Source organism: Bradyrhizobium sp. WSM4872 (assembly GCF_055811715.1).
Genome location: NZ_JBVVPT010000038.1, coordinates 1 through 57671, shown reverse-complemented (window position 1 = coordinate 57671; position 57671 = coordinate 1). Strand labels below are relative to the sequence as shown.

Sequence of the window (57671 nt, the reverse complement as noted above, 5' to 3'; positions counted from 1 at the left end):
CACGGTGAGCGCGGCTGCGGGCGACGTCACACGCGTCTACACAGTCGACGGTGCGGCCTCGGCAGGCTATGTCGCCCCGACGGCGGACGGCGCCCACACCGTGGTGGTGACCGACACCGATACCGCGGGCAATGTTGCGACTGCCAGCATCGACTTCACCCTGGACAGCAGCATCGATACCCCGACGGTAGTGCTGACCAGCGACACCGGCGGCTCGAACAGCGATGGCATTACCAAGAGCGGCGCGCTCACGGTGAGCGCGACTGCGGCCGACGTCACGCGCGTGTACACGGTCGACGGTGCGGCCTCGGCGAGCTACGTCGCCCCCACCTCGGACGGTGCCCACACCGTGGTGGTGACCGACACCGATACCGCCGGCAATATTGCGACCGCCAGCATCGACTTCACGCTGGACAACACGATCGCCACCCCGACGGTGGCACTCGGCAACGACACCGGCAGCTCCGGTAGCGATGGCATTACCAAGGACGCGGCCTTAAGCGTCAGCCTCGCCGCAGCCGATGTCACCCGGACCTATTCGGTCGACGGCGGCACGGCCGCTACGGCTTATACCGCTCCGACGGCAGACGGTGCCCACACCGTGGTGGTGACCGACACCGATACCGCGGGCAATGTTGCGACCGCCAGCATCGACTTCACCCTGGATAACAGCATTGATACCCCGACGGTGGTGCTGACCAACGACACCGGCAGCTCCAACAGCGACGGGATCACGAGCGACGCTTCGCTCACGGTGAGCGCGGCTCCGGCGCACGTTACCAGGACCTACACGATCGACGGCGGGACCGCCTCGGCCGACTATATTGCTCCGACGGCGGACGGCACTCACACCGTGCTGGTGACCGACACCGATGCCGCCGGCAATATTGCGAGTGCCAGCACCAGCTTTACGCTGCAGAATGCTATCGTTACGCCGACCGTGGCCCTCGCGAATGACACCGGTACCTCAGGCAGCGACCACATCACCAAGGACGCCACTCTGGCGGTGAGCGCGGCTGCGGCGGACGTTACCCGTACCTACTCGATCGACGGCGGGACTGTCTCGGCAAGCTACGTCGCGCCGACCGCCGATGGTGCCCACACCGTGGTGGTGACTGACATCAATACGGCTGGCAGCAGCGCCACTGCGAGTATCAGCTTCACGCTGGACAACAGCATCGATGCCCCGACGGTGGCGCTTGCCAGCGACACCGGCAGCTCGGGAACCGACTACATCACCAGCAATGCCGGCCTGGCGGTGAGTGCGGCAGCGGCTGACGTCGCTCGTATGTACGCCATCGACGGCGGCACGGCGTCGGCGAGCTATGTCGCGCCAACCGCGGACGGCGCACACACCGTGGTGGTGACCGACACCGACACCGCCGGCAATATCGCGACCGCCAGCATCGACTTCACGCTGGATAATAGCGTCGATACCCCGACAGTGGCGCTGACCATCGACACCGGCAGCTCGGGCGGCGACCACATCACCAAGGACGCCACCCTGACGGTGAGCGCGGCCACGGCTGACGTCACCCGCGTTTACACGGTCGACGGTACGGCTTCGTCGAGTTATGTCGCGCCGACCGCGGACGGCGTCCACACCGTGGTTGTGACCGACACCGATATCGCCGGCAATATTGCGACAGCCAGTATCGACTTCACACTGGACAACAGCATCGATACCCCGACGGTAGTGTTGACCAGCGATACCGGCGGCTCAAACAGTGACGGCATTACGAGCAATGCCGCGCTTACGGTCAGTGCGGCCGCCGTCGACATCACGCGCGTCTACACGGTCGACGGTGCGGCCTCGGCAAGCTACGCCGCCCCGACCGCCGACGGCGCCCACACCGTGGTGGTGACCGACACCGATATCGCCGGCAATACCGCGACCGCCAGCATCAGCTTCACTCTCGATGGCACCATAGCGACTCCGACGGTCGCGCTGACCGATGACACCGGTGCCTCCGGTAGCGACCACATCACCAAGAGTGGTGGTCTCTCGGTCAGCTCGCCTGCGTCCGACGTCACCCGTGTCTACACGGTCGACGGTGCGGCCTCGGCAAGCTACGCCGCCCCGATCGCAGACGGCGCCCACACCGTGGTGGTGACCGACACCGATATCGCCGGCAATATTGCGACCTCCAGTATCGACTTCACGCTGGATAACAGCATCGATACTCCGACGGTGACACTGACTCACGACACCGGCAGCTCGAACAGCGATGGGATCACCAGCGACGCTTCGCTTACGGTGAGTACGGCTGCTGCGGACGTTACCAGGACCTATTCGATCGACGGCGGGACGGGCTCGGCAAGCTATGTTGCTCCGAGCGCCAATGGTGCCCACACTGTTCTGGTGACCGACACCGATACCGCCGGCAACATTGCCAGCGCCAGCATCAGCTTTACGCTGCAGGATGCTATTGCGACCCCAACGGTGGCGTTGACTAACGACACCGGCAGCTCGAATAGCGACCACATCACCAAGGACGCGTCGCTTTCGGTAAGCGCGGCAGCAGCCGACGTGACCCGGACCTACTCGATCGACGGCGGGATTGGCTCGGCTAGCTACGTCGCGCCGACCGCCGACGGCGCCCACACCGTGGTGGTGACTGACACCAATACGGCTGGAGGCACCGCGACGGCCAGCGTCAGCTTCACGCTGGACAAGACCATCGCCGTCCCGACGGTGGCGCTTGCCAACGACACCGGCAGCTCGAACAGCGACCACATCACGAGCAATGCCGGCCTGGCAGTGAGCGCAGCCGCGGCCGACGTCGTCCGTATGTACGCGATTGACGGCGGCACGGCCTCGGCGAGCTACGTCGTCCCGGCTGCAAGCGGTGCCCACACTGTGGTGGTGACCGACACCGACACCGCCGGCAATATCGCAACCGCCAGCCTCAGCTTCACGCTGGACACCATTATTGCCACCCCAGCCCTGGCGCTGACTATCGACACCGGCAGTTCAAACAGTGACCACGTCACCAGCAATGCCGGTCTTACTGTGAGCGCAGCCGCGGCCGACGTCTCCCGTATGTATACGATTGACGGCGGCATGGCCTCGGCGAGCTACGTCGCTCCGGCCGCGAACGGGACGCACACCGTGGTGGTGACCGACACCGATACCGCCGGGAATACCGCGACAACAAGCTTCAACTTTACTCTTGACACCACGGCTGACTCCGCGCCGACTGCCGCGATTGACATCACGCCGGCCACAATCAATGCCGCCGGAAAGAGTGCAGTCGCCTACACGATTGCGGGTGTCGACTCTGATGCGACCGCGAGCGTCACCTTCACGAGTAGCGGCGGAGGCTCCGTCACGGTAAACGCGCTGGGCAATGGCCCGCATATTATCGACCTGACAGCGCTGAGTGACGGGACCGTAACTGCGTCGATCGCATTGACGGATCTTGCCGGCAACAGCGCTACCGGTGTCGATGACACCGCAAGCCTGGCGACCAACTCGGGCGGCATCAATCAGACGGGCACATCCGGCCCCGATATCATGACTGGCACGCCTTTCGCCGACACATTGAGCGGTCTCGGCGGAAACGATACCCTGACTGGCAATGGCGGCAACGACATTCTCCAGGGTGGAGCCGGAAACGATGCGTTCATGTACAAAGTCGGCGACGGAGCCGACACCATGGACGGCGGCGCAGGCACCGATAGCCTCTACATCACGGGAACTGCCGGGAACGACGCCATCCGTGTTGTCGCCTCCGGCAGCACGCTGGCAAGGCTCGAGGGAGGCACACTCGCCGGCATCGAACGCGTGTATCTCGACCTTGGGGCAGGCAATGCAGACACGCTGAGCTACGATGGCACGACATCCAGCCTGACCGTCAACCTGTTGCAGTTGAATGCGACAGGGTTCAGCTCGATCGCAGGCGTCGAGAACGTTACCGGCGGGTCGGGAAAGGATGAACTTACCGGAGACACTCAAGTCAACGTCCTGGACGGCGGCGCCGGCAACGACACCATCACCGGCGGTGGCGGAAACGACGTGATCGTCGGCGGCGAGGGGAACGATTTGATCATCTACAAGGTCGGCGATGGGGTGGATACCATCGACGGCGGCGCCGGCACCGATACGCTGGAAATTAACGGAACGTCAGGCAGCGATGTCATCAACGTCGTGGTAACTGGCTCAGCCATCACAGGACTTGCCGGGGGAACGGTAACCAATGTGGAGAAGGTGGAGTTGAACCTTCTCGGCAGTACCAACGACATGTTGAGCTACGCCGGCACAACGTCGGACATCACGGTCAATTTGGCCAACGAGATTGGGACGGGATTCAGCTGGATCTCCGGCGTTGAGTACCTCACGGGAGGTAGTGGCAACGATACCCTGGTCGGAAATTCGGCGGCCAACCAGCTCATCGGTGGCGACGGAAACGACAAGATCAATGGTGCCGGCGGGGCTGACTCGCTCACCGGTGGCAACGGAAGCGATACATTTATCTACACCGCGTTGGCAAACTCGCGCGTAGCTGCGTTCGACACCATCAACGACTTCACGACAGGCGTCGACAAGTTGCAGATTGGGCATGTGCTCAACGGCCTCACGACTGGTTTGACAAAGACCGCCGGCATCACCGGCGACCTCGCGACGGATCTCGCGAGCATTCTCACCAACGCGAACCTAAAGGCGAATGGTGCCGCTGAAGTCACCATCGCCAGCGGTAGTGACGCGGGCACCTATGTGATCATCAACGACAATACGGCCGGGTATAAGGCCGGAACCGACGCTGTCATCAAGCTGGTTGGTGCGCCGTTACTGCATACAACGGATTTCATAGTCTGAATCGGGCCGGAGCCGATGTGCATGTATTCGATTGGCGGCAGCGGGCTGACTGGATCGCAGTGTGGGGGAGTAACGAGATGAAGCTGGGGCTCTCCAATAAGAGGCAAATCGCCAATCAGCCAACGCGAACAGAGCTGAGGATCCGTCGCCACAAGAATGAACTGCGGGATCTGCTCTATTCATGCAGGGGCTATTTCACCACAGCCTTAATCTTCAGCCTTGCAATCAACCTGCTGTATCTCGCCGGACCGCTTTACATGCTCCAGGTCTATGATCGCGTTGTTTCGAGCGCGAGCATAATCACGCTGGTGATGCTTACGGTCTTGTTGTTGACTGCCTTCGCCGCGCTCGCCGCCCTCGATATGGTCCGGGCGCGGATTCTCGCGCGCGCGTCTGTCCGGCTTGACCAGCAGATGTCAGGACGCGTGATCTCCGCCATCGTCGATGCGTCGCTGAAGACGGGGGCCCCAAAGAGCCAGTATCTTCGCGATTTCGACAATTTCCGTCAGTGCGTCACTGGCGCCGGAATTCATGCCATCTTCGACCTCCCTTGGGCACCGATCTATATTGCCGTGATATTCGCCCTGCATCCGGTGTTGGGAGCATTTGCGCTTGCCTCAGCCGCAGCGTTGCTGCTTCTCGCGCTCGTGAATGAACGCTGGGTACGCGCGCCGCTCGCGGAAGCCAACGAAGCCGGGGCCAGAAGCTACAGCTTCACGGACATGAGCCTTCGCAACTCGGAGGCCATACAGGCGATGGGAATGCTTGATGGCCTGCTCCACAGGTGGGGGCGTGATCGCAGTCTGGCGCTGGATCGCCAGGTTGTCGCAAGCGATCGCGCCGCGGCGATGTCGAGCCTAACCCGGTTCCTCCGACTGTCCGTTCAATCCGTCATTCTTGGGCTTGGCGCCTATCTCGTGATCGAACGTGCTACAACGGTTGGCGCCATGTTTGCGGCCTCGATCCTTCTTGGTCGCGCAATGCAGCCGGTCGAGCAGATTGTGGGTGCTTGGCGGAGTGTCGCATCTGCGCTCAATTCCTCCAGACGTGTCGACGCGCTTCTCAAGGCGATCCCGGAGGGCGAACCGCGACTTTCGTTGCCGAAACCCGCTGGTGAATTGTCCGTCGAGAATGTGAGCTATGCAGTCCAGGCAAGCACGCGACGGATCCTGTGCAACATAAGCTTCAATGTTCCGGCAGGCGAACTACTCGGCGTTGTAGGTCCTTCGGGTGCCGGAAAATCGACGCTTGCGCGCCAGATTGTCGGCGTGCTGGCGCCGTCCTCCGGCTCAGTTCGCCTCGATAGCGCCGACGTGTCGACCTGGCCGCGAAGCTCATTCGGCCGGTATGTCGGGTATCTGCCGCAGGACGTCGAATTGTTCGCCGATACCGTCGCAGCAAATATCGGTCGGTTCAATAAAAGTAACGACGCGAGTGTGATCGAGGCTGCAAAACTCGCCGGCGTTCACGAGATGATCTTGCGCCTTCCGGACGGATATAGCACGCAAGTCGGTGAGGGAGGCGCCGTCCTTTCCGGCGGCTATCGCCAGCGAATCGGCCTAGCGCGCGCGGTCTATGGAAGCCCGCGTCTTGTTGTGCTCGATGAGCCTGCATCGAACCTCGACGTCGATGGCGATTCCGCTCTGACAGAGTGCCTCACGCAGTTGAAGCAGGCCGGGACCACCGTCGTCATCATATCCCATCGACCAAGTACGCTTGGGGTGGTCGATAAGATTATCATGATCCGAGACGGTGCCGTGGAATTGTTCGGTCCCCGCGCCGAGATTATCGCGCGCCTGACGAAGCCGGTGGTTGTTCCGGCTGCCGCAGCAAGAAGCCTAGCTTCGTAAATGAACCAGAGCCGTCTGGAGGATGTATGAGTAAGGGCGCGAGTGCAGCGATGTGGCCGGCGACCGTCGCCGATACGGTGGATCCCAGCGATTCCTTTCATGGATCTGCAGTCGCCGGATGGATAGTCATAGCCGCATTCTTTGGTGGATTCGGCGTGTGGTCTGTGACCGCACCGCTCAATGGCGCCGTCGTGGCGACCGGTATCGTGAAGGTCGACGGCAATCGAAAGAGCGTTCAGCATCTCGACGGCGGTATCGTCAAGGAGTTGCGGGTCAAGGAGGGAGATCAAGTTCAGATCGGCGAAACGCTCATCGTGCTCGACGACACGCAAGCGCGTGCAGAGTTCGATGTGCTCTCTGAGCAATTTGCCGTGTTGCGTGCGACGGAAGAGAGGCTGCGGACCGAATTTTCCGGTGGCTCCAGTCTCGCCATACCGTCGGACCTCGATGTCGCCGGGGGCGAGGCGCACGCCAGGAGCATTTGGGACAATCAGGTCCGGCAGTTTGAAAGCCGCCGCGTGGCGCTGGAAGGTCAGCGTAACATCATCAAGGAGAAGATCTCTCAGCTCGAACATCAGATTGTTGGTGGCGAAGCGCAGGTCAAGGCGTTCAACGCGCAATTCGACTCTGTTCGGGAAGAGATGAAGTCGATTGCACCTCTGGTCGACAAGGGGCTTATTGCGCGGCCGCGTTATCTGCAGCTTGAGCGGGCGGGTGCGGGGCTCGACGGGCAATCAGCGGATGCAACGGCGAACATAGCCAGGGCGCGGCAAGCAATTGCCGAACAGCAACAGCAGACGGTGCAGCTCGACAACGATCGTATGGCCGACGTAACCAAGGAGTTGCGCGACGTCCAGGCGAAACTTCTCGAGGTCATTCCGCGCCTGGTTAATGCACGTACCGTCCTGACGCGGATGGAGATTCGGGCGCCGTATGCTGGTCGCGTCGTTGGGCTCGCCGTATTTTCCGTGGGTGGCGTCATCCAGCGCGGGGAAAAGATAATGGACGTGGTTCCTGAAAAAGACGCGCTTGTCGTGGAAACGCAGGTTGCAGTCGATGACATTAGCGAAATCCGGCCGAAGATGCGGGCTGAAGTGCACCTGACTGCATACAAGCAGCGAATCACTCCGATCGTTCACGCTACAGTGCTTCAGGTTTCGGCGGATCGGCTTACCGAGAACAGGACGGGTATGCCCTACTACACAGCTTTGCTGAAGCTTGACGAAGCAGAGCTCGCGGACATGCCAAACGTCCAGCTCTATCCTGGGATGCCAGCCACCGTTATGGTTCCCACTACAGAGCGGACGGCATTTGAGTATCTCGTGGGGCCGCTCGTGATGTCATTCAAGCAGGGATTTCGGCAGAGGTAGCGGACGATCAGTGTCCGCTTTTGCGGCGGCGAAGTCTGACCTGCGACAGGAGATCGTGCTGGACGTGGCGGTGCCGGTTGCTTTGTGATGGCTGCATCGACGCCCAAGCTCTGGAGTCACCAAGAGGGGTAGTCCGCAAGAGGCGAGGAGTGGCTCACTTGCTCGTCACAGTAGAGTCTTCAGTTGCGATGTGGCGTGGGACGTTATGGAAGCGAGCTATGACCGTCTCAATACGCCTACGCGCGAGGTTGTTCGCAACCGGCCTTCTAGGTCTTCTTGCCAGCTGTGGTGCTCTGTCTGCCGCAGCGCAGGAGCCGATCCCTGTCAAGCGTGAGATCCTTGCGCTCTACGATGGTGCGCAGGAGGGCAGCGCCGAGTTCTCGCGGATACACCGTTTTGCCGAACTCCCGCTCAATCATCTGGGGTTCATTGTCAAATTTCGAGACATTGGCAAAGGATTGCCGCCTGCCGCTGAAATGGAGCGCTATCGTGGCGTGATCACTTGGTTCGCTGGACCGATTGCGAACGGCGACGTGTATCTTGCTTGGGCGAACCAGCTCTCGCGCCAAAATCTGCGTTACGTCATTCTGGGACATATTGGTGTTACGCCGGACACGGCCAACCTTCTCGTGGTGAACCGGCTGCTCGGTATGCTCGGTATCCGTCATACCGGTGATTACGTCGCGCCGACGCTGGGAACGCGGATCGCGTATAAGGATTCCGACCTTGTCGAGTTCGAGTGCCGCCTCGATTCGGTCATGCCCGACTATCCGGTCGTTGCAGCGAACGGCCCTGGTACGCGCGTCGGACTAATGCTTGAAACATCGCCTTCCGATGGACGGCGGTCCGCAGTTTTGGTGGCGGTTGGAGGGCGAGGCGGCTATGCGGCGTTTGGCTACGAATTTTGCCATCAACGCCCTCCGCTGTATCTTGGCAAGTGGCTGCTCAATCCGTTTACGTTCTTTGCCGCCGCGTTCGATGCAAACGGACAGCCAGTGCCGGATACGACAACCGCATCGGGTAGCCGGTTGTTTCTCGGTGTACTTGACACTGAAGGCTGGACCCTACCAAGCAAGATCGAAGATGCCCGGAATAGCGCTCTGACGGCAGGCGATGTCATCCTACGCGACCTGATTACGCCGTTCGACGGTCTGTCGACGGCCGTCGAGCTTCGCGGCGAGGCGGGTATGAATTTCGGCAGGGGCGGCAGGCAAGCGCAAGCGCTGCGGGAACGGCTGCTGGCCTCCAGCAGCATCTCTTTGCCGCGAAGACATCTGCGCGCTACGCTCTCACGTTTCGATGCGGAGTATCCATCGATTTCAAACCTCGCGTCCCTGACCGGCGCGGGCCCCGATCAGCTCATCAATATGCCTGTCAGTGATGATAGCTACTACGTCAAGGAGGGGCCCGTCGGTCAAAATGGGTTTGTCGCGCTGAAGGAGACCATTCTCAATACGGAAGCACCACGACGCCTCAAGCCGTTTACCGTGAGCTATCACGCTTTTGTGGGTGAATACCCGGCCCTGCTGCGCTCGGTAAAGGAGCTGTTGCGTGAGGCGAATTCCGAAGCCCTCAGCCCCGTGTCGGTCGACGGCTATGCGGCGATCGTCGATGGGTTCCTCAGCACGCGAATAGATCGCGTAGGAGGCACGGCCTGGCGAATTAGCAATCGTGGCGGACTGCAGACGATTCGGTTTGACGCCGCTGATGACCGCGAAGTGGATTCTGAACTCAGCGTTGGTGTCATTGGACAAAAGCGAGTCGGTACCGCCTTATATGTCGCGCTCGACCAGGCGATCGAGGAGGCCACGGTCGTTCTTCGCCCGTCGGTTCCTTCAGGTGCGAGCGCTCGGAGCTTAACTCTCGTCGATAGCCGCTGGTTCATCACTCACCTTGTGAAAGGTCTGTGTGTGACGAGTTTCGAGGCGCGCGGGTACGGGAACGGGTCGTTCTTCTGGTCGGGCGCTGCGCCCGGAAGATACACGATCAAGGCCACTCGGGCAGGCGGGGACGTCTGGCAACAGAGCGCAGAAGCGGACAGCGCCGGAAATTTGAGGTTCGACGTTCGGACGACCGCGATCGATGCACTCGAGATCAAGATGAATTGCGTCGAGGCCATTCGCTCGCCGGAGCAATAGTCTCTTGGGCGGCACAATGACGTTGTGACTGCGTTGTCTAGTTCTCCAAGCCCCTTCGACATCGCTCACTAGTTGCTGACGGATTATCGCGGTCGGCAGAGCAGATGCGTGCGACGGCAGGCGAAGCTTCAGAGTCCATCTGATGCAAATCAGATATTAGCGGTGGCTGTTGATGCACCCGATAAGCTAAAATCCGCGACATTAAGAGTTCTGATGCATCGTAATATAATTTCTGGAAGCCGAACGTTGCTGGATGTTTGTGACGAAAGTGACGTTCCGGCGGCGTACCCTATTTCGAAGCTACGCGTCATCGGCATGTGGCGGCACCAGCTCCAATCCCGAGCGTCAGGTGACCGTCGCCGCAATTATGGAGACGGCAAAATGAATGAGCTTTCCTTTCCTGGATCTCGGTCTGCGATCAGTCATGCCTATCCGATTTGCGAACAGCCTCCGGTTATCGTCCGACAAGCGGTTATCATGGCAGGAGGGAAAGGTACGCGCCTCCACCCGTATTCGGCGCTGTTCCCGAAGCCTCTGATGCCGCTCGGTGACATGCCGATTCTGGAGCTCCTTCTCCGGCGGATGAGAGCCGCCGGCGTGCGTGAGGTGATCATCGCCGTCAATCACCTTCGACATCTGATCGAAGTCTACTTTGGCGACGGCTCGGATCTCGGGCTCAAGCTGTATTACAGCGATGAAGACAAGCCGTTGGGAACCGCGGGTGCGCTCGGCAACATGCTGCCTCACCTGGACGATACGTTCTTCGTGACAAACGGTGATCTCCTGACCACGATGAGCCTCAGGAACATGGCGCTACGCCACATCGCAGAGAAGGCGGATGCGTCGGTCGGCGTCTTCGAGCGCGAGAACAAAATCGACTTCGGCTTGATCGAATTCGATGCCAGGAATCGGATGTGTGCGTATCGCGAGAAGCCAACAAGCAAGTATCACGTCAGCATGGGTGTATATATCCTCCAGCGCGAGGCCGTGCGGCCTCACGTGACCGACGTCGATTATCTGGATATGCCGAACCTCTTGCTGAACATCCACGGCCGAAATGGCAATGTCGTCTGCCACCAAGAAAATTGCGTGTGGCTCGATATTGGTCGACCCGACGACTTCGCGCTTGCGCAGAAGATGTTTGAGGAGGATCGCGAGGCGTTCTTGGGTCATGCGTAGTGCCGTCGTAACCGGCGGTCAGGGGTTCATCGGACGGCATGTGGTCGCCGCGCTTCGCCAGCGCGGCGTGGCCGTCACCACGATCGGTCGCAGGGCGTCGACCGACGTGACGCATGTGTCTCTCGACGATGCATCCTGGGATTCACCGGCTCTCGACTGGGTTCTCGAGGATGCGGAGCCCGACTGCATTTTCCATCTCGCAGGGCAGGCGCGTGGAACGCCGGCCGAGCTTACGCACGCCAATGCCGATCTGGTCCGCGCCCTGTTTCGGGCGCTCAAGCGGACGGGTCTACGACCGCGATTGATCATGGCCGGCAGTGCCGCGGAATACGGCAGCGCGATCCGGGACGGCGAACCTGTCCCGGAGACCGCGATTTGCGCACCGCTTTCGCCCTATGGCGTCAGCAAGCAAGCTCAGACCCGCGCCGCGGCCGCTTACGGCGAGGCGACCGGTACACCTGTGCTGGTGGCGCGTATATTCAACGCGTTGGGGCCCGATATGCCTACGCATCTCGCGCTCGGGGATTTTGCTAACCAGATTTCGTCCATGCCGGGCCATCGGGGCACGCTGCAGGTCGGCAATATTGACGTGCGGCGTGACATGATAGACGTCGAGCACATAGCCACGCTGCTGTGCCAGCTCGCCGTCAGGCAGGATGTCCACGGAGTCGTCAACATCTGCAGCGGACAGGCGCCACTTTTGCGCGATCTGGTTGAGATGCTGATCGAGTCCTCCGGTCGCAAAGTGGACATCGAGGTGGATTGGTCGCGGGTACGCGGCAACGAGCCGCGCGCGATTATCGGGAGCACCCATCTGCTCGAGAGGCTCGGCTGCTCGCCCCCCCCGACCGACTTCCGATCCGTAGTCGCGCGCATATCTCGTGCCATGGAACAAAGCGTAACTCAGGTGTCATGATCGGGTCGCGATTCTTGATCGACAGATTCGCATCAGGCTTGCGTCGGCCGACACGTCGAAGGGTCTTGGCTGCGGGGGCAGCGTTCTTATCGGGGGCAGCCAGAGCGGGCGGCTCGACTGACGGGGGCGCTGTCGTACGGAAGCCGATCCGTTGGCTCGCATTCTACGGAGCGACAGCCGAGGAAGCTGTGCTGGCGACCTACGACATTGTGGTGCTCGATCCTGGGTTTCAGGGCTCGATCAGCCAGGTCGCTGGCGGTGGCGGAAGGGTTTGCGGGTACCTCAGCCTCGGCGAAATGAGGATGGCGGATCCGCTCGCGGCGCTGCTCGATTCCGCCGCGCTGCTTCCGGAGAACCCGGATTGGCTGGGCACCCGTCGGGTCGATATCCGGCATCCGACATGGCAGTCACTCATTCTCGACGTTCAAATCCCGGCTCTTGCGGCGCAGGGTTTCACGGGTCTGATGTTGGATACCCTCGACACGCCGCCCTATCTCGAACAACTGGAGCCGAACCGCTATTGCGGCATGCGTGCCGCCGCAATCGACTTGGTGGCGTCTATCCACGCTCGCTGGCCGAACATGATGCTAATCATGAACCGGGGTTACGCGCTATTGCCGGATCTCGCGGGGCAAGTTGACGCAGTGATCGCCGAGAGCCTGATGACCTCACCCGGACCGCGCGGCGAAGGCATTGTTTGGGTCGATCGTCACCAACTCGAACTGCAGCTGGAGTTGCTGGAGGCCGTGACGCGCAGAAGTCCGCCATTGCCGGTTCTTAGCCTCGACTATTGGAACCCCGACGACACAAGGACGATAGCGGAAATCTACCGTCGTGAACGTGAGCTCGGTCATCATCCCTACGTCGCGACACGATCGCTTGACCGGATCGTACCGGAGAGCCGCTGATTTTGTCGGTCGCGAGAGAGATGCCGGCAGCCGTCAGCGCTGACGGCGATCTGATACAGGTCAGAGTTCTTGGTTGGCGTTCTCCAAAATCAGCAGTTACACCAGCCATAAGGCGCTCGCGCATACCGTCCTGTGTGTGCTTTGCGCGACGATCGCGTGTGGCCTGAACAAGGAGTTCGTACACGTCAGGCCACTGGCGCTCTCTGGTGAGTATCCAGTTATGTCGAGTACTTCGATCAAGGGTGAATTCGCGGTTCCTGCGCCTGTGAGGAACCGTGCGGAGGATCGGAGTTTGAAGACCGGCGGTGGCGGCGTGCCGCACCGGGAGTTACCCTTGCTCGAAATTCTTTCGCTCGCGGAGTGGCGTAGGCTGCTCCTGGAGACGTTCTTGATGCTTGGCGTCATCACGGCGCTGCAGCACTGGCTGGGTACGGTCGACGTTCTGGGGCTGCCACATCCTTACTGGCTTCCCATCCTTCTGGCGTCCTGCCAATATGGTGTGAATGGTGGCCTGATCGCGAGCCTTGTGGCGTCCGTCATCTACTTTGCTCAATTGTCGCCAGCTTCCGCGGTCCAGGACTACTACGCATACGCCCGGACCATTGCGGTTCAGCCGGCTACCTGGCTCGCGACGGCTCTGGTCCTGGGTGGCTTGCGCAACCTGCATATCCATCACTTCCAGGAGCTGGCCGACCAGCTTGCGATCATGCGTCGCCGCGCCAACGACCTCAGCGGCGGCATCGAGCGTGCCGCAATCGAGATCTACGCGCTTGAGCGCCGGCTGGCGCTCGAAACCAGCAGTGCGGCCGCGTTCTCGCGAAGCCTCGCACTGATCGATTTAAGCAACCGGCGCGCTGCGGCGCAGAGCTGCGGCGAGTTGTTCCGCGTCTCAACCGGCGCTTCAACCTTGGCGGTCTATCTCAGGGACCGTGGTGGTTACGTGCCGGTGTGGGCCGTCGCCGACGATAACATTCGTCCCACTGGATCGATGCAGACCCTTTCCGCGCTCGCCGTCGAGGCCATGATCATTGAAGACGAGGGCCGCGAACTTCAGCCCAGTGCGCGCGACCTGGAGCCGCGTATCAAGCGTCATGTCGTTCGCGTGACGTCGTCCGGTGACGTCGGCACGCCGTTGGCGGTAATCATCTGCGAGCTGGAGTCCTCGCGTGACGTTGGCGAGTTCTACCGCCGCGCGGACGAGATCGGACGCGCCCTTGCGACAATTCTGCACGCATGCCCTGACGGGCCGGAGATGCGCTCATGAAGTCCGCCGCGGCCCTGCAACTCGTGGTCGGCCGAAGGTGGATTGCCCAGTTCGTGCGACGCATCCGTTGCCTTGTGAGATCGACGCTCTGGCTCTCTGGATTCGCTGTCGCGCTGCTTGGCTGTCAAGCCGCACTGCTCGGTTCGCTCCTGAACGGACAGATTGAGCTCGGGACCTACATTGCGGCTGACGTGTTGGGTAGCACATCGATGGCAACTGTTCTGGTTTGGCGCGCACGCCACGCCGGGAGCCGCATCCGCAGCGCTGCGGCGTTGCAGATCATAGCCTGGTCGGCTATTGCGGGGCCGTTCGGGACACTCGTTGCGATGGCTATCGGGTTTTCGTCGCCGTTCCGATCGCGGAAGGCGCGCGACCAAAGCATTGTGCGTATGACTGCGGAGCATCCCGAGGTCGAGTACTGCGAGCGTGTCCACATCGCGTTGCTCGACCGTCGCATGCGTATCGAAGGGGCTTCTCGCATCCATCCGCTGATGGACGTGATTGCCGATGGGTCACAACCGGCGAAGCTCGAGTCGCTAGGCGTTGTCTGGCGAAAATTCGAGACGCGATTGGTTGGAGTATTGCGGCGTGGTCTGCGCGACTCCGACGCGTCGGTGCGCGTGCTGGCAGCGACTGTCATCTCCAGGCTCCACGCGGTATTTGTCGGGAAGGTCGGCGTCTGCCAGACCGCTGCAGCTGCGCATCCGCTGACGGCGCAGAGTTGGGGCAATCTCGCGGAAGCGCGCCTTGCCTATGCAGCAAGCGGCTTGCTCGAAGGCGAGCAGGCGCGCGCACAGATCGAATCTGCCGTCGGTGACCTGTTGCGAGCAAGGGAGCTGGATCCGACGGATCGGGTGCCGGCCGATCAACTCGAAATTGCGCGGCGACAACTGTCGGCCTGGAGGATGTGATGTTGTCGTCACCATCCGCGCAACAGAGCGTTAGTAACCCGGCGATTGCGGCCGGCACAGCCGACGTTTGCCTGATCGTCGAGGGTGGATACCCCTATGTGCTCGGTGGCGTAGCGTCGTGGTCGGATGCGTTGATGCGCGCGTCACCGGACCTGACATTCCATGTTATTGCAATCAGCATTTCCAGCCAACCGCGGCGTCGCAGCTTCGTGCTTCCCGACAACGTCCTCGGCGTCACCGACATTCTCCTTGACGTCAGTCCACGCGGCCGTGTTCCGACGTCTCGCGACGCGGATAGCTTGCAGCGAATTTTCCTGGGCCTGCGGAGCGCGCTGACCACTGGAAACGGAGATGAGTTCGCGGAATTGATCGAACTCGTGCGGATCACAGGTTTCGGGCGTGCGGCCTTGCTGGATTCCAAGGAAGGCTGGCGCGCGATGGAGGAGGCCTATGAAAGCCTTCTGCCCAACGGGCCTCTTCTCGACTTCTTCTGGTCGTGGCGATTCCTTGTTTGTAGCGTGCTCGCCGTGATCAGCACCCCGTTGCCACCAGCTCGTGTATTTCACGCCGTGGCAACGGGGTTCGCGGGGATTGTGGGCAGCTACGCCAAGCTGGCCGCGCAGGTGCCGTTGCTGGTGACCGAGCACGGAATCTATACGAATGAGCGCCGGATCGAACTCGCCGTGTCCGACTGGCTGTTTGACTCTGGCGCTGGCGGTTACGTGACGGCCGAGCCGATCGAACTGCGGTCGACCTGGCTGGAGGCATTTAAGTCCTTCTCGAAGATCAGCTACGATGTCGCTGATGTGATCACGACGCAGTACCGCGCAAACCAAAACTTCCAACGCAATGACGGCGCGCCTGACGAGAAACTGCGGATCATTCCCAACGGCATCGACGTCGCCAAGTTCGCTGCTGTCCCGAAAAGTGTGGTGCCACGGCCGCCGACCGTGCTGATGATCGGTCGCATCGTGCCGATCAAGGATGTCAGAAACTTCATCATGGCTGTCGCGCTGCTCAAGGAACTGGTGCCTGACGTCGTGGCGATCCTGATTGGACCGGAGGACGAGGACCCCGAATATGCGGCTGGCTGTCACCGGCTCGTCGATCAGCTCGGAGTCGGTTCGTCGATGCAATTTCCCGGTCGGGTGCCGGACGTCATGGCTTATCTCGGTGCGGCCGATGTGCTCGCTCTGTCCAGCATCAGCGAGGCCCAACCCATCGCGATGCTGGAAGCTGCCGCGACCGGGATGCCGATTGTGTCTACTGATGTCGGATCGTGCCGCGAGATCCTTGAGGGTTTTGACGGAGATCCGGTCAAGGGGCGTGGAGGCTTCGTTGTCGAGCCCTGCGATCCCAAGCGGATGGCCGATGCGCTTGCAACGATCCTCCGCGACCGCAACATGCGCGCAGAGATGGCGGACGTCATGCGACGGCGCGTAGCTTCTTATTACCACAAGGACCGTGTCCGGGCTCTCTACGAGGGGCTATACACCGATCTCGCCGCGCAATCCGTTCCCGATGGCCAGGACGATCATGACCGGAATCAACATCCCCATTGAAGCGATGACGCGGCGCGGGACGCTCGCGGGCGTGTTCGGAGCCTACGCATATGCGGCACTGCTTGTCGCAGGCCCCTGGATATTCACGGTCCTCGGCTTGTTCAGTCTGGGCACCGAATGCACGGGAAATTGCATCGACCTGACAATCTTTCGCTCGGTCGTCATCTACAACTCGATGTATGCGCTGATCGTGACGAGTCCGTTGGCGTTCCTATGTGGCCGCTTTGTTGCGACGCAGCTACAGGACGGATACTGCGACAACGTCATTTGCGCGCTCGTAATTTCGGTCGGGGCCTTTGGTCTGCTCACGCTGATGAGTGTTGCTCCGTTCTACATTTTTGCCACAACGTTGGACGACATCGAGAAAGTTGCAAGCATTCAGAACGCGATCATGATCGGTTGCTCATGGTTGTTGATTCCGTTCCTTGGTGGGGTGCGGGCTTACAACGCCGTGCTCGTGGCGTTCGGCGCCGGCGCCATTTCAATGCTGGCGTTAGGCAGTGTGCTGCATGAACCTCGGGCTGCATCGCTTCTGCTGGCCTTCAACGCCAGCTTCGCGATTACCAACCTGATAATGCTTGGTAACGTGGTGTATCGCTTCGGTACGAGGATCGTGTTCGATAGCAAGTTGAAGGCCAGCGCTATTCGGTACTGGGAATTGCCGGCGGCTGGCCTCGCATATGCGCTCGGGTTGTGGGTCGACAAGATCATCATGTGGTATGCCGCACCCTACGGCGGGTTGGTGGTGGCTGGCGCGCTGCAGACCATGCCGAGCTACGACACCGCGATGTTTTGGGCGCAGTTGTCCTCGATTCCGATCATTGCGGTGTTCTTCGTTCATGTGGAGACACGGTTCTCCGTCATGACCCACAGTTATCACACCCGAATGCAACAGCGCGCGACGTTGCGTGAGCTGAATGAAATCGTCAGCAACGTCGGAACTTACGTGCTGTCGAGCATGTTCGCCTTGTTCTCGGCGCTCGGCATTGTTGCCGGAATGATGATCATGTTCTCGCTGGTGTTCATGCCAGAGCTCGGCCTGCGTCCAGCTTACATGGGCACTCTGCGAATTTCCCTTTGTTCGATGGCGTTCTACACCAGCGCGATGTTCTGCTTCACGTTTTTGCTCCACCTCGACCTGCGGCGGCCGGCGCTGCTGATCGTTCTGACGTTCCTCGTTCTCAACGCAAGTCTGACTCCTGCGCTCCTGCCGCTCGGTCCGGACTTCTACGGCTACGGAAACATGACGGCGGCTGCGGTCAGTCTTCTGGTTGGAATCAGCCTCGTCCTGAAGGAGCTTTCTTGGCTGCACTTTCATGCCTTTGTCACCAACAATCCGTCGCTGTGACGAATGTGCCAGGAAAGCAGTTGTCGTTCTAGGTTAGGTTGATTATCGGCCATTTCGAAGTTTCATCACTTACAATATTTAAAAGCGGAGTTGGACCATGTGGAAAGGCAAGAAGGTTCTGGTAACCGGTGCTGGTGGCTTCATCGGCAGTCATTTGACTGAGGAGCTCGCTCGTGCGGGGGCGGTCACGACCGCCATGGTCCGATACAATTCCTCGTCGTCGATCGGCAACCTCGCGCTTCTCGAGCCAGACGTGCGCGATGCGATAAGGATCGTCAGTGGAAATATTGAGGACAGTGACTTCGTCAACCGCGTCGTCGAAGGGCAGGATACCGTGTTCCACCTGGCCGCGCTGATTGCCATCCCTTACTCCTATGAAGCGCCGCGCAGTTACGTGCGCACCAATGTCGAGGGCACGTTGAACGTGTTGGAGGCCGCCCGGCGCTACAGCACCGAGCGGGTAGTGCATACCAGCACCTCCGAGGTGTACGGTACTGCGCTCAGGACGCCGATCGATGAGGACCACCCGTTGCAGGGCCAATCACCGTATTCGGCGACGAAGATCGCCGCCGACAAGCTCGCGGAGAGCTATTACCGATCATTCGGGACACCGGTCACGACGGTGCGGCCCTTCAACACGTTCGGTCCACGGCAGAGCGCCCGCGCGTTCATTCCGACCATCATTTCGCAGGCATTCGAGCGCAACGAGATCCGGCTCGGTTCGCTCACTCCCGAGCGGGACATGACGCTCGTCAGCGACACGGTCGCCGGCTTCCTGGCGGCAGGTGCAACCCAAGGACTGGAAGGCATGACGATCAATCTTGGCACTGGCAAGACCTACTCGGTCGGTTGGTTCGCTGAACGGATTCTCAAGTTGATGGGCGTGCAGAAGCAGTTGGTCCAGGACGATGCGCGGCTGCGTCCAGCGCTGAGCGAGGTCATGAAGCTGGTTTCGGATAACACGCGAGCGCGGGAAGTGATGGGCTGGACCCCTACAGTATCGGTTGATGATGGCCTGCGGCGCACGATTGAATTTTTCCGCACGCATTCGCTGGGAAGCCAAGTGGGGAGCTATGTCAGGTAAGTTCCTGGCGGAAACGCGATGCACAATCGCCTGCCCGGGCTGGCCTTACGCGACGCATGAGGTATCGACATGAAGACCTCGCGCCAATTCATTCTTATGGTGGTTGTCGCGCTTGCTGTCGCCGCAGTCCTCTTGTTGCCCCGACGCGGAGAACATACGGCCGTGCTCGCCAGCGAGGGACGGCACCAGGAGGCGATTGCCCTACTCGAGCTCCGGTCGGCCAGTATTCCCGGAGACCCCGATGCGCTTGCCGCGCTTAGCCGCTCCCACGCAGCGCTCGGCGACCTGCGTCGTGCCGTCGAAGCGCTCGATGCGTATCTCGCAGTGCGTCCAAACGATGTGGCCGCGCTGCGGAGTCAGGCAGAACTCTTGCTGCTGAGCGGGTCAAAGGATCGTTATCTTGACGTCCAGGCGCATCTGGTCGCGGCACAGCCAACTCCCACTGGTGTTACCCGGCTGACCGAGCTGCTCCGCTTGAATGGGCGGGAGGCAGACGAGCTGGCAACATTGCAGATCTATGCAGGTAAGGCGATGCTCGAGCAATCTCAGCTCGAGCGCCTGGGAACGATCCTTGTCGAACGCGGGAATCGACGCGAGGGGCGCGAATGGCTGGAACTCGCGGACCAACGAGCGCCGGCCGGAGCCAGTGCCGGGCGCCTTCTACTTCTTGAACTGCTGATCGACGCCAAGGAGAACGACCGTGCCATTGAGCGCGCACGGTCTTGGATGAAAGTCTGGCGGAGTTCCTTCCTGTGCGGAAAGCTGATCCTCAGGCTGGCACGATCGGGCCTCAATGCTGGCGCGTCCGAACTGGCATCGGACTGCGCGGATTTGATGCCGGACGACGCGTCCGGAATGATCGATTACCTCGTGAGCAAGGGACGCCAGGACCTCGCTCAGCGGATGCTGCTGCGCTGGGGTGACCGCATGTCTAAGCCGAACGGGCAGGAGTTGCGCTCATTTGTTCAGGCGTCGGCTGCGGTGGGCAATGTCGGTGCACCGTTGACGAAGATGGCGCAGCTTGTGCGCAGTGGCACCGACGCGTCGGTGCAGGGTGAGTTGGCGGAGGAGCTGGCGAATGCGTTCGGCAAGTCGGCCTTGGCTGCCATCCGGCCGCTTCTGTCCACCGAGGCGCTGCTCACTCGACCATTATTCGCCGCGGAGTTGTCGTTGTTCGAAGGCAATAGTCAGATGGCGCGCTGGTTTCTGATCCGGGTTGAGCCAGCGCAGCTGTCGGCTCAACGGTCGGCCGATTGGCTTGCGATGCTGCACCGCGTGGATACCGAAGCCGAAGTGGTCACGCACCTGACGACGCTATGGAGCGAAGGACGCCTGCCTCCCGAGCTGCTTCCCCAGTTCGCTGATGAAGCGGCCAAGCAGGGGCACGTAAAGGTCCACGACAGGATATGGAATTCGATGAGGTATCAAGCGGACGGGCGCGCTTCAAGGTAGTGCGTTGTATGGACAATTTGCCCTTGGACGTGCGTCTGTAGTTGCTGATGCAAGTCAGAGTTTTACACTCGCTTTGCCGATCACAACCAGTCAGTCTGACGCTTGGTCCCCAGCCCGTGTCTCCGCGCTGAATGCTCGCTTATGGCGGCAAGGATGCAGTATCGGGGATGCAGGGTGTTGTCGGGCCAGTGCAGGAATGGAGCAGTGCGATGCTCGCGATCGTCAAAAGTTGCGCTACGATTCTGGTTGCTGTTGCCTTGGCGGGAGGCGTGGTTCTCGGTCAAACGAGCCCGCCGCAGCCAGGCACCCCCGATGCCGTTAGGGCCACGTTGCTCGGCGAGCCGTCTTTGGAGATCGGAGATAAGCTCAAGATCTCGTTCTACGAAACAATCGACGTCGGGACTGCGAAGCAAGGCGGCCGTGATCGCGCCGAACCACAGGGCGTGCTACGAACATTCTACCAGCGCACGGACCTCGGTGGCGATTACACCGTCGAGCCGGACGGGGCGATTTCGATCCCCATGCTGGGCCGCTTCGTGGTTCGGGGACGTGGGCTTGAAGATTTGCGGGGAGACATAGCGGCCTCGTTCATGTCGTTGATGGGCCGCAGCGCTAACATCGAAGTCACGATCGCGGAGCGCGCGCCGGTCTACGTGCTCGGCAGCGTCAAGAATCCCGGGTCATACAAGCACATACCCGGCATGATCGTGCTTCATGCCGTTGCGCTCGCGGGCGGTCTCGACCGGGGCGACAACCATCTCACCAGCGTGATCGAAGGCGCGAGGGAGACGGAGCGCCTGCGTGGCGCAACCGTTCAAGTCAAACAGCTGCTGGTCCGTCGTGCACGGCTGGAAGCGGAGCGCGATGGCGCTTCGTTGCTGTCAACTCCGATTCAACTGGCCTCGTTAGGTGGCGAGGAAATGACTGCCCGGACATTCATCACGATAGAAAATACCATCCTTCGCGCTGAACAGGCGAGGCGGATGCAGCAGGTTCGGGAAGTCGCTTCGAAAGTGGATTCCGTGCGCAGCGAGGTGGACGCGTTGCGGCGCAAGTTGGAACAGACTGATGCCCAGAGGGATATGCGGCTTGAACGCCTCGGCGATATGCAAAAACTCAAGGATAAAGGTTGGGTGACGAGCAGCAACGTCGTTACGCTACGTACGGAGTTGTCCGATATCGAAGCGCGCCGGCAAGACTATCTCGTGGAGATCGCGCAGGCCGAGACGCGGCTGGCGGACGCGGAAGGGGCCGGTCTGCGGCTGTCTTCGGAGAACGCGGCAAACCTCGCGAAGGCCATGGCGGTCGTCGACAAGGAGATCGTGGCGGCGCAAGAAACCATGGCCTCTGCGAGGGCTCTTGCGATGGTTCTTCAAAGAACAAGTGGCATGGCGCAGGCCGAAAGCTACGAGATCGTACGTCAATCCCGGGAAGGTCCCCAGACGCTCCAGGCCAGCGAGACGTCATCGTTGTTGCCGGGTGATGTGCTCAAGGTTATCGCAAAGACGTCCGAGCTATCGCCGAGTCTACTCGCTCCCGCGCCGCAGTCCGCGCCCCCTCAGAACCGTACATACACGTCGAATGAACGGTAGGGGCATTTCCTGGCGTAGGCTGTCGCAATTGAGGTACGTCAAATGCGATGGCGAAACATCGCCAGCCAAGTGCTCAAGCTATGGCTGAATTTGTCGAGCGCCCAAAAGGGCGCTCGGTCGCGTTGGCCTAATCGTATACAGTCAACCGAATTGCCTCGCGTTGAACGAGATCGATCGCGAAGCACTGGTCGCGGTCATGTCTCGAAGCCAACACCTCGAAGGATACCACCATCTGACCGGACGATGTCATGTGCGTGGCGAGCGAATGAGCGCCACCGCCCGATAGTTGGGATTACCCCCAAAGCATATCTTCGAATTCGAGTGCGCATCAGGTTTACTCCTTCATAAACATACACTGAGCTGCCGCGCGTGGTAGACTGACGAGTGTACGATAATGTTCATCTATTCATTATTTTTTCGAGCATTCGTCGCTGACGCGACGTCAGCGCCAAAGGCTCCCAAGAGGGTTTTTGCGATGATTCCCCGGCGCAAGCCATATATCGAAGCTCTTTCTCAAACGCATTTTTCATCAACAAAGTCATGCCCATCCACCGCCAAGCCGCCGCTTAACGAACCCGAAATTGCGCGATTTATCGGAGACATTTGTGCCGACGGTGATTGCTTGCACCTTCGCTCTCAGCAGCGCGTTCCTCTTCCGCTGCCAGGGAAGGTCGTGGTGCTGCGGGAAGGCATGCTGGCCGTCGACGCAATGCCGGCAAAGGGAAAGCTGCAGGTGCTTGACTTTCTGGTAGCAGGCGACGTGCTGTCGGCTGCAACGGTTCTTCCAGCGCCTGGCGTTTCGTTGCGAGCGATCACTAGCGCATCGCTGGTGTCCCTGGATCCGCCTACCGTCAATCGGGGTATGCCGTCGCATGACTATTGGTCGTTCTTGATCACACGGTGTCACGATCAAATGGCACGCGCCAACATCCATCAACTGCTGATAGGTCGCCTGGAGACGGAGCAGCGCGTCGCCTCGTTTATTCTAGCTCTCGCGCTGAGAAATATGCGCAAAGAATCGCGCAGTGTGTCAGTCGAGCTTCCGATGTCGCGTACCGACATTGCCAATTATCTCGTGATCAACTGCGATACGTTGAGCCGTACCATGATGAGGTTTTGTGATGGCGGCCTCATCGAACGAGAGAGCAGGCATGCGATCCGTGTCGTCGATATCGATGCACTGAAGAGAAAATCTCCTCTCGCATCGTTGTTGTCGGCAATGTTCGAGAACCGCGCGAGCCGGGAGGCGGACGTCCATGAGCGTCATGCCGAAGTAAGCACGCCGGCTGCGGCAGACGAAAGCCGTGGCGTCGCTCCCCTGGTGCTGACAGTGGCCGGATTGGCGCGGTCGTCCGCAACGCAGCCGTATTCTTCGCGCGGCGGACTATAGATCCTCGGAGATAAAATATGTGTGGAATCGTGGGTTTCGTCGGGCAGGGCCCGGCTACTGCTCCTATTCTGGACGCATTGAAGCGGCTTGAATATCGCGGATACGACTCTGCCGGTATCGCAACACTTGAAGGTGGCTTGCTGACGCGATGTCGCGCTGTGGGCAAGCTCGTCAACCTCGAGAACCGGCTTGCAACGCAGCCGCTCGCCGGGCGGATCGGCATCGGTCACACTCGCTGGGCCACACACGGCCGCCCCAATGAAACCAATGCGCACCCGCACGCAGCCGATGGTGTTGCGGTTGTTCACAACGGGATCATCGAGAATTATCGCGAGTTGCGCAACGAATTGACGGAGGCCGGCTCGCGTTTTGCTACCGAGACGGATTCCGAGGTGGTTGTACATCTCGTTGGTCGCGAATTGAAGAGGGGGTGCGGCCCGGTCGGCGCGGTGCGCAAGGCGTTGCCGCGGCTGAAGGGAGCGTTCGCGCTCGCGTTCCTGTTCGAGGGGCACGACAATCTGTTGATTGGCGCCCGAAAGGGATCGCCTCTTGCCGTTGGTTACGGACACGGCGAAATGTTCTTAGGTTCGGACGCGATCGCGTTGGCGCCTATGACTGATATGATCAGTTACCTGGAAGACGGCGATCTCGCCGTGATTACGCGAGAGGGGATCGAGTTTCTCAACGTAAAAGGCAAGCACCTGCGCCGCGCACCTGCCAGGATCGTCGGTTCGGCTATGGTCGTTCACAAGGGTGAGCATCGCCATTTCATGGCCAAGGAGATACACGAGCAGCCAAAGGTGCTCGGACAGACGCTCGCACAATACATCGACTCATCGAGCGGCACGATCAGGCTGCCGGAGCACTCTGATCTCGACTTCCGAACAATCGATCGCGTGTCGATCACGGCCTGTGGCACGGCCTTCTATGCCGGGTTGACCGCGAGGTACTGGTTCGAGCGCTATGCGAAGCTGCCTGTTGAAATCGATATCGCGTCTGAATTCCGCTATCGCGACGTACCGTTTGGCGTAGGCAATTTGGCGATTTTCGTGTCACAGTCTGGCGAGACCGCCGATACGCTGGCCTCGCTGGAGTTCGCCAAGAGTCATGGCCAGCGCGTGCTTTCGGTTGTCAACGTGCAAACCTCGACGATCGCGCGCGCCAGCCATATCGTATTGCCGACGCTGGCAGGTCCGGAAATCGGCGTCGCATCGACCAAGGCGTTCACCTGCCAGCTTGCGACGCTTGCTTGCATTGCAATTGCGGCCGGTCGCGATCGAGGCGTGCTTTCCGCTGAAGATGAGAAGTCACTCGTCGCGGCTCTGACCGATCTCCCAAACTATGTGAATCGCGCGCTCGAGTTGGAACCGAATATCCGCAAAATGGCGCGTCAAATCTCTACGTCGCGCGACGCCCTGTTCATGGGTCGGGGCACGAACTACCCACTTGCGATGGAAGGCGCGCTCAAGCTCAAGGAAATAACCTACATCCATGCGGAAGGCTACGCGGCCGGCGAACTCAAGCACGGGCCGATCGCGTTGATCGACAAGGATCTGCCCGTGATCGTGATCGCGCCGGGCGACGCGACGTTCGAAAAGACCATGTCAAATATGCAGGAGGTCATCGCTCGCGGAGGGCGCATCATTTTGCTGACCGATCAGAAAGGCGCCGCACTGGCCCCACCTGACGCCTGGTCGGTCCTGGAATTGCCAGACGTCCCGCAGGTCGTGATGCCGCTGGTCTTTGCCGTGCCGCTGCAACTCCTCGCCTATCACACGGCCGTGGTGCGGGGGACCGATGTCGACCAGCCGCGCAATCTCGCGAAGTCGGTGACGGTCGAATAGTCGGCCCGCTTGAGAGCTGCGTGATAGCCGCGGTTCCTGCATGGGTGGAAGGTTTGCGGGACGTTCGATCTCACTCCGGTTGATGACGATGGCGTTTCCGATGCAGGGCGCAATCGGCGGGATGTCGAACTCGGGCTGACAATGTGCCTATGCTCGTGCTTCGGCCGGCGTGCCGAATGAGGTGGCGTCGTCCGTATCCTTCGGCGACCAACTTTCCGCTTTGCATAGGGTTGTAGCGACCGTCCGCGCGAGAGGATTCTCACGGGTCTTGCGGGTGTTTGTCCCTACGCTCATGCGTGCCAGGCGGCAGCTCGCAAACGCGCAGCGCGCCCCTCTCCCGGCCGAGACGAAGACGAAAGAGTGAGGGAGCTGCGAGGCGATGGCATCGAGAGGCGAGTTGTCGCAGAGCAGAGCGCGCACGATAAGAAGATGATCCTATCGCAGGAGCTCTGACGCGACGAGGAAGCTGGCATAGGCTGAATTTACTTTGGATTGTTGCAGAGGCAGCTCAGGGCGCCGTGCACGCGCGGATTGAGACTCAAATATTGTGGGTAAAACAGTCCCAGACTGGCCCCCAACTTATCCCGAAGCGACCTTCATTCGGCCTCGTTTGGTCCCGAGCAAGACGATTGGAAAGATCAGAGTATTAGGGGAGACGGAAATGATAGTTACTGCAGATTATGTGTTACAAGGGGTGGATCCCACGAAGATCGCGAGCGCGCCGTTCGACGTTCAGGTGGTAGAGACCGAGAATGATTCCGGTGTGCTGTTCACTGCCGCACAGGTTTCGGTGATGAAGAGCGGCGGTAGCCAGGTGCTCGGCTATTTCAACCTTGGTGAAGCCGAAAACTACCGCGACTATTTCAGCACGCTATCGAAGTCGATCGTCGGCCCGCAGGATCCGGACTGGCCGGGCAATTTCAACGTCGCCTACTGGACGCCGGAGTGGAAGGCGGTCGCGCAGAAGGCCATCGATCAGATGATTTCCGCCGGCTACAATGGCATCTATTTTGATGTGGTCGACGAGTTCTATACGCCATGGGCGAAGAGCCACGATCCAAATGCCGAACAGGACATGGTCAATCTCGTCGTATCGCTCAAGCAGTACGCGGTGTCGAAGAATCCGAATTTCAAGGTGTGGGTCAACGGTGCCGAAGAGCTGCTCGGTCACACTGACTACGTGAACGCCATCAACGGCATGTTCAAGGAGGAGTTGTACTATACGGACAGTGGCAAGAAGCAGCCTGTCGCGGAGACGCAGTACATACTCGAAAATCTCCAGAAGGCCGTTGCTGCCGGCAAACCGGTCGTGGCCATCGAGTATGTGAGCGGGGCGACAAAAATTGCGGATATTCATACGCAGGCCACGCATGACGGCCTCGGTTCCTATGTAGGGGATCTCGAACTCAACGGGATCGACTACGACGGCGTTCTTCCCGGTCAGACCGTGCATCCAATCGGTGGATCGACCGGAGATACTGGCGGCACGACCGGAGGTACCGGCGGTTCGACCGGCGGCACCGGCGGTACTGGTGGTACCACCGGCGGCACAGGTGGCACGACCGGAGGCACTGGCGGCACCGGTGGCACCACCGGAGGTACGGGCGGCACTACCGATGGTACAGGCGGTGGCACAGGCACGGGCGGTTCGCATGGGCCGATCACGGCAGATTATGTTCTGCAAGGCGTTGATCCTGCGAAGATCGCGAAGGCGCCGTTCGACGTTCAGGTCGTCGATACCGAGAATGATTCCGGGGTGCCGTTCACGGCCGCACAGGTTTCGGTGATGAAGAGCGGCGGTAGCCAGGTGCTCGGCTATTTCAACCTTGGCGAGGCCGAAAACTACCGCGACTATTTCAGCACACTGTCCAAGTCGATTGTCGGCCCCCAGGATCGGGACTGGCCGGGCAATTTCCATGTCGCCTATTGGACGCCAGAATGGAAGGCGGTTGCGGAGAAGGCTATCGATCAGATGATCGCCGGTGGCTACAACGGCATCTATTTTGACGTGGTCGACGAGTTCTACTCGTCATGGGCGAAACGCCATGATCCGCATGCCGAACAAGACATGGTCGACCTGGTCGTATCGCTCAAGCAGTACGCGGTGTCGAAGGATCCAAGCTTCAAGGTTTGGGTCAACGGCGCCGAGGAGCTGCTCGATCACACCAACTACGTGAACGCCATCGACGGCATGTTCAAGGAGGAGGTGTACTATACGGACAGCGGCAAGAAGCAGCCTGCCGCAGAGACGCACTACATACTTGAAAATCTCCAAAAGGCTGTCGATGCCGGCAAGCCGGTCGTGGCCATCGAGTATGTGAGCGGGGCCACGAAGATCGCCGACGTTCATACCGAGGCCACGCATGACGGCCTCGGCTCCTATGTCGCACATCTCGACCTCAAGGGGATCGACTACGACGGCGTTCTTCCTGGTCAGACCGTGCATTCGACCGGAACAACGACCAGCTCCGTCTCGACGACCCTCGCGGTGACCGCCGCGACGCCGGCGGTGCAGATCACAGAGGCGATCGTCCCGCAGTCGACGACGTCCAGCAGCCCGTCCACGGATGGCAGCACGAAGACAGCCGGCCTGCCCGACACTCAGTCGTCGCCTCAAAACGATTGGACGCACAAGTTCGATAAGCTTGCCGCTTTGCCCGCGAGCAACGCTTCCGCGACGACCACGCCCGTCGCGACAGACTGGAATGTGCGCGACGACCACATTCAGGACCTGCACCACCATTATTCGCACATCTGGTGAGGCCGAGCCCGTCGACCTGCGCGGTCCGCGCGACCAGACGGGTTAAGTTGGACTTTAGTGGAGCCTTTGCCTCGCCGAGGCAGAGAGGGCGCAATGACCGCCTACCCCTTTTGGGGTAGGCGACCGCTGTTCGTAAACACTTGAGGGCCTCAATGCGGTCAGAAATGGTCTGCATTGACCACCAGGGAACAGGGATCGCACGGGGGCTGCAACCAATGACAGTTGCTTCGTTCACATGGGTATGATGCCGTCCTTCAATTTCGAGGCTCCGGTGCCGACGGCGCCTGCGGGCGATCCCGTCGGCGCAAGCCTGCGCGCGAGCGCGCGACGGATTGTGGGCATCGCTGTGTTTAGCGGCGTCGTGAATGTCCTGATGCTTTCGGGCTCGCTCTACATGCTGCAGGTCTATGACCGGGTGATCCCGAGCCGCAATCTCGCGACACTGCTAGGCCTGTCTCTGATGGTGTTGTTTGCCTATCTGGTTCAGGGCTATTTCGAAGCATTGCGCTCGCGCATGCTATGCCGTGTGGCGACGCTGTTTGATGTGAGTCTGCAAGAGTCCATTCATAACGCGCTGGCCACGTTGCCGCTTCGTGGCGCAAGCCCGATGTTGCTGCAGCAACCCTTGCGGGATCTAGATCAGGTGCGCGGCTTCATGTCTGGATTGGGTCCGACGGCGTTTCTTGATATGCCGTGGATTCCGATCTTCCTGATCGCACTGTTCTTGTTCCACCCCGCGATCGGCATGACGGCGGTTGCGGGAATGATCGCGATCATCGCTATGACCCTTTTGACGGAGCGGCTCTCTCGCGACGCGACCAAGATCGCAATGGACCTGAGTGCTCGAAGGCAGGTACTGGCCGATACCACCCAACGCAACGCCGAGGTCATCCAGGCGCTCGGTATGACCGACCGCTTCACGGCGCGCTGGTCCCAGACCAACGAGCGCTACCTGCGCGAAAACATCCGGGCTACCGATATCTATGCCAATCTTGGATCGAGCGCCAAGCTCCTGCGTTACGCGCTGCAGTCGGGCATGCTGGGGATCGGCGCCTATCTCGTGGTGATCGACAAGGCTTCTGGTGGCATCATGATCGCCTCTTCGATCATGATGGGGCGAGCACTGGCCCCGGTCGAGCTCGCGCTTGGCACCTGGAAGCACTTGGTTGGCGCGCGCCAGAGCCTCGTCCGCCTGCGGGACATCTGCAAGCTGACGGCAAAGCCGCCGGCTCCGCCGGTTGCGCTGCCGCGTCCCCGCCGTGAGCTCGTTGTGGAGAATCTCGCGGTCACGGCGCCGGGCATGAGCAAACCAATCGTGTCGGATGTCTCGTTTTCGTTGAAGGCCGGCATGGGACTGGCGCTGCTTGGCGCCAGTGCGTCCGGCAAGACCTCACTGTCGAAGGCTCTGGTCGGAATTTGGCCGGCCGCGCACGGCGTTGTGCGGCTCGACGGAGCGGCGATCGACCAATGGGGCGGTGCAGAGCTAGGGCGCCATATCGGCTATTTGCCGCAGGAGGTGTCGTTGCTGGATGGCACAGTGGCCGAGAATATCTGTCGGTTCGACGAGAAGGCGACGTCGGAGGCGATTATGAAGGCCGCGCGGATCGCCGGCGTACACGACCTGATCCTCCGTCTGCCGCAAGGATACGCGACGCGCATTGGTCAGGGCGGCACTTCGTTGTCCGCAGGCCAGCGCCAGCGAATTGGTCTTGCGCGTGCGGCTTACGGCGACCCATTCCTGGTCGTGCTCGATGAGCCCAATGCGAACCTTGACGCGGACGGCGAGAACTCGCTCGGTGGTGCCATTCACACTTTGCGCAGCAACGGCAGTATCGTCATCGTCATATCGCATCGTCCAAGCGCGCTCGCTGTGTTGGACATGGCGATGGTGCTGTTTGAGGGTAAGACGATCGCGTTCGGGACGTGCGAGGAGATCTTCGCACGGATCGACACGGGAGCGGCCAAGTCCGGGGGGGCGATCCATCCGGTCGCCGCTCGGACCGTTCGCGCGATGCGTCGTGCTGCGATTGCCGAGACAGCCTGACCATGTCGCCCGCACTCGTAACAGGAGAATCCGGAGAGGCCGCCGCGCGTGTGACCCGCACGCCAAATCCGGATGCGCACGGGCCGCAGGGGGCCGCTCTGGTTCTCGAACTGCAGCGCCTGAGCCGCGCCTTTGACGATGAGATCCGCAAACATCAACATGGACGACGCCGGCCGCCCGATGCGTCAGCGCGTTCCTCTGATCCCCACGCGGGCAAGAGGAAGAGCAGGACAAGGAGCAGGTTAGGGCGCGTCATCGACTTCTGCCTCGTGCAGTTCGGATTAAAGTCTCCCGCTGCCGAGCGAGGCATCGAGCAGGATGAGGCTCCGGCTGTGCCGCGTCAAACAGGCCATGGCCTTGTGTCTCCTCGTCCATTGTCGATGGACTTAGCGAAGTTCGTGCCAGAAATTGAAACGCCACAGCTTAAGGCTTCCGGGGCGCTGACGCCTGTGCGGTTCGCAGAACGCCTGCTTCGCATCGCTGGCGCGCGGCTGATTGCGGGAACGTCATTCTTGCTCGGGCGCAACGGTCACGACAGCGGGGCTCATGCTGCCGATGTCAGCCTGCTGACGCGTGTCGGTCTGTCGTACGAGAACGAGTTGCGGACCGGCCTTCGTGTTCTGCTCGTTGTCACTCTCCTGGGCGGCGGATGGCTTATTGCGGTTCCGCTCGCCGGCGCGGTCGTGGTGCCCGGAAATCTTGTCGTGCAGTCGAATACCAAGTCGATTCAGCATCCGACAGGTGGCGTGATTGCGGAAATCAAGGTTGCAGACGGCGCGCGGGTCGCTGCAGGTGATCTGCTGTTGCGGCTCGATGCGACCCAGGTGCAGGCCAACCTTCAGATCGTGAGCAAGCAGCTCGACGAGGCCCGCGGGCGGATTGCGCGGCTGAGCGCGGAGCGCGACGGTCTCGCTCAACCTGAATTTCCCACCGTATTGATGACGCGTGCGGATGAGGCCAACGTCCGCGGCCTGCTAAAATCAGAGACGTCGTTGTTCAAGGCCCGGTCGGACGGGCGTGCGAGCCAGAAGGAGCTCTTGCAGAGCAAGGTCGTCCAACTCGGCCAGGGAACTTCAGGTTTTGAGGCTCAGGTCGCTTCCAAGGTGAAACAGCTCGATCTGATCGCTGGCGAAATCACCGGGGTGCAGGATCTTTACGACAAGCGATTGGTGCCTCTGGCGCGCCTGACGACGTTACAGCGCGAGACCGCTCGGATCGAGGGCGAGCGCGGACAGTTGATATCCTCGATCGCGGAAACAAAGGCAAAGATCGGTGAGACGCAGCTCCAGATCGCCCGAATTGATCAGGACTTCCGTACCGAGGTCGTCAAGGAGCTTGGCGAGACCCAGGGCAAGGAAGCCGAACTCATCGAGCGCGGCGTCTCTGCCCGGGATCAACTCGACCGCGTCGAGCTTCGCGCACCGACGTCGGGCACAATCCATCAGCTTGCTGTCCACACTATCGGCGGTGTGGTCCGTCCCGGCGACGTCATCATGCAGCTTGTGCCTGACGCAGACGACCTGCTTGTCGAAGCGAAGCTGCAGCCGCATGACATCGACCAGGTTCGCCCAGGGCAGCAGGCATTTGTCCGGTTTTCATCCTTCAACCAGCGGACGACGCCGCAGCTGACAGGTACCGTCTCGCTGGTATCCGCCGACACCAGCCACGACTCTCAGACCAATGCATCCTATTACTCGGTCCGGGTCGTGCTGTCGGATGAGGAGCGTCGCCGGCTTGGCGGCCTTCAACTCGTCCCGGGCATGCCTGCCGAAGTCTTCATGCAGACCGGTAGCCGCACGATGATGGGCTATCTGCTCAAGCCCATCACCGAGCAATTTAATCGAGCCTTCGTTGAGCGCTAGCTGTTTCGAGGTGGTAGCATTGACGCGCCACCGCGGGAAAAGACGACGCCGACGCACCGCGTTCGAGCGCCGGCCTTTGACGCGCGAGTACTCAGCCGTGGTATCATGAGGAGCGGTGGCCGCTATCGCTTGCGTGTGAATCGCCCAAGCATTTGCCGGCGGTCTCCGCTGTTCATCTCCATTTCGCCGGCGATCACTACAAAGAAGTCACCCATCTCCTTGCCGAACAGCTTGCCGCTGTCCGTGACGTGCTTGTGCGCTGCGAGCACTTTGGGACGATCGTAAAAGAGTGTCGGCACCTCGTTGAACGCACCGACATACTCGTCATCACTCGCGGAATAGCGACAAAGCTGACGGAAGCAGTCTATCCGAAGGCGCCGTAGTTCCGCCGATTTGTTGTATCTGATCGTGGCGATTAGGGAGACAGCGACGCTGGCGAAGCCAGTAAATAGGGTTCCCCAGAAGAATGGCCACGAGAATTGCATTACAGATTGCTCCCTTGCCATTCCATCGGAAACGGCGCCAAAAGCAATGCCCCCTTCGGTGGATGCTCATTGGACAATGGAAAAATCAGTGCGAGTCCGCTCTTGGGTACAGAAACCCGAACCTCTGAGCTAGGGTCAGCATACTTCCCGATTGGCGCTGCGTCGATGGCACTCACAAGCGCTTAAATTCGACGACACGAAGTTTGAGTGACACCCTCGCGTGGAATCCTGCCAGGAGCCACGCTCTGGACTGCGTGTGGCCGGATTTCCGAGTCATCTCGTTGCCCCACCACGCCGAGAATCTGTAGGCAGAGGCAGGCAGAGAGCGATCTAGGATCGTTTCGATCTCGGCAAAGGTGAGCCGGACGATCTGATCTTGAACTATACCCAGTCTCTGTCGCAACGGATCGTAAATGGACACGGATGTTCTGCCGCCCGCTTCGCTCGTGGGCGGTCTAGCGCAACTCGCCAGTCGTGATTGGCTTGAACGCATGATCTGCGCAGCGATCGCGGATACTAGGACCGCAACCTGGAATTTGGATCGATAGGTCGGCTAGTCGAAGAACCCATAATCGCTGCTTTGATGTCTGCGGCCAGGTCACGATAGTGACCTCCTACACGCTGAAAAAGCTCACGCTTTTTGCCGTCTGTGGCCAGCTTGGCCACCAGTTCGCATTCGTCCGCGAGTTCTTCGAAGCGCAGTAATTTCCCCTCGAGATTAATCATATTTCCCCTCCAATAAATTGCGAAACGGGAAACGCAAACATCAAACTTAATCCTGAATTCAGATATCAAACCGCAACAACCGGGTCAGCGCAAGAGAAATGGGGGCTGGTTGGGGGGCATTGCAGCTTCTGGGCCTCGTTCCCACATCGGCCCCGATCAGAGGGGAGCCGCCGGAAATTGTTATTGCGAGGCTAAGGGGCCGTCGAACGCGACTCTGAAAGACGTGGTCGCGCGAACGAGAGGGTCCCTAACGCAGCTTCGTGTGTGCAGGAAGATCAAATGCGGTACGAACGTGTGGGATTTCGGTAGTTTGGAGTTGCACGCGTGCACCCCATCCAGACGCGGGTGCAGGCGAAGGTGCAGAAGCTTTGCGCTGAGCGGGATCGGGAAATTCGAGATGAAAGGGGCCGACCTCTGACACCCGGCGAGCCGAAAGGGAACGCAGGCACGGCGCAGGCATTGATCGACTACCTAAGGCGCGGCGGGTGATGCAGCAAGAGGAAGCGCCCTTTGCGTGAGGGACGGAAACGGCACTAGTCTGCCGTGTCCTCCGTCGGGAAGACCTTCACAGCCGCGATTGCCGGTATGTCCACCAATTTTTCCCGTGAAGAGGCGAGGCGGATACTCGTTTCAGGAAATCAGATAAGCCTGAATGAGCATTTTTACGGAAAGTAAGAGGCCCGCCCAGAGCAGTAGGCTGATGGTCCCGCCAATTAGCAGGCCACGAAAAAAGAGTATTCCATCATCCTCGTCAGCGCCCCTCGAAGCGGCAGCGTGGCGACTAGTCGGAGTTTGATGGTCGAGGTTGCGGGTGAGATATATCTTGTTCATACGGTACTATTTCAGTGCACTTTGCAGTCGGGTAAAGTCCTCAAAAGTATGCCCGATGTACTCTTTCGAGGTAGTTCTGAAGTGACTTGAGAATCTTCACTGCCCCAGAGGCTCCGTGTCCGCTCCTTTCAGGGAATTCCGGCCCGTACGAGCCGCCAATCACGCCAAGGCACAATTCAAACATGCTCCGCATCGTCAGCTCAAGTTCTGCCAGTCGCTGGAGCAACGGGGCGGGCGTGCTTCAGAGGCTGGATTGGGTGCTGCCGTACAGGCCGGCCGAGTTGTCTCGGTCAAATATGTCTATTGGGGCAGCGAGACGCAGGCATGGTCTCGTGGTGGTGAGTCCGATGAACAACAGTGGCAACGCAATGAGGGGGACGGATAACCGCGTTCCACGACCCTGTCGACTTTGCCGCGAAGGGGATGCTGTTCTCGGGGTGCGATATCTATGCGCGAGCCTTTTCGAGGAGTTGCGTCTGCCTCTCCATCTGCATCGCAAGCTGTCGGCGTTCAAACTCTAGCGTCGCTTGCTGCTCAAGTGTAGTATGTCCCTCTCGCTCTAAAACATGGATCAAGAAAATCTGGTCTTCAACGTGTCGATGGCGCTTCTGGATATCAGCCATCAATTCTTTGAGTTGACTCCGAAGGTCAGGATCCATGGCAATGCCTCAAGTAAGCTTAGATAACTGCGTCCTGGGCAGCAACGTCTTAAGCGAAGCCTTAATCGGTCTCAGCGCTGGAGAGGCTAGATAAATGACCGCAGTGGGGCGCCACCGCGGCTGCCAAGTCTAAGAATCGTAAAATATGCAGCCAGCTTCGGCTGCCGAGCTTGAGCGCAATGTCATCCAAGTCACACATCGGATCGTATTCAACGCGTGTTCAGGTGAGGGAGGGCCCGCCGGGCTGGCAAGATAGCGAGCCCTCAACCCCAAGCACGAGACCGCTGATGTCCCCTACGGCCTTCGTCCCGAGGAAAGAGTTTGCGCCTGAATCCTTAACCTTGTCTAACCAGTGCCTGCAGCCAGTTGCTGACTGGGATCAGACAACAATTCCAACAGTATCGAATTCGGCAGAGCATTGCCTGCGGAGGCTCGCCTTCTACCTCGAATGGGGTAACGTTAGACTCATTTTAGAACCTTCTACTGCAGGTTTCATAGTGTCGTCGAGTGTTGAAACAATTGTATCCGCATACGTGCGTTTGAAGGATCAGCGAGCGCTGGGGAATATGCGCGAGCTTCGAAATCAATTGCTTGGAAAGCTGAAATCCTAGTCTGGCGTCGACCCGCAGTTGGCTCTCCAAGCGGTCCGTGAGGACCTTCGATTGATTGAGGGGTCTAGAGCAGCTCAAGCCACTTTCAGGAACGGTTCCCGAAAACGAGTGACATTGAGCCCCTCGATTCGCCAAATGCGGATTTGCAACCTCCGCTCGGTGCAGGATCTCGACTGGGAGCGTCCTGCATGTTTCGAAGAGTAGTCGTCGCGTTTGCTTTCATGGGACCTCGCTTTTTTGCTTGCGAAGCTCGTCCGCTTCACTCGGTTCATCCTATGAATGCCATGTTTTGATGCCTTACGACTTCTCCCTTGCGCGGGGCGTCAGGCTGCCAGTCAATGTTCGGCAGTTTTGCAATCGTCGTCGCAGGCCGGCGTCTCGTTTGCTCTCGTCGACGCGCCGCTCGGGGGCAGGTTGTCGGTTGGCGGCCGGCAGACTGTCCTCGTTTATTCCTCGGCTGCGGCGCCGCCTTTCGGCCGCATCTTACCCGAACTGAACTTGCCCTCGAATTGGCTTCGCTTCCCTCACGCCGCACCAGCGCTTGGGATTGTTGCAGCGAGGCACGGACACGTCTTCGTTCAAGAGCGGCATGTCGATTGAGATCTCTGGATGGCGTATGATGCCAACTGGCGGTCACACGACAAGAATTCAAGCGCGCTCGCTTCGAGGCTACGCCGTCGTCAACTCGCACGCGGTGTAGGTTCTTGTTCGCCAAGTGGCGAAGCGCGCTTTTGTTGCTCGGTGACGCCTGGCTATCTCACGTTCAACTTCTCGACGATCGCGTAGAGCAGGAAAAGATCGGCAGGAAAACGCAGAACCAAACCGAAGCCGGTTCAATCCGCGCGAATTCGCGGTTTGGATTGGTGTCGGTTGCCGTGGACAGCGGCCGAGTAGGCCCGCCGGTATCTCGCTAAGTGGCCAAGCAGGCGCCGAACCGTCGCTTCCGAGATCGTGTCCCGTGGCGTGGTGTAGCTGGCGGTGGATCACCGCGTTCGCCGGCGAGAGCCGGGCTGGTCAGCTGGCGATAGCCGTGAGGCTGACGCTCGGATCATCGCTCAACGGCGCGATTGTTTCCAGCGTCATGTAACGGGCGCGCTGGACCGCCCATTCATCATTCTGTTCGAGCAGGATCGCGCCGATGAGGCGAACGATGGCGTCCTCGTGGGGGAAGTTGCCGACCACCTCGGTGCGCCGCTTGATCTCGCCGTTGAGGCGCTCGATCGGGTTGGTGGAGTGCAGCTTGGTCCGGTGCTGCGGCGGGAACGTCATGTAGGCCAGCACGTCGGTCTCGGCTTCGTCCAGGAAGCTTGCGAGGTTCGGCAGTTTGGGCCGGAGCTGGTCGGCGACCTTGCGCCATTGCGTCCGCGCGGCCTCGGCATTGTCCTGGGCAAACGCGGTGGCGATGAAGGCCGAGACGACGCGCCGGCCGCTCTTGCCGGCATGCGCCAGCGCGTTGCGCATGAAGTGGACGCGGCAGCGCTGCCAACAGGCATTGAGCACCTTGGCCACGGAGGCCTTAATGCCCTCGTGGGCATCGGAGACGACCAGCTTGACGCCGCGCAGGCCGCGGCGGGCGAGCTTGCTCAGGAACGCCGTCCAGAACGTCTCGGCCTCGGACGGCCCGATGTCCATGCCGAGAAACTCGCGCCGGCCGTCGCTGTTGACACCGACCGCGACAATCACCGCGACTGAGACGATGCGGCCATTCTGGCGCACCTTCACGTAGGTGGCGTCGATCCACAGACACGGCCAGTCACCCTCGATCGGACGGGCGAGGAAGGCCTTCACCTTGTCGTCGATCTCGCTGCACAGCCGGCTCACCTGGCTCTTGGAAATGCCGGTCATGCCCATGGCCTGCACCAGATCGTCCACCGAACGGGTCGAGACGCCCTGCACGTAAACCTCCTGCACCACGGCGGTGAGGGCCTTCTCGGCCATCCGGCGCGGCTCCAGGAAGCCCGGGAAGTAGGAGCCCTTGCGCAGCTTGGGGATGCGCAGCTCGACCGCGCCGGCACGCGTCTCCCAGATCCGGTCGCTGTAGCCGTTGCGCTGGGCCAAGCGCTCGGAGCTCTTCTCGCCGTAGGCCGCCCCGGTCTGGCCTTCGACTTCCAGCTCCATCAGCCTTTGGGCGGCAAAGCCAATCATCTCGCGCAACAGATCGGCGTCAGGGGTCTTCTCCACGAGCGTGCGCAGGTTCATCATATCATCGGTCATCGGTGGTTCCTCGGTTGCGTTGGCGTGTCGCAACCCGATCCTACCGGAGAACTGCCGGTGACCACCGCAAAGCCGCCCGCCCGCTACGGCGCTATTTGGAGGCGCGCGTCCGGGCGGCTTTGCTCTACCGAGCTACACCACCACCGGGGACACGACCGCTTCCGAAGGAGGCGCTTTCATCGCACTCTCAAAGTGCAAGCATCAGCGGGGATTTTTGCGCTGGGTCAAGGTCAACATACCCGTTGCTTTTTCCACTCATGAAGGTAGTAGGTCAGCGAGATAGCGTCGATCTCCGTGCCGTCGCCTCTTATCGCCTCGCACGTTCCCAAGCGGGGAGCCTATTCCCTCGCTACGCTGTAGGCATTTAGGTATAATGCGTCGAATGCAGCTTTATCGTTCGTCACTGCTGGTCATTCGCGAGGTCTCTCGCTCATCGCAGGTGGTAGCGCATCTCATCGGCATCCCACGAACGGCGGCGGGCTGCTTGCAGGTACTCGGACACTTATTTTCGGCAGGTGCAGGCGTGGGCGCATACTATGGTCGTGGTTCCCTGCTGTTGCGCTGAAACGACAGTTCCGAGCTATCTGCCGCACGAAATTGCTGTTTTAATTGTCTCGTAGCTAAAATCCTGCGACTTTTTTAGGGCTATGCTTGGGGAATAAGCCTCGCGGCGATTTTGTAAGGTGTTACCGTGATGCGGGGGTCTGGCAACGGATTTTGCGGCGATATCGGTGCCCGAAGACGCCGCTGCCTTGTCGGCATCGCGGCTCAAATCTTGGTCCCGGCTTTCACGATCGTGCTGCCGGACAGCGAAGCGCTAGCCGCCTGCACGCCGGCAGCCGCCAGCAATGTGATGGCCAGCTGTACCGTTACCACCACCAATCAGGGTGGTGGTGCGCCGGGCAGCAGCGCGGGCACGAGCGGCTATGGCACCGGCATCGAGACCGGGATCACCGTCAACGTCGCTGCCGGCACGGGAACCACGGTCACCGGCATTAATTCCGGCATCCTCGTCGGTGGCGGGACGGTGACCAACAATACCGGCGCCAGCATCACGGGCGGCCAGTTCGGGGTTTTCGCCAATACCGGCGCTGTGAATGTCATCAATTCCGGCAGCATTACCAGCACTTCCTTGGATGGCATTTTCGCAAACAGCGACGCGACGGTGACAAACAATGCCGGCGCCAGCATCACGGGCGGTCAGTACGGGATTGTGGCCGGTACCGGCGCAGCCATTGTCGTCAATTCTGGTAACATTACCGGCACGGCCTTCGACGGCATTTTCGCAAACACCAGCGCGGCGGTGGCCGTGACCAACAATGTCGGCGCCAGCATCACGGGCGGTCAGTACGGCATTGTCGCCGGTACCCTCGCCGCCAGCATCATCAATTCCGGCAGCATTACCGGCACTGCCTTCGACGGTATTTTTGCAAACACCAGCGCGACGGTGACCAACAATGCCGGAGCCAGCATCATAGGCGGGTTGTACGGAATCTTAGCCAACACCGGCGGTTCATCGGTCTTCAACGCCGGCAGCATAAGTGGCGGCACCGCGTCGATCCAGTTCTCGGGCGTCGGCAATACGCTGACGCTGGGGCCAGGCTCGGTGATTGCGGGCAATGTGCTCGGCACCGGCGCTAATACTTTCCAGCTCGGCGGTACCGGCACGGCGACGTTCGATGCCTCGCAGCTCGGTCCCGTCCAACAATACCAGGGTTTTGGCACCTTCAACAAGATCGGCAGCTCCACCTGGACGCTGACCGGCATCGGCAACCAGGACTGGAGCGTGCAGGGTGGAACGCTGCTCGCTGGCAGCAATAGTCTCGGGGGGGTGTTCACGGTGTCGGGAGGCGCGTTTGGTGGCGGCGGCACGGTCGGATCGTTGATCATCAATGGCGGCGGCACGGCAGCGCCCGGTGCCGCGAGCCCATTCTCCACCCTGAGCGTGATCGGCAACGTGACATTCGCCACCGGTTCGTTCTACCGGGTCAACGTCAATGGGGCGGGGAAGACCGATAAGCTTGCGATCGGCGGAATCGCTACGCTTACCGGCGGCAGCGTGCAGGCAATATTCGCCCCGGGAAGCTTCGTGACGCGCAGCTACGACATCCTGCACGCGACCGGCGGGCTCGGCGCCACCACGTTCAGCGGTGTCAGCGGCGATCTGCCCGGCTTCGCCGAGAGCCTGAGCTACACCCCGACCTATGTAGTTTTGAACCTGACTGCGGCGCTCGGCAGGGGTAGCGGACTCAATGTCAACCAGCAGAATGTTGCCGATGCCATTAATAATTTTTTCAACAATGGCGGCGCCTTGCCGCCGGGCTTTGTCACGTTGTTCAATCTTGCCGGATCCGATCTCCGCAACGCGCTGAGTCAGGCGTCCGGCGAAATCGCCTCCGGCTCGCAGCAGACCACCTTCAACGCGATGAACCTGTTTATGAGTGTGATGACCGATCCGTTTATTGGCGGGCGCGGCGACGGTGTGGCGTTCGGCGGCAATGCGACGGGATACGCCGACGAAAATGCCTTGGCTAGTAGTGGCGGCCCCAAGCCGAACGACGCGTGGGCCTCAATCACCACCAAGGCGCCTCGATCCGTCCCGTTGGAGCAGCGCTGGAGCGTGTGGGTCGCGGGCTTTGGCGGATCTCAAACCACCGACGGTAATGCGACGCTGGGATCGAACAGCACGACCAGCCGGATCTATGGCACAGCTGTCGGCGCCGACTATCGCTTCTCGCCGAACACCCTAGCAGGCTTTGCGCTGGCCGGTGGCGGCACCAACTTCGGCGTCAACAATTTTGGGACTGGCCGCTCCGACCTGTTCCAGGCAGGCGCGTTCGTGCGGCACCATGTTGGGGCAGCCTATATCACCGCCGCCGCGGCGTATGGCTGGCAGGATGTCTCCACAGACCGCATCCTGACCGTTGCCGGCGTTGATCAATTGCACGCTCGCTTCAATGCGAACGCATACTCCGGCAGAATCGAGGGCGGCTATCGATTTGTTACGCCATGGATGGGCGGCTTCGGCATTACCCCCTATGCCGCCGGACAGTTCACAACCTTCGAGCTGCCGAATTATGCCGAAACGATGGTATCGGGCGCAAACACCTTTGCGCTCGGTTATGCCGCCAAGAGCGTTACGGACTTCCGTACCGAACTCGGCGTTCGCAGCGACAAATCCTGGGCAATGCGGTATTCGATCTTCACCCTGCGCAGCCGCCTGGCTTGGGCACATGAGTACAATCCCGATCGCTCGATATCGGCCACGTTCCGGACGCTTCCGGGCGCGGCTTTCGTGGTCAACGGCGCAATGCAGGCGCACGACTCTGCGCTCACTTCGGCATCGGCCGAACTCAAGTGGATCAACGGTTGGTCTGCCGCCGCCACCTTCGAAGGCGAGTTCTCCGACCGTACTCGCTCTTACGCGGGCAAAGGCATGGTGCGATACGTGTGGTGAGCCCTATCCGGAATGTGCGCTGCTGGTAGCAGTAACTTGCATTTTTCTCTCGCTGAGCAATCTCGCTTTGAAGCAGGATGACATGATTCTCGTAGATATTCCGTAACGTTCGAATCCCGAATCAGCCGGCCGAAAGAATAGTTCGCACTCGGAACAATTCTTCGGGTGTTGTTCAGGGGCTTTGGATCGCCTTCGCCGAAAATGGCCATCGCTGCTGGTCCCATTCGGCTGAGATCACTGTACCCTCCTGATGTAGGTGAACCGTCGCGGCTCGGACGTCACTGAGGATAGACTACGCCGGCCTGTTTGAAAGCGGCCAGCAGCACTTCCGACCAGGCGGCCATCGCTCTTGGCAGCGCCCTTGTCATGCATTGGGACGCGTGTCTCCCGAGCAGCAGAAGCTATTGCGTGATCAGGCGCAGGACCGGCGGAAGAGATGAGACAGTTCAACTGGAGCAGCAACTTCAGATGTCATTCAGAAGCGAAGCTGCGAGATAAGGTTCTTGTTATACGGCACAAAGTTGTTTGCGTGTTGGTTGTCTTATCCTCCCTCTTGCCGTTCGCCGTGGTCTTACTTTTCGCGCGCGATCCTTCCGACCCTCTAATTCTAAGCCGCCATTCGGACATCACGACGGTCATCCGTATGTGGTAGGAGTTTTTTCGTTCTGGTCAGCGAAGGACGAGGATGATGGCCGCCTGTCCAGCATTGCCGTCTACGAGGACGGGCTTCTGGGGCATCTTACGCGCAGCCGCAGCCTCGTCGAGCAAGGGCCCTTAAATCGGTGGGGGCGCTGTGGGGCGGTTTCCATGAACTCGAGCACGGCCCGCCCGTTCTCCGTAGTGCGCCAGCCGCCGGCCGGCGCTCGACGAGCGCCTGCGAGAAGATGTCCAGGTCCGGCACCCGCGCGGCGAGGCGGTTGGTCCGGTCCGCCCATTCGCGGCCGCTGGTCGTCAGGATCGCCATGTCACGCTTGAGCTCGGCCATCGGGGCAAAGCCGCCGGGATAACTCACCAGGATCTTCAGCACCCTGACCTGGAAGTTCAACCTGCCGCCCTCGTCCGCCTATCGCCACATAGTCGGTGCTTCGGACAGAGCCTGACGTCCGACCTGCTTGAGCTGGCCCGGAGACGTGGCGCCCCTGGTCACGGCTTCCAGAATTTTCAAACCCACGTGGGTACGGGTGCCTGTTTCGGTCCGGGAAACGCTTTCGCAGACCTCGTCCAGCACCGCGCGCAAAAGCGCGGTCGTAGCAGGATCGAACATGGGAGACCCCCATAGACAATTGGCTCACGACGTCAAAATCAAGAGTGCTTTGAAATCTCGCGAATTCTTACCTTCTAACCCGCGCTTGGCAAGAGGGAGAGTGCGTTGGCAGCATTCGGCCGCGACGATGCGCCGTCCGATCCGTCGCCTGCTTTCGTTGGCGGGCCAGGTCGCTCTCGGCAGAAACCGCTTCAGCTACTCCTTTTCAGAAGTGACCGCGGCTCCAGGTGGGCGGCGGCCTTCCGATTCCGCACGGACGTCGCTGGTCTGGCCATGACTGCATCCCCGCCAGTCTGTCGTGCGAGCAGCTTGCACTGTGATGCCGAACGCGAGGGCGGACGGCTGCGCCGAGACCGGCGAGCGCGCCAAGCCCCGCGCGAGTTGGACATGTTGGAAACTCGGCTTGCCCGGCGTCGGCGGCGGTGCCTCCCGACCCATGACCATGAGTAGTCTTGTCCCTGCGGCCGACGGGGTGCTCGGCGCACAGGCGCAATCGGCTGGTCATGTCGGGGCAGGTGCCCCTCGGGGAAGCGCGTAGGTCGCGCAGACTGCGCTGTCAGCTGGCCCAGCGGCTGGGCCGCCGGCTGGACCGGCCCCTGTCGGGGGCACTCTCCAGCAAAGGCGCCGCGAAGAGCAGCACCTCGAACAGTGCCCGATTGGCCCGATATCTGGCTGTAGAGCGCTTGCCTTCCGCCCCGTGCCTAATCCTTCGGCCGTCGGCCGTGCACAAGAACCACCACCACGTGCGGCCGCGCTTTCTCAGGTGGGTCTCGAAAACGGGGAACCTTCCCATTGTCCTTTGTCTTACCCATGCTGCCGCAGGTTCAGGTCCCGGGCGTCCAAACTTGCTTACGGCGACCAGCGAACAGTCCTTCGTCGAAGGAAAAATGCTTTGAGGCGGGAAACAATTGCGCGTAGCCTCCGAAGTGTCGGAGCTCGGATTCCGGGTGAACGGAAGCGAGACCCGGCCACCCGACCTTACCTAAAGCTTTTTTGCCTCAATGACCTGGAGTCCGGATGGAAGCGCCTGCTTCCGTCCTGGAAGCCGATTCCGGCAGCGTCCAAATGTCCGCACCGAACAGGATCGCCCTCTTCATCGATGGCGCCAATCTCCACGCCACCGCAAGGACCTTGGGATTCGACATCGACTACAAGCGCCTGCTGAAGGCGTTCGAGGGCTGCGGCAGCCTGGTTCGCGCCTACTACTACACGGCCGTCCTCGAGGATCAGGAGTATTCCTCGATCCGCCCGCTCGTCGACTGGCTCCACTACAACGGCTACACTGTCGTCAGCAAACCGACCAAGGAATTCGTCGACGCCGGCGGCCGCCGCAAGGTCAAGGGCAACATGGACATCGAGCTCGCGGTGCAGGCGATGGAGCTCGCCGGACAGGTCGACCAGATGATACTGTTTTCCGGTGACGGCGACTTCCGCTCACTGGTCGAGGCCGTGCAGCGCCGCGGCGTCCACGTCACGGTGGTCTCCACCATGGCCAGCCGGCCACCGATGATCGCCGACGAACTCCGCCGCCAAGCGGACGTCTTCACCGATCTGGCCGAGCTGCAGTCCACGATCGGCAGGGACCCTTCCGAGCGCGGCGCCGTCCGCCAGAGCGGTGCTTCGACGAGCCGCGGCACCGGGCCGAGCGACGACTAGCCTGATTAGGCCACGATGTCGCGTCCGCATCTAACGGCCATCCCGGGGCCGGAGAACACCGACCCGCAGCCACCTCTCTGACGAGAAATGCGATGTTAAGATCGTTCCGCGAGGAAACATCGCGGTCAACGCATCCTAAAATCCGGTCTCCTCGATCGCTTTCATTGCCATTGTCGCAGTCGTCTGGCCGTGTTTGGGACAGCATCCATGTCAAATGCACAGCAAGCCGGCAGCAACGAGGATGAAGCCGCCATTCGCAAAGTCATTGTGGAAATGACTGAGGGTTTCAACAATCACGACGGAAAAGCTGCTGCACGCATGTACGCGCCGGATGCGCGATTTGTCAGCGTCCGGGGTGACATGATGGATGGTCAGGTCGGGATTGAGAAAGGATTGTCGGCCGTACTGACGAGCAGGGCGAAGAACGCGACGCAGCGAACGATGGATGTCACGATCAGATTCATACGGCCCGATGTTGCACTCGCGAATGTAACCAATGAGCTGAGCGGCTTGGTTGCTCCAGACGGCCATGCATTGCCTTCACACCAGGAGTCGAGCTTGCGCGTCTTCGTGAAAGACGCCGGGCTATGGCAGATTGCAGCCTTCCAGAACACACTGGTTGCCCCGTTTCTCGCCACCTCCCAGATGAGAGCCCGTCAATAGCGCCGATGGTCACGCTACCCATCTGAGCCGCCTGCGCCGGGCATATCCAGTTCGGGTCACAAGCGGTCCTCGACCGGCGGCGCACAGCAGGTCGGGATGCGCCCGACCCCGGACCTCGCCAGAAGTTGCTCCTATGGCGAACGACAATGCAGGTTCGAGGCTCCGGACGTGACGGCCTCAGAGCACGCGAACTTACGTGGGCTGCGAATGTTTGCAGCAGCTGGGCAAGAGCTGCAGGGGCGGTTCTGTGCGCTGAATAGCTGGCGTCGAGTTCGTAGTAACCCCAATGGCGGTCGTTCTTCGCGCGATCGGCAAATGTTCGGAAAGAGTCCGCAGGAGTTACGCGCGTGAGATAGATATAGCTGCGCGGCAACGAGAGATCCCCACCGTGCATCTTCTGCGGCTGCTCGAAGCACTTGATGGATTGGGGGAGCCGGCGTTCAGAAGTCCACTTCACGTCGGCATCCGAAGTGTCAGGCGGAATGGGATTTGATGGGACTCGCCAGCCATCGCCCGCTTTTGCGAGCTCCTGCATGCGCTGCCGTGCCGTTGGGGGCCCCGCATCCATCAGTGATTGTCCATCCGTTGGCAGAAATGCGTCCAGATAAACCAATCGGGAGATACGCTCTCGCGCCCGGTCGGCGACCCCCGTCGCGACCATGCCACCGTAGTTGTGGCCGACTAGCACAATGTCGCGCAAGTCTTCGTATTGATGACCGCCAGAATATCCTGAATATGGGTCTCAAAATGGTTTGACGGGCTGGCTAGGTGCTCCCTCTCGCCAAGACCTGTGTAGGTCGGAGTGACCAAGCGATGGCTACCGGAGGTCATTAGGGGTGCATCTTCTTCCACGACCGTCCCGCAGACCACGCGCCCGTACGGACTAAAAATGTTCTTCCAGAAGTCTGCGCGATGGCCGGCGCGGCCGCTGAAACAACGGCGATGCTTGCGACGGCTGCTTCCAAGAATTCTCGACGTTTCCTCGTCGTTCGTCCTTGCAATGAATTGTCTTTAGCGGAACGGATGTCCTCAGTTCAGTTCGTGACGCGCACCTAACGCAAACATTCCAATGTTCCAACCAACCAACTACGAAAAGGGCGGCGGTCGGCACGTGCAGGCTTATCGCGTAACACTCTTCCGGCCGGGATGCGCTCGATGCGATGAAGGCTAAGCCGGGCCGGGTCTGTCCGCTGATCTGTGACCGCGCCGGATGGGCTTCGAGGTCATTGAAAGCGCTTCAGGCGATGACGCTATGGACTACATAGCGAGTGGCGAGCGGATTGACGTGCTGATTACGGATATCCAGACGGCCGGCCCGCAACCCGCACGGACACCGGCGAGACGTTTGTCTCCCGAGCGCGTGCGGTCGGGACTATTTGATGCTGACGAACATGCCCCAGGCGCCGGCCAGCGCGGCGCCGGAAAAGACGATCAGCGGGTTGTCGCAGAACGCACCTCCATAGGTGCACATGGTGACGCCGAACGAGCCGATCTCGTGATGGCTCGCGGAGTAGAACAGTCCCGACAGCACCAGCAACGCGGCGGCGACGAAATACATCGACGATCTCTCCGAGCTGTCCCCGTTGCGTCTGTCGCAAGGGACGTGTTCCAGCATGGCGCGAACCCATTGCATCCTGCCGAATCCGCCCTGCTGCATTTGAACTAAAGTCGATCTTTCCCGCGAGATGCTGTCGTCGTCAGCTGCAGTTCGTGCACAATCTGCACGTGTGATCGGAGCCGGAACGTCAGCGCCGGAACTCCTGGACGTGCTCGTCATTAACGAACATGAACAGTTGGACCAATCGAGGGGAGTGGCCCATGGGAGCCGAGCGGATGCACCCTCCGCGGTACTGGCGGATGCGAGCGGAAGAATTCCGCACCAAGGCGGACAATTGCGAATATCCCGAGACGCGGGACGTGCTGCGCAAGGTGGCGCAAAATTACGACGAGCTGGCCCGCCGCGCCGCGCGCATCTCCACACTCGAGAGCCTGGACGAACTGCGGGGGGGGCCCGCCAACAGCAAGCCGGCTTGATCGTTCAGGACAAACCCGCTTGATGGTTCAGGACAAAGCCGACGAGAAGCGCACGCTATCGTGGGGCGGCTAGGCCCCCGCTCTATCAGAAGCTCCGCCCGCGCCGTTGGAACGAATGTCCACTTTGGCACTTAGGAACTCAGTCGTCCAATGAGGGATGAGATGAGCCGCGAACAGCAAAGCCCGGCAACGAGGCCGGATCAGCATTTCAAGCCAGGGCCGGCCTGTCCCAAATGCGAGAGGGGCACGCGCTTCCTGACGTCGATCTTCGACGTGAGCCGCGACTGCTCGGTCCTGATCTATCGCTGCGACTCGTGCCGCGAGGACGTCTGGATCTGAGCGCGGCCTTGTCCTCGGCGTCAGCCGACCTGCGGGATGGCGCGCACCACATCGCATGGCAATGTCGGATAGGAACTTCGCCTGTTTCGCTCGCTTGTCGCCTGCATCGACCACGCAAGGCACGAGACAGCTCCCCACCATGCAATCACGCTACCCGTTGTTGAAGAAGTGGACAGCGGAAGAGCACGCGCGGCTGAAGGCGCTGGCCGAAGCCGGCTGGCGGCCGGACGAGATCGCCGGCGAGCTTGGTCGCAGCGAAGCCGCCGTGAGGGTGCGCGCCTGGCAGCACGGCATCGCGCTGCGCCTCGTCACGCAGAAGCGCGGACCCTGAAGACCGGCTGGGTCGAAACCCCGCAGGCGGGCATCCCGCCGTGTGTTCACTTGTGAACGGTCCTCGATCGCCTCTCGGCGTACTCTGCGAATGGAGCAGGAACACGGGAGCTTGTCATGCTCACCCGCGGGGAATTCGAGGCGGATCTCGACCGGCAGAAAATACACCAGCTCGATGCAAGCCAGGCGACACGACAATTGCTGCGCCGTTCGCGAGAGCAGATCGCGGCATCGATCTCACTGCTTCAGCAGCAGGTTCCGAAGATCTGGCACCCTGAACCTCCAGAACGATAGAAACCTCTTCCGCTGTCCCGCGTTTGCGCGCATGGCGAACCGAGACAGCAGGCAGCGGCCGATGTGTGCCGCGTGCAACAAGCCCATGACATTCATCGACGCGGTCAGTTCACCCGAGGGGGCGATTGCCATCTTCCGGTGCTCCGGCTGCAACAAGCTGTCCTGGGAGAAGCCGATGCGAGACCAGAACGCGGGCTCGGGTTGAATTTGCGCGGGCGGAGAAAAGGCCCCAGCCCGGGGGTGAGCTGAGGCCGTTGGAGGGTAGCCGGTCGTGCATCCGGACCGACGCCCGAATAACTTTCTGATCCTACAAGCTGTTCCTAATTTGCTAGCGCGCCCCCGACGAAACACGCCTGAAACAGTGCTGAAACCAGATTGTCTCGAACGCCCCGCCGGCTGCGTCCGACCAACCTAGCGAAAAGGAGATCATCATGATCCAGGTTGGTTCGAAGGAAGAAGTCGCGTTCTTGCTGGCGCTGTTCGGCACCCACACCCAGCCGGTCAAGCGGCCGGCGAAATCGCGCGCGTGAGGCGCTGATCCATGCCAGGTTTGGCCGAATGCCAGAGCCTCTTGCGGCTTCTGATCGCAAGGGGTGACCCGAAGGCCATCCCGCTCGCAAAGGGCGCCATCGACCAATATCTGAACACGGCGCCGGCCTGCATGCGCGGCCGCGGCCTGCGCGTGCTCCAGCGCGACGCGCTCGACCAGCATGGGACTGCGGTTGGTGTGCAGCGCTCGTTCGCCGAAACGGTGGATGCCTATATCGTAGGGAAGCTTGCAGAGGAGTGAAGGGCCGAATGTCGTTTCGCCCCTGCGCTTTCGCTTCCTGAAGAGACACGAACGCGGCAGGCGATGCTGCCGCGTTCGATTTGGTCATCCCTGCGCAGGGCTCCCGCGATTACTGGGTCGCCGGCAGCACGGCCTGCGTGGTCTGCTGCGGCAGGTTGGTGTAGGTTGCGCTTTCCTTGGTGCAGATATCCCTGAACACCACGACGCCGGCCTGCGGATATTCCTTCACGAGGCAGTTGCAGTTGTTGTTGACCACCGGAGCGGGCGCTGCCGCCGCGACCGGTGCCGCAACCACGGTGGCGGGCCGCTGCACGACGACCGTCTTCTCCACCACCTGCGGCGTCGGAACGTACACCGGCCTGTTCACGACCACCGGATACTGGACCGGCCGGACCACGACCTGCGGCGGGATATAGACCGGCGGCGCGGGCCGCGGATAGACATTGACCTGGGGCATCGGCCGCGGGCCTGGATAGACGACCGGGCGCTGGCCGCCGTTGCCGCCATAGCCGTTGAAATGGGGACCGAATTGGGGGTGGGCCTGCGGCGCATTGCCATACTGTCCGTTCTCGCCCCAGCCGGCCTGCGCCGAGCTGCTCGCAACGCCTGCCGCAACACTGGCCAACACGATTGCTGCCGCCATCTTCGTGATCATCAAGGTCTTCGTCATGGTCCACCTGTCTGGTTGTTTGTTTTGTCTCATGCCGTCGTCGTGGGATGAGTGATAGGCGGACATGGCGCGTGCATCCGTGACGCCGCGCACACAGCAGGCGAAATCCTCGTTCGTTGGAATGAGAGATGACGGCGGAGCGGCGCCGCGGTCGGCGCTCGTTGCCTGCTGGATCGACCTGAGATGGGGTACACGCAGGCGAAGTGCGGGCGCAGGTCGGGAAACCCTGGGTTCCCGGAACCTGTTGATTCCACCAGATTTTTTCGCCGCCGCCGGAAACCCTTTGGCCGTTTCGGACCTGTTACGGGCAAAGGATGCTGCAATGCCCCGATATTATTTCGACCTGCGCGACGACACCGGTGTAGCGCTCGACGAGGAAGGGCTGGAGCTGGCCAGCTGGCGCGCCGTTCAGGCGGAGGCCGCCAAGTCGGTCGCGGACATGGCGCGCGATGCCATCCTCTCCGCGCCTGCCGCGGGCGGCAGGCAGACCATGGCGATCGACGTTCGCGATGCCGAAGGTCCCGTGATGCAGGTCAAGTTCTCGTTCGCGTTCGAGACCTTCAGGACACCCTCGACATCACGCGATCATTGACGCGTGAGAAATTCCGGCGCGGAGGACTCGGGCTCGAGCACGGCGATCTTGCGGCCGAGCTGCCAGACCTCGACCTTGCCGTGCCGCGTGAACTGCTGCGCGAAGGTGAGGGCGTTCGCATCGGAGGCGGCCTCGAACGCTTCGGCGGAGCGGAACACGCCGTTGTCGCCGACCAGATAGGCGCGATATTGCAGGGTCATGACGGTGCCCTCAGCCCGGGCGATTGCAGCCAGGCGTCGATGTGCATGGCGGTCTCGTCCTGCCGCGCGCGGCGCAGCAGCATCTCGCGGCGGCGCCCCGGCGCCAGCGTGCGCGCTTCCTCGCGCAGCCGGGCGGCCTCCTCGGCGAGCCGTTCGGTGAGTGTCGTGGTCTGCTTGAAACGTCGGCGTGTCGGCATGCACGTCTCCCTCGTTCGTGTGGGGCGGGAGCAATTTCGGCGGTCGCATCACCGGTCGATGCCAATTGCCTTGCGGTGATGAGTAAATCTTAACTCCCTCGTCCGACGGAGAGACACATCATATGATATGTCGGCGGATTAAATTGCGAGAGCAGGTTGAGCCAGTTGAGGGACTTGCTCAACTTGAGTGCTTGCGATTACAATGTTGACTTTTGAACAGAAGCGCATGCCGAAGGTCCGGATATTAGGAACCAACTGTAGCAGCGGTTAACGCGTCTTCCTTCTCGATGCCGCGCGCAACAATCTTCAAGGTTTCGTCCGGCAGTGGCCGTTGCAGCGCCTTGGCCTCATCCCACGGCGCCCTTAGCCAAACGTCTCGCTCTTCCGCTGTAGTCAGCAGCACCGGCATTGCCTTCGGATGGATCGGCCCCACGACCGCATTCGGCGTCGTGGTAAGAAAACCGTACACCTGATGCGGCCCTGGTACGGGCTTCGATTTCGTGCCGCGCTCGCCATCGAAAGTCGTCCAGATCCCGGCGAACGCGAACAGCGGCCGAGCGTCCGCGAGCGCGAACCACACGATGTCTTTCTTCTTGGTCTCCGGGTTCGGCTCCGGCGCGTATTCGGCAAAGCTGTTGACCGGCACGAGGCAGCGGTGCTCCGGCTTGAGCCACGCGCGCCAGTGCGGCGACGACGTGTTGCGAATGTTCGTGACGGGCGGGCCGCCGGTGCGCGGCGGCGGGGGCATGCCCCAGCGCATCAGCACCATCTCTCGCTCGCCGCCCGCATGGCGAATGACGGGTGCGGGGTAATCCGGAAACACGCCGGGCATCGGCGGCAGATTGCCTTCATAGCGGCGGACGACCCGGAAGAGGTCGGCAATCGCGGCCTGGTTGGTGGTGATCGAATAGAGATTGCACATGAAGACGTTGCCCCTTATCGCTCCCCCGGCCACCAGGTCGAGGCCGGGTGATTGGCTGAAATCTTTGTCCGTCTCAACACCACAAGCTTACTTCGCTTGTACGGATAGCCGCGGAGCTGCGAACAGTCCTTGCAACGCATGTAGCGTTCGAGTTCGTGCACCGGCGTCGACTTGGAACGTCGAATGATGTCGAGCGCTATCGTCTGGTTGGTATCGCAGCCAAGGCACCGAACCTCAAGGTATGGGTATCCGCCATTGATCGCATCGCCGAGCGTGGGCGATGGCTGAGCAGGGCCTTTGTAGCCGAGCATTCGCTCGTTCCACGCCACGCAGGCAAGCTTGTCGGCCTCTTGGCGCGCGAACTTAGCGCGCTCGGCGGACATCTTGATTTGAGTGCCGAAGAGGTATTGGCGCGACTTCGTGGACATCTCTTTATCAAAGTCATGCGCCAACAGCGTTGGCAAATTGTCGATCCCTAGTGGTGACGCGGGGCAATGTGCTACTGCCTGTCGTGGCTGTGGAAAACGTGCGGGCTCTATCGTTCGTCGCATTCCTTCAGCTTCCGCACCACTGCGGAACTCTCCACCACCTTATTGTCGCGGCTCAGGGGGACATAAGCGGCCTTCCGCCCTTCGGGGTCCGTCACCTCGAGGACTTGCGGCATAGTGTCGGGATACTCCCCAGTGTGCTCTCGAGTCTCGATCCAGTATCCCTCATAGCTTAAGTCGCGGCCATCCAAGGAAAGGTCCTGCGGCCGCTTCTCCTCAGGCATCAGCGGAAGATCGGGTTCGGCCGCGTTTTTCGGAGGCTCCGATCGAGGGAGCTCGCCGCGACTAACGGCGTCCCGCAACTCGCGCAAGGCGAGCTCCTGCGCCTCCATCTCTTCAACGGCGAGGACTACGGCTTCGTCGTCCAGGACATCAAGCAAGTCATTGATGGTCTGCTTGGCGTCGCGGTGGCCCGGCTCAACGTATCTCGCCAAGATCGCCTGCGCCTGCTGCACGGCGTTCAGCACCTGTTCCTCGATAGACATTGATGGCTCCACTTCTTCGCTGCACAACCTCACCTAAAGATCCTCTCTCAGCCCTTTGAAAAAGGGATGCCGGACCTTCCCCTCCGCCGACTTGGCGCGGTACTCGATTTCCGCGAGCAACTTCGGCTCGACCCAGATGCCCTTGTGCGCGATGCGCTTGGCGTAAGGTTGCGTCTTGCGAATGAGCGGCTTCAATCGTTTTTGCAGTTCTGCGGCAGACGTCTTGTCGAATCCGTGGTCGACCTTGCCCGCATAAATGAGATCATCTCCCTTATGGCGCCCGAGATAGATGCCGTCCCATTTGCCTTCGTCGAGTGCGAAGCCGGCGATGGTTAGCGTTTCTCGCTGCGCGCAAGTCGTCTTGACCCAGCTGTTGCCGCGGCCGCTGTTGTAGGTGCTATCGCGAACCTTTGAGACCACGCCCTCCAGCCCGATCTTGCAGGCGTGCGCGAACATCTCGCGTCCATCGATTTCGAAGCTCTCGCTGAACTGCACGTCGGTGCCGGAAATGATCTTCTTCAGCTCGGCCTTGCGCTGAAACAGCGGCAGGCCACGCAGGTCTCGTCCATTCAGATAGAGCAGATCGAACGCCACGAGCACGATCTTGGTTGATGTGCCTTTCAGCTCGTTCTGAAGGACGGAAAAATCGGTGCTGCCATCGGCAGCAGGGACGACAACCTCGCCATCGATGACCGCCGATCCCGCCTTGATGTGCCAGGCGTCGTCGGCGACTTTCTTGAAGCGCTTGGTCCAGTCATGGCCGCGACGGGTGTAGATAGTGACGGGCTCGTTAGCCAAATGAAGCTGCACCCGGTAGCCGTCGAACTTGATTTCGTGAATCCACCGGTCTCCGGATGGCACGCTGTCCACCACCGATGCCAAGGCCGGTTCGATGAAGCCGGGGAAGGGCGCTTTCATCCCGATCGTCCCCGGCTTACGCTGACGCTGCAACGCCACTGACAAACTCCACGCAACGAATACGTTGATTCGAATCTTTGTGGCCGGATTCGTTCCGCTGATCGGCGCGGGCCCGAGCGGCGCAAGGAACCGATTGAATCCTCTTGCGTTTCAAAGACGCAAGGAGAGCAACATGGCTAAAGCGAAGAAGCAGACAACTCGCGGTCGCAAGCAGGACCGCGCGCGCGTGGCGGGCGGACAGAAATACGAAGTCAGCTAGGAAGCGAAGAAGACGGGCCGCTCGGCATCGGCCGTGAAGAAGGCGGTGAAGAAGGTCGGGAGCAGCCGGAAGAAGGTGGAGCGTAAGCTGGGGGGCTGATCGTTTGCTTGAGACCTAGATTGTGACCAGCCGGTCGCGTGAGCGACCGGCTTTCTTGCGCCATCGAGGCAGTGTTAAGAATATCTCCCTAACTCCGGAACTCTGGCGCTTGCAGCTGGATTGTTCGGTGCTGGCTCATCGCTGAGCTGGCGGAAGCGGTCCCGGCCATACCCCCAGCCCCCCTGCAAGCCGGGGCCGTCTCTCCGCCCACGCGCAGTTTCGGAGCTAGGACAACACGCTTTTGAAGTGAATGACCGCTGCACTCCTGATGAGGACAACAGCAGAAGCGATATATCCTATCACTTCAATTGGACGGTTCTTGCCGTTCGCGACTATAGATTTCCGCTCGTACGTTGCAATGGCAAACCTTCAAAAGCCAGCCCCCAAAAATTTGAACTTGCTGCGATGCGAAGTGGCTGGGGGCATGGAAGCGTTGCTAGCGAGAACCGATATCGGATGCATCCCACCATCTGCCGGAATAGCAAAAGTCGGCTCTTGTCGAAGTAAGGCCGTGTGGTCTCAACGATGCCTAGCATCTTGGAGTAAGATGGATTTTGACACGTCGGGGCAAAACACTGGCAGAACGGCATCATTGAAGATCAACCCGCGCGGAGTAATCCGCCGCGGGCTTTTTGTTTGCGGAGTTGTCATTTAACACACGGATTTTCCAAATGACCAAATTCAGGAGAAGGACCGAGCTGCATCTTCCTGTTGCTCAGCATGTGGCGAGTGAAGGTTTCAGGGCACCAACGCTGGCCGATATCGAAACCCTGGCGCGCGACCGAAGCCGCACTCAACGTGCTTGCTGCCATCATGTTCAGAGAGACAGCGAATGCCTTTGCGCGGGTGGCCGCCGCAAACTCTATTCTCGATCGTGGGTGGGGCAAGCCGGTGCAGCCCTTGGCTACGGACGCACGGCCGCGCGAATTGCTGCAACGGATCGAACGCATCATCGTGCATCCGGATCATCCATCGATGTTCGACAATGAGACCGGCGAATCCGAGGCTTCGTAAGCTTCGCATCGTCTTGTCTCCAAGCGAGATTGCAATGAAAATACCGTCGCCAGCGACTCCACCGGAGTCCAAAAATATGCATCCCCAGCAAGAGAACGCGGCTCTGATTGGTTTACCCCAATGGATGCGCGACGCACTATCTCATCACGCCACCGCAGAAAACCGGCAGCGTCGATGAGCCTGCGCACGGTGAACGCGCGAATATTCGAATCTTGAGCCGCGTTCCTTCGCGCCCGACCTGAAACTAGGCCGCAGCCGGTCCGAACCACGTCGTCAGCGCGTCCGTAAGCCCGTGCAGGCTCTCATCTCCCACCCAGGCCACGTGCCCGTCGGGCCGCACCAGCACGGCCCCGGGTGCTGCGACTTGTCCGATCGCTGGAAGCTGCCACGGGCCGTCGCACTCGGCGTCGATGCGATCGACGCGATCTGCCCAGGGCGCGATGTCGCAGCCGCCGACCTTCCCAAAATCGAGCAGCAAGCCGCGCGCGCCGTGCAGCAGCGTGAACAGTCGCAGCGGACGCTCGTCGACCGTCAAATCGAGATCGGGCATGCGCCGCCCGAGCAGCGCGTGGCCTTCACCGAGATCGTAGCGCACGTCGAGCCCGCTCGTCATCGCGCCAAAGCGCTTTCGCGGCGCGTCCATCGCGAGCAGTTCGGACACGATTTCGCGCGCGGCCTTGAGGCCGTCCTCGCTGCGGCGGAGCAGGGCGATTTGCGCCATGGTGTTGCACAAGGTCCGCGCGCCGACGGGATGGCGCTCGGCGTGGTAGGTGTCGAGCAGGGTTTCGGGCGACAGGCCCTTGACCACCTGCGCGAGCTTCCAGCCGAGATTGACGGCGTCCTGCACGCCAATGTTGAGGCCTTGCCCGCCGACGGAATGATGGATATGCGCGGCATCGCCGGCGAGCAGCACGCGGCCCTTGCGATAGGACACGGCCTGCCGTGCCGCATCGGTGAAACGGGAGATCCAGGACGGGTTGTGGAGTCCGAAGTCGGTGCCGTAGACGGCGACGAGGGCTTCGCTGAGATCGCGCGGGCCGGGCGCGCCGGTGCGATCGAGCGTCGCTTCCGTCACGACCACCAGCACGCGTCCGCTCTCGGTCTTGCTGAGGCCGTGAAAGCCGAGCGCGTCGTGGCGCAAGCCCCATGCGGGCTCGTCCCGCATCTCGACTTCGGCCATGAGGTTGCTCAGCGTCGGATCTGAGCCTGCGAAGTCGATGCCGGCGGCCTTGCGCACCAGGCTGCGGCCGCCGTCACAGCCGACCAGATAATTCGCGCGCAAGGTCTCGGCGCCGGACAGCGTCACGTCGATGCCGGTCTCGTCCTGCGCGAAGCCCGTGACCTCGCGGTTGCGATAGATCGGCACCGCGAGCTCGCTGACCCACTCAGTCAGGATGCGCTCGATGTGGCTCTGCCGCAGCGCGAGTCCGTAAGCGTGCCGGGTGGGGAGGTCGCTGATATCGAGCCTGGTCCAGGCGAAGCCCGCGAGCTGCGTGATTTGCCCTTCGCGCAGGAAACGATCCGCGACGCCGCGCTGGTCGAGGATCTCGATGCTGCGCGCGTGCAAGCCGCCGGCGCGCGCGCCGACCAGTTCCTGATCCACACGGCGTTCGACCACGGCGACGTCGACATGCGCGAGCGCGAGCTCGGCGGCCAGCATCAAGCCGGTCGGGCCAGCGCCGGCGATCACCACGGCGTGGTCTTCGTGGCGAGCGCCGGCCGCTCTGGCGTGGTCGCGCGTTCGGGACGTCGGAAGCAGTACAGGCATGTGAGACCCCTCGGGATGGTGTTCGGGTCGAGGGTTCTACGGCAGGGGCGGGGGCTTGAAGCAAGCCCGTCGCACACCACATATCTGAGTGGGGAGAGAGAGAGAACCTTTTGTCCGCGTTCGCCGCGCTGAGAGGTCGGGCAAAACACCGGCATAATGCCATCATCGAAAACAGTTTGGTTCACCCGCGCGGAGGCGATCAGACGCGGGTTTTGTTTTGGGTTTTGCGCTTTCCGGCGTTTTTTTTTGCGGGGGCCTGCGACCTTCAGCAGATGCCGGTGGTCCGCTGCATGGTGCTGGCGAGTTCCTCGAACGAGAACGGCTTCCTGATCATGGGGAGACCGTCGCGCCGGGGCTCACGCCCCGACAATTGCAGGATCTTCAGTTCCGGGCGGCGTCGTCTGGCCAGCTCGGCTAGTTCATGACCGTCCATGCCGGGCATGTTGATGTCGGTGATGAGGATGGAGATATCCTGGTTCTGCGTGAGCCGGTCGAGCGCATCCGGGCCGCTATTGGCGCTGATGACGTCGCAGCCGAGATCTTCCAGCATGTCGACGATGACGTCGAGCACGCCGGGATCGTCGTCAACAACCAGCACGGTATGGCTCATCGCACAACGTTCCTTCCTGAAGGAATAAACGCGGCCGCCTTGGCGTAAGTTCCGGCACGGCGTGGTCGAATGAGCGATGTTTTACACGTCGCGCCGCTTGCAGCGCAGCCTAATCGTCCTTCGACAGATCGCCGGGCCTGGTGGGAAGGTCTATCGTGCCGCCCTCGTCATGCACGAGATCGCGGTTGCTGTCCTCGGTCTCGCCGGCGTCTCCAACGAAGGTCTCTTGTGTGTCACGCTCCTTGTCGATATGCGGCTTCTGGCGGGGCAAGTCTCGCGATGTTTTCGGAATCATGTTCAGTGTCATTGGTCGATCCTCCTGACCGGCTTAACGCGGGCAGGGACGGTTCGTTCGTTGATACGTCGGGGGACGTCGGCAGCCTGATTGGAAATGGTTTCCCGAAGGTCTCCGTCGGTTTTAATTCGCAAAAATCGAAATAGAGCTTGACCCGTCGGGCAAAACACTGGCATAGTGGCATCATCGAAAAGTTCGCAACGCCCGCGCGGGACAACATCCGCCGCGGGTTTTTTCGTATCCCATTTTCGGAATCGGACGGCGGCCCACGCATCACGGCCACGCACTCGCTTGAAACGCGTTGAGGGAGCGCCGATCGGCGTGCCGCCGTCCGTACCAATGCTGGCCGTGCACGCGCGAACGTGCCGGCCCGGGGGGGGGGGGGGGGGGGGGGGGGGGGGGGGGGGGGGGGGGGGGGGGGGGGGGGGGGGGGGGGGGGGGGGGGGG

At 60.9% G+C, this 57671-nt stretch carries 46 protein-coding genes and 2 pseudogenes (1 of these 48 running past the window's edge); 30 read left to right on the top strand and 18 right to left on the bottom strand.

Features of this window, described 5'->3' with window-relative positions:
* From AC0L3C_RS32700 to AC0L3C_RS32610, 19 genes are all read left to right on the top strand, one after another.
* Positions 1 to 4819: the 3' portion of an Ig-like domain-containing protein gene (locus tag AC0L3C_RS32700; protein ID WP_473410030.1), read on the top strand. The gene continues 2801 nt to the left of window position 1, outside the view; the window shows 4819 of its 7620 coding nt (coding positions 2802-7620); the start codon falls outside the window, past its left edge; it ends in the stop codon at positions 4817 to 4819.
* Between the two features lie 77 nt (positions 4820 to 4896).
* The gene (locus AC0L3C_RS32695; RefSeq protein WP_473410029.1) at positions 4897 to 6669 is read left to right on the top strand and encodes a type I secretion system permease/ATPase; all 1773 of its coding nucleotides are present in this window, start codon (positions 4897 to 4899) and stop codon (positions 6667 to 6669) included.
* 26 nt (positions 6670 to 6695) lie between these two features.
* Positions 6696 to 8039 carry an HlyD family type I secretion periplasmic adaptor subunit gene (locus AC0L3C_RS32690; RefSeq protein WP_473410028.1) on the top strand — a complete coding sequence of 448 codons (1344 nt, stop codon included), beginning with the start codon at positions 6696 to 6698 and terminating at the stop codon, positions 8037 to 8039.
* A 218-nt stretch (positions 8040 to 8257) separates the two neighbouring features.
* Entirely contained in the window at positions 8258 to 10177 is a 1920-nt protein-coding gene (locus AC0L3C_RS32685) for a hypothetical protein (RefSeq protein WP_473410027.1), read from the top strand.
* Between the two features lie 381 nt (positions 10178 to 10558).
* Positions 10559 to 11356 carry a sugar phosphate nucleotidyltransferase gene (locus AC0L3C_RS32680; RefSeq protein ID WP_473410026.1) on the top strand — a complete coding sequence of 266 codons (798 nt, stop codon included), beginning with the start codon at positions 10559 to 10561 and terminating at the stop codon, positions 11354 to 11356.
* Positions 11349 to 12272, top strand: coding sequence for an NAD-dependent epimerase/dehydratase family protein (locus AC0L3C_RS32675; protein WP_473410025.1), 924 nt, complete (start codon positions 11349 to 11351; stop codon positions 12270 to 12272). The genes AC0L3C_RS32680 and AC0L3C_RS32675 overlap by 8 nt, the downstream gene beginning before the upstream one ends.
* Before the next feature lie 188 nt (positions 12273 to 12460).
* The gene (locus AC0L3C_RS32670) at positions 12461 to 13180 is read left to right on the top strand and encodes a glycoside hydrolase family 191 protein (RefSeq protein ID WP_473410024.1); all 720 of its coding nucleotides are present in this window, start codon (positions 12461 to 12463) and stop codon (positions 13178 to 13180) included.
* Between the two features lie 73 nt (positions 13181 to 13253).
* Positions 13254 to 14444 carry a hypothetical protein gene (locus tag AC0L3C_RS32665; RefSeq protein WP_473410023.1) on the top strand — a complete coding sequence of 397 codons (1191 nt, stop codon included), beginning with the start codon at positions 13254 to 13256 and terminating at the stop codon, positions 14442 to 14444.
* On the top strand, positions 14441 to 15355 hold the full coding sequence (locus tag AC0L3C_RS32660) for a hypothetical protein (protein ID WP_473410022.1): 915 nt from the start codon (positions 14441 to 14443) through the stop codon (positions 15353 to 15355). Before AC0L3C_RS32665 ends, AC0L3C_RS32660 begins: the two co-directional genes overlap by 4 nt.
* Complete coding sequence (gene pelF / locus AC0L3C_RS32655) at positions 15355 to 16917, top strand: GT4 family glycosyltransferase PelF (protein WP_473410021.1); 1563 nt, start codon at positions 15355 to 15357, stop codon at positions 16915 to 16917. The genes AC0L3C_RS32660 and pelF overlap by 1 nt, the downstream gene beginning before the upstream one ends.
* Positions 16892 to 18265, top strand: coding sequence for an exopolysaccharide Pel transporter PelG (gene pelG, locus AC0L3C_RS32650; protein WP_473410020.1), 1374 nt, complete (start codon positions 16892 to 16894; stop codon positions 18263 to 18265). Before pelF ends, pelG begins: the two co-directional genes overlap by 26 nt.
* Before the next feature lie 97 nt (positions 18266 to 18362).
* Positions 18363 to 19349: a GDP-mannose 4,6-dehydratase gene (locus AC0L3C_RS32645; RefSeq protein WP_473410019.1), complete on the top strand. Its 987-nt coding sequence runs from the start codon at positions 18363 to 18365 to the stop codon at positions 19347 to 19349.
* A 69-nt stretch (positions 19350 to 19418) separates the two neighbouring features.
* Complete coding sequence (locus AC0L3C_RS32640; protein WP_473410018.1) at positions 19419 to 20801, top strand: tetratricopeptide repeat protein; 1383 nt, start codon at positions 19419 to 19421, stop codon at positions 20799 to 20801.
* Positions 20802 to 21010: 209 nt separating this feature from the next.
* Complete coding sequence (locus AC0L3C_RS32635; protein ID WP_473410017.1) at positions 21011 to 22393, top strand: polysaccharide biosynthesis/export family protein; 1383 nt, start codon at positions 21011 to 21013, stop codon at positions 22391 to 22393.
* 394 nt (positions 22394 to 22787) lie between these two features.
* The gene (locus tag AC0L3C_RS32630) at positions 22788 to 23783 is read left to right on the top strand and encodes a Crp/Fnr family transcriptional regulator (protein ID WP_473410016.1); all 996 of its coding nucleotides are present in this window, start codon (positions 22788 to 22790) and stop codon (positions 23781 to 23783) included.
* Between the two features lie 17 nt (positions 23784 to 23800).
* Entirely contained in the window at positions 23801 to 25627 is a 1827-nt protein-coding gene (gene glmS, locus AC0L3C_RS32625) for a glutamine--fructose-6-phosphate transaminase (isomerizing) (RefSeq protein WP_473410015.1), read from the top strand.
* 661 nt (positions 25628 to 26288) lie between these two features.
* Positions 26289 to 28388 carry a glycoside hydrolase family 191 protein gene (locus AC0L3C_RS32620; RefSeq protein ID WP_473410014.1) on the top strand — a complete coding sequence of 700 codons (2100 nt, stop codon included), beginning with the start codon at positions 26289 to 26291 and terminating at the stop codon, positions 28386 to 28388.
* 331 nt (positions 28389 to 28719) lie between these two features.
* Positions 28720 to 30432, top strand: a complete 1713-nt coding sequence (locus AC0L3C_RS32615) for a type I secretion system permease/ATPase (RefSeq protein WP_473410034.1) — start codon at positions 28720 to 28722, stop codon at positions 30430 to 30432.
* Positions 30433 to 30434: 2 nt separating this feature from the next.
* The gene (locus AC0L3C_RS32610) at positions 30435 to 32294 is read left to right on the top strand and encodes an HlyD family type I secretion periplasmic adaptor subunit (RefSeq protein ID WP_473410013.1); all 1860 of its coding nucleotides are present in this window, start codon (positions 30435 to 30437) and stop codon (positions 32292 to 32294) included.
* A gap of 122 nt (positions 32295 to 32416) precedes the next feature.
* Here the strand turns inward: AC0L3C_RS32610 and AC0L3C_RS32605 are convergent, their stop codons facing one another.
* The 5 genes from AC0L3C_RS32605 to AC0L3C_RS32585 form a co-directional block, all read right to left on the bottom strand.
* Positions 32417 to 32779, bottom strand: coding sequence for a hypothetical protein (locus AC0L3C_RS32605; protein ID WP_473410012.1), 363 nt, complete (start codon positions 32777 to 32779; stop codon positions 32417 to 32419).
* Positions 32780 to 32951: 172 nt separating this feature from the next.
* Positions 32952 to 33272, bottom strand: a complete 321-nt coding sequence (locus AC0L3C_RS32600; RefSeq protein WP_473410011.1) for a DUF7662 domain-containing protein — start codon at positions 33270 to 33272, stop codon at positions 32952 to 32954.
* Positions 33273 to 33295: 23 nt separating this feature from the next.
* Positions 33296 to 33505: a hypothetical protein gene (locus AC0L3C_RS32595; RefSeq protein WP_473410010.1), complete on the bottom strand. Its 210-nt coding sequence runs from the start codon at positions 33503 to 33505 to the stop codon at positions 33296 to 33298.
* Between the two features lie 1277 nt (positions 33506 to 34782).
* Positions 34783 to 34995 carry a hypothetical protein gene (locus tag AC0L3C_RS32590; protein ID WP_473410009.1) on the bottom strand — a complete coding sequence of 71 codons (213 nt, stop codon included), beginning with the start codon at positions 34993 to 34995 and terminating at the stop codon, positions 34783 to 34785.
* A gap of 1625 nt (positions 34996 to 36620) precedes the next feature.
* Positions 36621 to 37820, bottom strand: coding sequence for an IS256 family transposase (locus AC0L3C_RS32585; RefSeq protein ID WP_473410008.1), 1200 nt, complete (start codon positions 37818 to 37820; stop codon positions 36621 to 36623).
* Positions 37821 to 38595: 775 nt separating this feature from the next.
* Here AC0L3C_RS32585 and AC0L3C_RS32580 point away from each other — a divergent pair.
* On the top strand, positions 38596 to 41277 hold the full coding sequence (locus AC0L3C_RS32580) for an autotransporter outer membrane beta-barrel domain-containing protein (protein ID WP_473410007.1): 2682 nt from the start codon (positions 38596 to 38598) through the stop codon (positions 41275 to 41277).
* A 794-nt stretch (positions 41278 to 42071) separates the two neighbouring features.
* On the opposite strand, the pseudogene AC0L3C_RS32575 reads toward AC0L3C_RS32580, so the two are convergent.
* Together AC0L3C_RS32575 and AC0L3C_RS32570 are read right to left on the bottom strand one after the other, a co-directional pair.
* A pseudogene (locus AC0L3C_RS32575) lies at positions 42072 to 42322 on the bottom strand (hypothetical protein); the annotation flags it as partial.
* An 18-nt stretch (positions 42323 to 42340) separates the two neighbouring features.
* Positions 42341 to 42541: a hypothetical protein gene (locus AC0L3C_RS32570; RefSeq protein WP_473410006.1), complete on the bottom strand. Its 201-nt coding sequence runs from the start codon at positions 42539 to 42541 to the stop codon at positions 42341 to 42343.
* 1065 nt (positions 42542 to 43606) lie between these two features.
* Between AC0L3C_RS32570 and AC0L3C_RS32565 the strand changes: the two genes are divergently transcribed.
* Both AC0L3C_RS32565 and AC0L3C_RS32560 read left to right on the top strand, forming a co-directional pair.
* Positions 43607 to 44197, top strand: a complete 591-nt coding sequence (locus AC0L3C_RS32565; protein WP_473410033.1) for a LabA-like NYN domain-containing protein — start codon at positions 43607 to 43609, stop codon at positions 44195 to 44197.
* A gap of 207 nt (positions 44198 to 44404) precedes the next feature.
* Positions 44405 to 44860, top strand: a complete 456-nt coding sequence (locus AC0L3C_RS32560; RefSeq protein WP_473410005.1) for an SgcJ/EcaC family oxidoreductase — start codon at positions 44405 to 44407, stop codon at positions 44858 to 44860.
* Positions 44861 to 46232: 1372 nt separating this feature from the next.
* On the opposite strand, the gene AC0L3C_RS32555 is transcribed toward AC0L3C_RS32560, so the two are convergent.
* Positions 46233 to 46418: a hypothetical protein gene (locus AC0L3C_RS32555; RefSeq protein ID WP_473410004.1), complete on the bottom strand. Its 186-nt coding sequence runs from the start codon at positions 46416 to 46418 to the stop codon at positions 46233 to 46235.
* 275 nt (positions 46419 to 46693) lie between these two features.
* On the opposite strand from AC0L3C_RS32555, the gene AC0L3C_RS32550 reads away from it, so the two are divergent.
* From AC0L3C_RS32550 to AC0L3C_RS32530, 5 genes are all read left to right on the top strand, one after another.
* The gene (locus AC0L3C_RS32550; protein ID WP_473410003.1) at positions 46694 to 46894 is read left to right on the top strand and encodes a hypothetical protein; all 201 of its coding nucleotides are present in this window, start codon (positions 46694 to 46696) and stop codon (positions 46892 to 46894) included.
* 162 nt (positions 46895 to 47056) lie between these two features.
* Positions 47057 to 47233, top strand: coding sequence for a hypothetical protein (locus AC0L3C_RS32545; protein ID WP_473410002.1), 177 nt, complete (start codon positions 47057 to 47059; stop codon positions 47231 to 47233).
* 139 nt (positions 47234 to 47372) lie between these two features.
* Entirely contained in the window at positions 47373 to 47564 is a 192-nt protein-coding gene (locus AC0L3C_RS32540; protein WP_473261667.1) for a hypothetical protein, read from the top strand.
* Between the two features lie 116 nt (positions 47565 to 47680).
* Positions 47681 to 47857, top strand: coding sequence for a hypothetical protein (locus AC0L3C_RS32535; RefSeq protein WP_473410001.1), 177 nt, complete (start codon positions 47681 to 47683; stop codon positions 47855 to 47857).
* A gap of 541 nt (positions 47858 to 48398) precedes the next feature.
* Positions 48399 to 48647, top strand: coding sequence for a hypothetical protein (locus tag AC0L3C_RS32530; protein WP_007612758.1), 249 nt, complete (start codon positions 48399 to 48401; stop codon positions 48645 to 48647).
* A 109-nt stretch (positions 48648 to 48756) separates the two neighbouring features.
* Here the strand turns inward: AC0L3C_RS32530 and AC0L3C_RS32525 are convergent, their stop codons facing one another.
* On the bottom strand, positions 48757 to 49317 hold the full coding sequence (locus AC0L3C_RS32525) for a hypothetical protein (protein WP_473410000.1): 561 nt from the start codon (positions 49315 to 49317) through the stop codon (positions 48757 to 48759).
* A gap of 322 nt (positions 49318 to 49639) precedes the next feature.
* Here AC0L3C_RS32525 and AC0L3C_RS32520 point away from each other — a divergent pair, with 322 nt between their 5' ends.
* Positions 49640 to 49909, top strand: coding sequence for a DUF6894 family protein (locus AC0L3C_RS32520; protein ID WP_473409999.1), 270 nt, complete (start codon positions 49640 to 49642; stop codon positions 49907 to 49909).
* On the opposite strand, the gene AC0L3C_RS32515 is transcribed toward AC0L3C_RS32520, so the two are convergent.
* From AC0L3C_RS32515 to ligD, 6 genes are all read right to left on the bottom strand, one after another.
* Positions 49903 to 50109, bottom strand: a complete 207-nt coding sequence (locus tag AC0L3C_RS32515) for a hypothetical protein (RefSeq protein ID WP_473261674.1) — start codon at positions 50107 to 50109, stop codon at positions 49903 to 49905. The genes AC0L3C_RS32520 and AC0L3C_RS32515 overlap by 7 nt on opposite strands.
* On the bottom strand, positions 50106 to 50306 hold the full coding sequence (locus AC0L3C_RS32510; protein ID WP_027566628.1) for a hypothetical protein: 201 nt from the start codon (positions 50304 to 50306) through the stop codon (positions 50106 to 50108). The genes AC0L3C_RS32515 and AC0L3C_RS32510 overlap by 4 nt, the downstream gene beginning before the upstream one ends.
* Positions 50307 to 50550: 244 nt before the next feature.
* A complete protein-coding gene (locus AC0L3C_RS32505) occupies positions 50551 to 51228 on the bottom strand; it encodes an SOS response-associated peptidase (protein WP_473409998.1) in 678 nt (225 codons plus the stop codon).
* Between the two features lie 14 nt (positions 51229 to 51242).
* Entirely contained in the window at positions 51243 to 51656 is a 414-nt protein-coding gene (locus AC0L3C_RS32500) for a hypothetical protein (RefSeq protein ID WP_473410032.1), read from the bottom strand.
* A 107-nt stretch (positions 51657 to 51763) separates the two neighbouring features.
* Complete coding sequence (locus AC0L3C_RS32495; protein ID WP_473409997.1) at positions 51764 to 52261, bottom strand: hypothetical protein; 498 nt, start codon at positions 52259 to 52261, stop codon at positions 51764 to 51766.
* 33 nt (positions 52262 to 52294) lie between these two features.
* Complete coding sequence (gene ligD / locus AC0L3C_RS32490) at positions 52295 to 53218, bottom strand: non-homologous end-joining DNA ligase (RefSeq protein ID WP_473409996.1); 924 nt, start codon at positions 53216 to 53218, stop codon at positions 52295 to 52297.
* Between the two features lie 133 nt (positions 53219 to 53351).
* Here ligD and AC0L3C_RS32485 point away from each other — a divergent pair.
* Positions 53352 to 53537: pseudogene (locus tag AC0L3C_RS32485) on the top strand (DUF3606 domain-containing protein).
* A gap of 720 nt (positions 53538 to 54257) precedes the next feature.
* Positions 54258 to 54551, top strand: a complete 294-nt coding sequence (locus AC0L3C_RS32480; RefSeq protein WP_473410031.1) for a hypothetical protein — start codon at positions 54258 to 54260, stop codon at positions 54549 to 54551.
* Between the two features lie 244 nt (positions 54552 to 54795).
* Here AC0L3C_RS32480 and AC0L3C_RS32475 read toward each other — a convergent pair whose 3' ends face one another.
* The 3 genes from AC0L3C_RS32475 to AC0L3C_RS32465 form a co-directional block, all read right to left on the bottom strand.
* Positions 54796 to 56319 carry an FAD-dependent monooxygenase gene (locus AC0L3C_RS32475; protein ID WP_473409995.1) on the bottom strand — a complete coding sequence of 508 codons (1524 nt, stop codon included), beginning with the start codon at positions 56317 to 56319 and terminating at the stop codon, positions 54796 to 54798.
* Between the two features lie 265 nt (positions 56320 to 56584).
* The gene (locus AC0L3C_RS32470; protein ID WP_473280565.1) at positions 56585 to 56929 is read right to left on the bottom strand and encodes a response regulator; all 345 of its coding nucleotides are present in this window, start codon (positions 56927 to 56929) and stop codon (positions 56585 to 56587) included.
* A gap of 109 nt (positions 56930 to 57038) precedes the next feature.
* Positions 57039 to 57236, bottom strand: coding sequence for a hypothetical protein (locus AC0L3C_RS32465; protein ID WP_473409994.1), 198 nt, complete (start codon positions 57234 to 57236; stop codon positions 57039 to 57041).
* Positions 57237 to 57671: the final 435 nt, after the last annotated feature.

What these genes read in the sequence shown, in the direction of transcription:
- AC0L3C_RS32530 (WP_007612758.1), top strand. Translation starts at nt 48,399, where the DNA reads ATGCCAGGTTTGGCCGAATGCCAGAGCCTCTTGCGGCTTCTGATCGCA.
- AC0L3C_RS32550 (WP_473410003.1), top strand. Translation starts at nt 46,694, where the DNA reads ATGCACCCTCCGCGGTACTGGCGGATGCGAGCGGAAGAATTCCGCACC.
- AC0L3C_RS32675 (WP_473410025.1), top strand. Translation starts at nt 11,349, where the DNA reads ATGCGTAGTGCCGTCGTAACCGGCGGTCAGGGGTTCATCGGACGGCAT.
- AC0L3C_RS32620 (WP_473410014.1), top strand. Translation starts at nt 26,289, where the DNA reads ATGATAGTTACTGCAGATTATGTGTTACAAGGGGTGGATCCCACGAAG.
- AC0L3C_RS32595 (WP_473410010.1), bottom strand. Translation starts at nt 33,505, where the DNA reads ATGATTAATCTCGAGGGGAAATTACTGCGCTTCGAAGAACTCGCGGAC.
- AC0L3C_RS32570 (WP_473410006.1), bottom strand. Translation starts at nt 42,541, where the DNA reads ATGTTCGATCCTGCTACGACCGCGCTTTTGCGCGCGGTGCTGGACGAG.
- AC0L3C_RS32560 (WP_473410005.1), top strand. Translation starts at nt 44,405, where the DNA reads ATGTCAAATGCACAGCAAGCCGGCAGCAACGAGGATGAAGCCGCCATT.
- pelG (WP_473410020.1), top strand. Translation starts at nt 16,892, where the DNA reads ATGACCGGAATCAACATCCCCATTGAAGCGATGACGCGGCGCGGGACG.
- AC0L3C_RS32640 (WP_473410018.1), top strand. Translation starts at nt 19,419, where the DNA reads ATGAAGACCTCGCGCCAATTCATTCTTATGGTGGTTGTCGCGCTTGCT.
- AC0L3C_RS32685 (WP_473410027.1), top strand. Translation starts at nt 8,258, where the DNA reads ATGACCGTCTCAATACGCCTACGCGCGAGGTTGTTCGCAACCGGCCTT.
- AC0L3C_RS32505 (WP_473409998.1), bottom strand. Translation starts at nt 51,228, where the DNA reads ATGTGCAATCTCTATTCGATCACCACCAACCAGGCCGCGATTGCCGAC.
- AC0L3C_RS32465 (WP_473409994.1), bottom strand. Translation starts at nt 57,236, where the DNA reads ATGACACTGAACATGATTCCGAAAACATCGCGAGACTTGCCCCGCCAG.
- AC0L3C_RS32695 (WP_473410029.1), top strand. Translation starts at nt 4,897, where the DNA reads ATGAAGCTGGGGCTCTCCAATAAGAGGCAAATCGCCAATCAGCCAACG.
- AC0L3C_RS32645 (WP_473410019.1), top strand. Translation starts at nt 18,363, where the DNA reads ATGTGGAAAGGCAAGAAGGTTCTGGTAACCGGTGCTGGTGGCTTCATC.
- AC0L3C_RS32540 (WP_473261667.1), top strand. Translation starts at nt 47,373, where the DNA reads ATGCAATCACGCTACCCGTTGTTGAAGAAGTGGACAGCGGAAGAGCAC.
- AC0L3C_RS32610 (WP_473410013.1), top strand. Translation starts at nt 30,435, where the DNA reads ATGTCGCCCGCACTCGTAACAGGAGAATCCGGAGAGGCCGCCGCGCGT.
- glmS (WP_473410015.1), top strand. Translation starts at nt 23,801, where the DNA reads ATGTGTGGAATCGTGGGTTTCGTCGGGCAGGGCCCGGCTACTGCTCCT.
- AC0L3C_RS32525 (WP_473410000.1), bottom strand. Translation starts at nt 49,317, where the DNA reads ATGACGAAGACCTTGATGATCACGAAGATGGCGGCAGCAATCGTGTTG.
- AC0L3C_RS32475 (WP_473409995.1), bottom strand. Translation starts at nt 56,319, where the DNA reads ATGCCTGTACTGCTTCCGACGTCCCGAACGCGCGACCACGCCAGAGCG.
- AC0L3C_RS32565 (WP_473410033.1), top strand. Translation starts at nt 43,607, where the DNA reads ATGTCCGCACCGAACAGGATCGCCCTCTTCATCGATGGCGCCAATCTC.
- AC0L3C_RS32500 (WP_473410032.1), bottom strand. Translation starts at nt 51,656, where the DNA reads ATGTCCACGAAGTCGCGCCAATACCTCTTCGGCACTCAAATCAAGATG.
- AC0L3C_RS32535 (WP_473410001.1), top strand. Translation starts at nt 47,681, where the DNA reads ATGCTCACCCGCGGGGAATTCGAGGCGGATCTCGACCGGCAGAAAATA.
- AC0L3C_RS32635 (WP_473410017.1), top strand. Translation starts at nt 21,011, where the DNA reads ATGCTCGCGATCGTCAAAAGTTGCGCTACGATTCTGGTTGCTGTTGCC.
- AC0L3C_RS32630 (WP_473410016.1), top strand. Translation starts at nt 22,788, where the DNA reads ATGTTCATCTATTCATTATTTTTTCGAGCATTCGTCGCTGACGCGACG.
- AC0L3C_RS32590 (WP_473410009.1), bottom strand. Translation starts at nt 34,995, where the DNA reads ATGGATCCTGACCTTCGGAGTCAACTCAAAGAATTGATGGCTGATATC.
- AC0L3C_RS32680 (WP_473410026.1), top strand. Translation starts at nt 10,559, where the DNA reads ATGAATGAGCTTTCCTTTCCTGGATCTCGGTCTGCGATCAGTCATGCC.
- AC0L3C_RS32495 (WP_473409997.1), bottom strand. Translation starts at nt 52,261, where the DNA reads ATGTCTATCGAGGAACAGGTGCTGAACGCCGTGCAGCAGGCGCAGGCG.
- AC0L3C_RS32520 (WP_473409999.1), top strand. Translation starts at nt 49,640, where the DNA reads ATGCCCCGATATTATTTCGACCTGCGCGACGACACCGGTGTAGCGCTC.
- AC0L3C_RS32690 (WP_473410028.1), top strand. Translation starts at nt 6,696, where the DNA reads ATGAGTAAGGGCGCGAGTGCAGCGATGTGGCCGGCGACCGTCGCCGAT.
- AC0L3C_RS32600 (WP_473410011.1), bottom strand. Translation starts at nt 33,272, where the DNA reads ATGCGTTCAAGCCAATCACGACTGGCGAGTTGCGCTAGACCGCCCACG.
- AC0L3C_RS32515 (WP_473261674.1), bottom strand. Translation starts at nt 50,109, where the DNA reads ATGACCCTGCAATATCGCGCCTATCTGGTCGGCGACAACGGCGTGTTC.
- AC0L3C_RS32660 (WP_473410022.1), top strand. Translation starts at nt 14,441, where the DNA reads ATGAAGTCCGCCGCGGCCCTGCAACTCGTGGTCGGCCGAAGGTGGATT.
- AC0L3C_RS32545 (WP_473410002.1), top strand. Translation starts at nt 47,057, where the DNA reads ATGAGCCGCGAACAGCAAAGCCCGGCAACGAGGCCGGATCAGCATTTC.
- AC0L3C_RS32470 (WP_473280565.1), bottom strand. Translation starts at nt 56,929, where the DNA reads ATGAGCCATACCGTGCTGGTTGTTGACGACGATCCCGGCGTGCTCGAC.
- AC0L3C_RS32555 (WP_473410004.1), bottom strand. Translation starts at nt 46,418, where the DNA reads ATGTATTTCGTCGCCGCCGCGTTGCTGGTGCTGTCGGGACTGTTCTAC.
- AC0L3C_RS32510 (WP_027566628.1), bottom strand. Translation starts at nt 50,306, where the DNA reads ATGCCGACACGCCGACGTTTCAAGCAGACCACGACACTCACCGAACGG.
- AC0L3C_RS32605 (WP_473410012.1), bottom strand. Translation starts at nt 32,779, where the DNA reads ATGCAATTCTCGTGGCCATTCTTCTGGGGAACCCTATTTACTGGCTTC.
- pelF (WP_473410021.1), top strand. Translation starts at nt 15,355, where the DNA reads ATGTTGTCGTCACCATCCGCGCAACAGAGCGTTAGTAACCCGGCGATT.
- AC0L3C_RS32585 (WP_473410008.1), bottom strand. Translation starts at nt 37,820, where the DNA reads ATGACCGATGATATGATGAACCTGCGCACGCTCGTGGAGAAGACCCCT.
- AC0L3C_RS32480 (WP_473410031.1), top strand. Translation starts at nt 54,258, where the DNA reads ATGTGGCGAGTGAAGGTTTCAGGGCACCAACGCTGGCCGATATCGAAA.